This window comes from Nitrospirillum amazonense, from assembly GCF_029594735.1.
In the GTDB taxonomy this organism is placed as follows: Bacteria; Pseudomonadota; Alphaproteobacteria; order Azospirillales; family Azospirillaceae; genus Nitrospirillum; species Nitrospirillum amazonense.
This window is the reverse complement of sequence record NZ_JARPAF010000002.1, coordinates 826129-883799: the sequence shown is the minus strand read 5'-3', so window position 1 is coordinate 883799 and position 57671 is coordinate 826129. Positions and strand designations below refer to the sequence as shown.

General features: G+C 68.4%; 39 protein-coding genes (2 of these 39 only partly in view). 19 read left to right on the top strand and 20 right to left on the bottom strand.

All coding sequences use genetic code 11. The features are described from left to right. The 3 genes from P5F91_RS10175 to msrP all read right to left on the bottom strand — a co-directional run. Positions 1-230, bottom strand: partial view of a hypothetical protein gene (locus tag P5F91_RS10175; protein ID WP_145613545.1) — the 5' portion only. It extends 325 nt beyond the left edge of the window; 230 of the gene's 555 nt are visible here — the first part of the coding sequence; its start codon is at positions 228-230; its stop codon lies off the left edge, out of view. Further along, on the bottom strand, positions 227-754 hold the full coding sequence (locus tag P5F91_RS10170; RefSeq protein ID WP_277907136.1) for a hypothetical protein: 528 nt from the start codon (positions 752-754) through the stop codon (positions 227-229). Before P5F91_RS10170 ends, P5F91_RS10175 begins: the two co-directional genes overlap by 4 nt. A 178-nt stretch (positions 755-932) precedes the next feature. Beyond that, positions 933-1880, bottom strand: coding sequence for a protein-methionine-sulfoxide reductase catalytic subunit MsrP (msrP, locus tag P5F91_RS10165; protein WP_145613547.1), 948 nt, complete (start codon positions 1878-1880; stop codon positions 933-935). A 377-nt stretch (positions 1881-2257) separates the two neighbouring features. Between msrP and P5F91_RS10160 the strand changes: the two genes are divergently transcribed. Together P5F91_RS10160 and P5F91_RS10155 are read left to right on the top strand one after the other, a co-directional pair. Next, a complete protein-coding gene (locus tag P5F91_RS10160; protein ID WP_277907135.1) occupies positions 2258-4294 on the top strand; it encodes an elongation factor G in 2037 nt (678 codons plus the stop codon). Between the two features lie 55 nt (positions 4295-4349). After that, positions 4350-4868, top strand: a complete 519-nt coding sequence (locus tag P5F91_RS10155) for an Mpo1 family 2-hydroxy fatty acid dioxygenase (RefSeq protein WP_145613549.1) — start codon at positions 4350-4352, stop codon at positions 4866-4868. A gap of 63 nt (positions 4869-4931) precedes the next feature. Here the strand turns inward: P5F91_RS10155 and P5F91_RS10150 are convergent, their stop codons facing one another. Further along, complete coding sequence (locus P5F91_RS10150; RefSeq protein ID WP_145613550.1) at positions 4932-5402, bottom strand: Dps family protein; 471 nt, start codon at positions 5400-5402, stop codon at positions 4932-4934. A gap of 263 nt (positions 5403-5665) precedes the next feature. On the opposite strand from P5F91_RS10150, the gene P5F91_RS10145 reads away from it, so the two are divergent. Genes P5F91_RS10145 through P5F91_RS10135 form a run of 3 tightly spaced genes read left to right on the top strand, consistent with a single transcriptional unit; the run spans position 5666 to position 10077 of the window. Then, the gene (locus tag P5F91_RS10145; RefSeq protein WP_145613551.1) at positions 5666-6373 is read left to right on the top strand and encodes a cupredoxin domain-containing protein; all 708 of its coding nucleotides are present in this window, start codon (positions 5666-5668) and stop codon (positions 6371-6373) included. A 48-nt stretch (positions 6374-6421) separates the two neighbouring features. Continuing rightward, positions 6422-8821 carry a putative bifunctional diguanylate cyclase/phosphodiesterase gene (locus P5F91_RS10140; protein WP_277907134.1) on the top strand — a complete coding sequence of 800 codons (2400 nt, stop codon included), beginning with the start codon at positions 6422-6424 and terminating at the stop codon, positions 8819-8821. Further along, the gene (locus P5F91_RS10135) at positions 8818-10077 is read left to right on the top strand and encodes a hypothetical protein (protein ID WP_145613553.1); all 1260 of its coding nucleotides are present in this window, start codon (positions 8818-8820) and stop codon (positions 10075-10077) included. The genes P5F91_RS10140 and P5F91_RS10135 overlap by 4 nt, the downstream gene beginning before the upstream one ends. 13 nt (positions 10078-10090) lie before the next feature. Here P5F91_RS10135 and P5F91_RS10130 read toward each other — a convergent pair whose 3' ends face one another. The 3 genes from P5F91_RS10130 to P5F91_RS10120 form a co-directional block, all read right to left on the bottom strand. Then, positions 10091-10675 carry a DUF2239 family protein gene (locus P5F91_RS10130; protein WP_145613554.1) on the bottom strand — a complete coding sequence of 195 codons (585 nt, stop codon included), beginning with the start codon at positions 10673-10675 and terminating at the stop codon, positions 10091-10093. Positions 10676-10753: 78 nt separating this feature from the next. Further along, a complete protein-coding gene (gene uvrB, locus P5F91_RS10125; protein ID WP_422394475.1) occupies positions 10754-12934 on the bottom strand; it encodes an excinuclease ABC subunit UvrB in 2181 nt (726 codons plus the stop codon). A 49-nt stretch (positions 12935-12983) separates the two neighbouring features. Next, entirely contained in the window at positions 12984-13727 is a 744-nt protein-coding gene (locus P5F91_RS10120) for an NERD domain-containing protein (RefSeq protein ID WP_145613556.1), read from the bottom strand. Positions 13728-13907: 180 nt separating this feature from the next. Here P5F91_RS10120 and P5F91_RS10115 point away from each other — a divergent pair, with 180 nt between their 5' ends. Continuing rightward, positions 13908-15110, top strand: a complete 1203-nt coding sequence (locus tag P5F91_RS10115) for a pyridoxal phosphate-dependent aminotransferase (protein ID WP_145613557.1) — start codon at positions 13908-13910, stop codon at positions 15108-15110. Positions 15111-15205: 95 nt separating this feature from the next. Here P5F91_RS10115 and P5F91_RS10110 read toward each other — a convergent pair whose 3' ends face one another. Then, complete coding sequence (locus tag P5F91_RS10110; protein ID WP_145613558.1) at positions 15206-15760, bottom strand: hypothetical protein; 555 nt, start codon at positions 15758-15760, stop codon at positions 15206-15208. 624 nt (positions 15761-16384) lie between these two features. On the opposite strand from P5F91_RS10110, the gene uvrC reads away from it, so the two are divergent. From uvrC to P5F91_RS10085, 5 genes are all read left to right on the top strand, one after another. Further along, the gene (uvrC, locus tag P5F91_RS10105) at positions 16385-18379 is read left to right on the top strand and encodes an excinuclease ABC subunit UvrC (protein WP_145613618.1); all 1995 of its coding nucleotides are present in this window, start codon (positions 16385-16387) and stop codon (positions 18377-18379) included. A 58-nt stretch (positions 18380-18437) separates the two neighbouring features. Beyond that, positions 18438-19067 (top strand): CDP-diacylglycerol--glycerol-3-phosphate 3-phosphatidyltransferase, encoded by a 630-nt coding sequence (gene pgsA, locus P5F91_RS10100; protein ID WP_145613559.1) that lies wholly within the window; start codon positions 18438-18440, stop codon positions 19065-19067. Positions 19068-19072: 5 nt separating this feature from the next. Next, positions 19073-19324, top strand: a complete 252-nt coding sequence (gene moaD / locus P5F91_RS10095) for a molybdopterin converting factor subunit 1 (protein WP_277907133.1) — start codon at positions 19073-19075, stop codon at positions 19322-19324. A 1-nt stretch (position 19325) separates the two neighbouring features. Beyond that, positions 19326-19799, top strand: coding sequence for a molybdenum cofactor biosynthesis protein MoaE (locus tag P5F91_RS10090; protein WP_145613561.1), 474 nt, complete (start codon positions 19326-19328; stop codon positions 19797-19799). A 240-nt stretch (positions 19800-20039) separates the two neighbouring features. Further along, a complete protein-coding gene (locus P5F91_RS10085) occupies positions 20040-21344 on the top strand; it encodes an ATP-binding protein (protein ID WP_145613562.1) in 1305 nt (434 codons plus the stop codon). A gap of 237 nt (positions 21345-21581) precedes the next feature. On the opposite strand, the gene P5F91_RS10080 is transcribed toward P5F91_RS10085, so the two are convergent. The 8 genes from P5F91_RS10080 to P5F91_RS10045 all read right to left on the bottom strand — a co-directional run bounded on the left by P5F91_RS10080 (position 21582) and on the right by P5F91_RS10045 (position 34114). Continuing rightward, positions 21582-22925, bottom strand: a complete 1344-nt coding sequence (locus P5F91_RS10080) for a DUF1329 domain-containing protein (RefSeq protein ID WP_040847020.1) — start codon at positions 22923-22925, stop codon at positions 21582-21584. A 233-nt stretch (positions 22926-23158) separates the two neighbouring features. Continuing rightward, positions 23159-24952, bottom strand: coding sequence for an acyl-CoA dehydrogenase C-terminal domain-containing protein (locus P5F91_RS10075; protein ID WP_145613564.1), 1794 nt, complete (start codon positions 24950-24952; stop codon positions 23159-23161). 67 nt (positions 24953-25019) lie between these two features. After that, positions 25020-27362 carry a 3-hydroxyacyl-CoA dehydrogenase/enoyl-CoA hydratase family protein gene (locus P5F91_RS10070; protein ID WP_277907132.1) on the bottom strand — a complete coding sequence of 781 codons (2343 nt, stop codon included), beginning with the start codon at positions 27360-27362 and terminating at the stop codon, positions 25020-25022. Positions 27363-27388: 26 nt separating this feature from the next. Beyond that, positions 27389-28525: a thiolase family protein gene (locus P5F91_RS10065; protein WP_145613566.1), complete on the bottom strand. Its 1137-nt coding sequence runs from the start codon at positions 28523-28525 to the stop codon at positions 27389-27391. A gap of 131 nt (positions 28526-28656) precedes the next feature. Then, positions 28657-29073 (bottom strand): MerR family transcriptional regulator, encoded by a 417-nt coding sequence (locus tag P5F91_RS10060; protein ID WP_244909343.1) that lies wholly within the window; start codon positions 29071-29073, stop codon positions 28657-28659. A 400-nt stretch (positions 29074-29473) separates the two neighbouring features. Continuing rightward, a complete protein-coding gene (locus tag P5F91_RS10055; RefSeq protein WP_145613567.1) occupies positions 29474-31096 on the bottom strand; it encodes a tetratricopeptide repeat protein in 1623 nt (540 codons plus the stop codon). Positions 31097-31260: 164 nt separating this feature from the next. Next, a complete protein-coding gene (locus P5F91_RS10050) occupies positions 31261-32175 on the bottom strand; it encodes a ribokinase (RefSeq protein WP_145613568.1) in 915 nt (304 codons plus the stop codon). Positions 32176-32401: 226 nt separating this feature from the next. Continuing rightward, entirely contained in the window at positions 32402-34114 is a 1713-nt protein-coding gene (locus tag P5F91_RS10045) for a long-chain-fatty-acid--CoA ligase (RefSeq protein WP_145613569.1), read from the bottom strand. 545 nt (positions 34115-34659) lie between these two features. On the opposite strand from P5F91_RS10045, the gene P5F91_RS10040 reads away from it, so the two are divergent. Continuing rightward, positions 34660-35193, top strand: coding sequence for a cold-shock protein (locus P5F91_RS10040; RefSeq protein ID WP_050898646.1), 534 nt, complete (start codon positions 34660-34662; stop codon positions 35191-35193). 94 nt (positions 35194-35287) lie between these two features. Here the strand turns inward: P5F91_RS10040 and P5F91_RS10035 are convergent, their stop codons facing one another. Next, on the bottom strand, positions 35288-40279 hold the full coding sequence (locus P5F91_RS10035) for an alpha-2-macroglobulin family protein (protein WP_186454998.1): 4992 nt from the start codon (positions 40277-40279) through the stop codon (positions 35288-35290). Positions 40280-40634: 355 nt separating this feature from the next. Here P5F91_RS10035 and P5F91_RS10030 point away from each other — a divergent pair, with 355 nt between their 5' ends. Then, positions 40635-41279, top strand: coding sequence for a DUF1345 domain-containing protein (locus P5F91_RS10030; protein ID WP_145613572.1), 645 nt, complete (start codon positions 40635-40637; stop codon positions 41277-41279). A gap of 62 nt (positions 41280-41341) precedes the next feature. On the opposite strand, the gene P5F91_RS10025 is transcribed toward P5F91_RS10030, so the two are convergent. After that, positions 41342-44467 carry an efflux RND transporter permease subunit gene (locus P5F91_RS10025; protein WP_246134616.1) on the bottom strand — a complete coding sequence of 1042 codons (3126 nt, stop codon included), beginning with the start codon at positions 44465-44467 and terminating at the stop codon, positions 41342-41344. A 22-nt stretch (positions 44468-44489) separates the two neighbouring features. Then, entirely contained in the window at positions 44490-45737 is a 1248-nt protein-coding gene (locus tag P5F91_RS10020) for an efflux RND transporter periplasmic adaptor subunit (RefSeq protein WP_145613573.1), read from the bottom strand. 625 nt (positions 45738-46362) lie between these two features. Between P5F91_RS10020 and P5F91_RS10015 the strand changes: the two genes are divergently transcribed. Beyond that, entirely contained in the window at positions 46363-50295 is a 3933-nt protein-coding gene (locus tag P5F91_RS10015) for a Pls/PosA family non-ribosomal peptide synthetase (protein WP_145613574.1), read from the top strand. A gap of 102 nt (positions 50296-50397) precedes the next feature. On the opposite strand, the gene P5F91_RS10010 is transcribed toward P5F91_RS10015, so the two are convergent. Then, complete coding sequence (locus tag P5F91_RS10010; protein WP_145613575.1) at positions 50398-51012, bottom strand: carbonic anhydrase; 615 nt, start codon at positions 51010-51012, stop codon at positions 50398-50400. Positions 51013-51277: 265 nt separating this feature from the next. On the opposite strand from P5F91_RS10010, the gene P5F91_RS10005 reads away from it, so the two are divergent. From P5F91_RS10005 to P5F91_RS09985, 5 genes are all read left to right on the top strand, one after another. Beyond that, positions 51278-51736, top strand: a complete 459-nt coding sequence (locus P5F91_RS10005; protein ID WP_145613576.1) for a hypothetical protein — start codon at positions 51278-51280, stop codon at positions 51734-51736. A 163-nt stretch (positions 51737-51899) separates the two neighbouring features. Beyond that, positions 51900-53195, top strand: a complete 1296-nt coding sequence (locus P5F91_RS10000; protein WP_277907130.1) for a DUF445 domain-containing protein — start codon at positions 51900-51902, stop codon at positions 53193-53195. A gap of 250 nt (positions 53196-53445) precedes the next feature. After that, positions 53446-54693 carry a tetratricopeptide repeat protein gene (locus P5F91_RS09995; protein WP_277907129.1) on the top strand — a complete coding sequence of 416 codons (1248 nt, stop codon included), beginning with the start codon at positions 53446-53448 and terminating at the stop codon, positions 54691-54693. A gap of 383 nt (positions 54694-55076) precedes the next feature. Next, positions 55077-57104 carry an OPT family oligopeptide transporter gene (locus P5F91_RS09990; RefSeq protein ID WP_277907128.1) on the top strand — a complete coding sequence of 676 codons (2028 nt, stop codon included), beginning with the start codon at positions 55077-55079 and terminating at the stop codon, positions 57102-57104. A gap of 174 nt (positions 57105-57278) precedes the next feature. Beyond that, positions 57279-57671, top strand: partial view of a DUF1800 domain-containing protein gene (locus P5F91_RS09985; protein ID WP_145613580.1) — the start only. Its footprint extends 1209 nt past the window's final position; the window shows 393 of its 1602 coding nt (coding positions 1-393); the start codon lies at positions 57279-57281; its stop codon lies off the right edge, out of view.

Below are 57671 nucleotides of genomic sequence, written 5' to 3'. Positions count from 1 at the left end.
ACATGGCTGGTCAGTTCGGCCGACTCCACGTCATCGGCAGCGCTGGTCAGGCGCTGGGACAGGCTCTCCCGTGCCAGGGTCCGCACCTGCTGGCTCAGCACGAAGCGCCGGCGCTGCAGATCCTTAATGTTGCGGCGAGTGCGCTTGATCTGGCGCTGCGCCTTCTGGAAGGCGGGCTTCACGCCGATCAGGACGATCATCACGCCCAGGACGATGCCGAACCAGTTCACGGCGCCGCCTCCAGCGCCATGGTGGCCGGGTCGGTCAGCGCCACATCGGTGGGCAGGGACTGCGCATGGGTGATCTTGAAACCCAAGGTCCGGGGAAAGGCGCGCTCAAACTCCGCGCGCGCCTCTTCCATATTGGTGGCCCAGACATGGACCGGCACCGGCCGCGCCCAGCTGCTGTCGAAAAAGGCGTGCCGCTCCCCCCGTTTGACCTGGTGGGAGACGGAGCTGTTCATGACCAGGAATTCGAAGGGGCGGTTGGGCAGCAACTCATGCCCCAGGATGCGCACGAAACGGTGGGGCGACGCCTCCAGCTCCCGCACCTTCTTCTTGAGCTGGGCCTCCTGGCGCTGGGTGGAAAACAGGACGGTGGCGGCCCCGGCCGCCGTGGACTTGCGCGCCTCCACCCGGTCCGACAGCCCGCTGGCGATCCGCGCGTAGCGGGCAAGGCGTTGGCGCAGGCCGCTGACGTCGGCGGTATGCTCCAGCACCATGCTATAGACATGGGCGGCCAGGGACACGACCACGCTTATTCCGGCGGTGGCCAGAAAAACGAAAAGCCCGAACTCCAATATGGCGATAACGCCCTCGCCCACCCCAACGCCCCCTGGCGATGTTCTCAACCCCCAATACTGTAAATTATCCGGCGGCGGCAGCAAGCGATTATTTGAACCGGCCACTATAGTTAATGGCCGGTTCACGCGACTACATGAACAACGCTTCCTTTTCCAATCCCTTGTATAGTCCGGCCACCTGGGCACCATAGCCGTTGAATATCTGCGTAGGCACCGACTCATTGCTGCCCAGCAAACGCTCATGCGCCTGGGACCAGCGGGGATGGGGCACGGCCGGATTGACGTTGGCCCAGAAGCCGTATTCATCGGCATTCAACAGGGCCCAGAAGGTCTTGGGCTTCTTGTCGGTGAAGGTGATCCGCACGATGGACTTCACCGACTTGAAGCCATACTTCCACGGCAGGGTGAGGCGCAGCGGCGCGCCGTTCTGACCCTGCAAGGGCTTGCCGTAGAGGCCGGTGGAAATGAAGGCCAGGTCGTTCGTCGCCTCCGCCATCGTCAGGCCCTCGACATAGGGCCACGGATAGAAGGGTTGGCGCAGGCCGGGTGCGGCGTAGGTGTCGCGGCCAAAGGTCTGCAGCTCCACATAGGTCGCCGAGGACAGCGGCTTGGCGAAAGCCACCAGCTTGGCCAGCGGGAAGCCCATCCACGGCACCGCCATGGCCCAGGCCTCGACGCAACGGTGCCGGTAAAGGCGCTCCTCCACCGGCATGGCCTTCAGCAGATCATCGACGCCCAGGGTCAGGGGCTTTTCCACCATGCCGTCGATGCGCAGGGTCCAGGGACGTAGCGGCATCTTCTGCGCCGCCGTCACCACGTCCTTCGACGTGCCGAACTCATAGAAGTTGTTGTAGCTGGTGGCGGCGGCCTCCGGCGTCACCGGCCGATCCAGCGTATAGGCGGGGTTGCGCACCGGGGCGGCCACCGGGACATCCGCCGCCCGGGCGGTGCCCCCTAGGGCCAAGCCGCCGGCGATAGCGCCGGCGCCGGCCATGAGCGCGCGGCGGTTGATGTAGACCGATTCCGGCGTCGCCGCCGACTCCGGCAATTCCCAGTCACGCTTGGTCCTGATCAGCATGATGCCGTTCCCTTGTTTCCGTCGCACTGGCCGATGTCAGCCCATTCCCGGCGCCCCTTATAAAGAGGGAACGGCCGCGTCCATATCAAGGACCCAGCCGGCTATGGAATCGATAGACGGGTCCGCCGTGCCGCCGAATAGGCCCCGGACGCGCTTTTCACTCGACAGCCGGGCGGGGCGGGTGTGTCATCATGCCTCAGGAGGAAGCGGGTGCCCGGACTGGTTCCGGCCGCCGTTCCCCGGGCGCCAACAACGTTCCTGTCAGCCGCGTTTCCACCGCCAGCATCTCGTCAGTGCCCCTTTGCGTACCACGGCGCCCCCGGCCCGGCATGACCGCCCAGCACCAGGCCCCGGACAACGAGATCCGGAGGCTAAGGATGAGCAACGGCACAAGAACGGCGCCGCGGTGCGCGGCCCTGGTGGGGCCCTACCTCAGCGGCAAGACCACCCTGTTGGAAAGCCTGTTGATGGCCACGGGCCAGATCGCCCGCAAGGGCAGCGTGCAGGACGGCACCAGCGCCGGCGACGCCAGCGCCGAGGCCCGGGCGCGCCACATGAGCACGGAAGTGAGCGTCCACACCTGCGCGTACCTGGGCGACCCCTGGCACATCCTGGACTGTCCGGGTTCCATTGAGCTGGCGGGCGACGCCGCCCGCGCCCTGATGGTGGCCGACGTGGCCGTGGTGGTGTGCGAGCCGGTGCCGGACAAGGCCGCCATGCTGGCCCCCCTGCTGCGCTTCCTCGATGAGAACGCCATCCCCCACCTGCTGTTCGTGAACAAGGTGGACCAGATGGGCGGCGGCGACGTGCGCGTGGCCGATCTGATGACGGCGCTGGAAGGCGTGTCGCAGCGGCCCCTGGTGCTGCGCCAGGTGCCCATTCGCCAGGGACGGGCCGTCACCGGCTATGTCGACCTGGTGAGCGAGCGCGCCTACCGCTATTGCGCCGGCGCCAAGTCCGAGACGGTGCCCATGCCCGACGCCGTACTGTCGCGGGAGCGGGCCGCCCGCCAGGATTTGCTGGAGGCCCTGGCCGATTTCGACGACGCCCTGCTGGAGCAGTTGCTGGACGACGTGTCGCCGCCGCCAGCCGACGTGTACCGCCAGTTGAGCCGCGACTTGGCCGACGATCTGATCGTCCCTGTTTTCCTGGGCTCCGCCCAGAACGACCATGGCGTGCGCCGCCTGCTGAAGGCTCTGCGGCATGAGGCGCCGCCGGTGGGCATGACCGCCCGGCGGCTGGGGCTGGAGGGAAACGGGGTCCTGGTGCAACCGTTCCGCATCCACCACGCCCCGCACAGCGGCCGCCTGGCCTATTGCCGCGTCTGGCAGGGAGAGGTGACGGACGGCCAAACCCTGGGCCCCGACCGGGTGGGCGGCATCTTCGCCCTGGGCAGCGCCACCCCCGCCAGGATCACCGGCGCCGGACCGGGGGCGGTGGTGGCGCTGGCCAAGCTGGAGCATGCCCAGCCCGGCGCCCTGCTGTCCGCCAGGGGTGAGGCGGGCACGCCCCCGTCCTGGCCGGCGACGACGGAACCGGTGCACGCCCTGGCCGTGCGGGCGGAACAGCGGGCCGATGAGGTCAAGCTGACCGGTGCCCTGGCCAAGCTGCTGGACGAGGATCCGGGTTTGCGCCTGGAGATGGAGGGCGGGGAGATGGTGCTGTCCGGCCAGGGCACGGTGCATCTGGGCATCGCGCTGGACCGGCTGCGCGGCCGTTTTGGCCTGGGCGTCACCGGCCGGCCGCCGGCCGTGCCCTATCGCGAGAGCATCCGGCGCATGGTGGCGGAGCATGCCCGCTTCAAACGCCAGTCCGGCGGCCATGGCCAGTTCGCCGACGTGCAGCTGACGGTGACGCCGCTGGACCGCGGCGAAGGCTTCCGCTTCGAGGACAAGGTGGTGGGCGGCGCCATCCCCCGGTCCTTCATCCCAGCGGTGGAGGATGGCGCGCGCGAGGCCCTGGCCTGCGGCCCCCTGGGCTTCCCCGTGGTGGATGTGTCGGTCACCCTGACCGGCGGCCAGTTCCATGCCGTGGACAGCAGCGAGCAGGCCTTCCGCACCGCCGGCCGCATGGCCGTGCAGGAGGCTCTGACCAAGGCCGAACCGGTGTTGCTGGAACCCGTTCTGCTGGTCACGGTGGTCACACCCACCGAATTCACGGCCAAGGCGCAACGGCTGCTGAGCGGCCGGCGCGGGCAGATCCTGGGCTTCGACGTGCGCCCGGGCTGGTCCGGCTGGGACCAGGTGACGGCCTACGTTCCCCAGGCGGACATGGGTGACTTTATCGTCGACCTGCGGTCCCTGACCCTGGGCCTGGGCGGCTATACTGCCCGCTTCGACCACCTGACGGAACTGATGGGCCGCCTGGCCGACCGCGTGGTGGAAGGGCACCAGGCCGGATATGCCGCGCAATGAGGAAAGATTGGCGTTATAGTTAGCGATCGATAACTTGAACGACAGGGAGGGGCCGGTGGCGGACACAGTGTTCGAGCGCCAGATGGCCATGTACACGACCTACCATCGCGACAGCCGCAACAAGGCCACCCACGCCGTGGGCATTCCGGTGATCGTCTTTTCCGTGGTGCTGGCCTGTAGCCTGGTGCGCCTGGGCGCGGTGGCAGGCCTGGGAACGGTGACCTTGGGCCTTGCCCTGTCGGCCGTGGTCTGGGCGCTGTGGATCGCCCTGAACCGCCCCGTGGGCCTGGCGCTGGGCCTGCTGGTGGTGCCGTCGGTGCTGCTATCGGCCTGGCTGGTGGAACGGCTGTCCGTCGGCGCCGTGCAAGGTCTGGCCGGCGTCCTGTTCGTCGGCGGCTGGGCGCTGCAGCTGCTGGGCCATGTCTATGAGGGCCGAAAGCCGGCCCTGGTGGACAACCTGTTCCAGGCCCTGATCGGCCCTATGTTCGTGGCGACTGAGGCCCTGGTCGCCCTGGGCCTGGCCCCCGCCGGCCTGCACGAACGCATCGAACGGCAGGCGGCGCTGAGGTCCTGACCTTGAAACGAAAGGCGGCCCGGGCGGGGGCCGCCTTTCGCATAAGTACCGTTGATCGGCCGGTCAGCCTTCCAGCATGGCGCGCAGCATCCACGCGGTCTTCTCATGCACCTGCAGGCGCTGGGTCAGCAGGTCGCAGGTCGGCTCGTCGCTGGCGCTCTCGGCCACCGGGAAGATGGAGCGGGCGGTGCGGGCCACCGCCTCCTGGCCCTCGACCAGCTGCTGGATCATCTCTTCCGCCTTGGGCACGCCCCGCTCTTCCCGGATGACGGTCAGCTCGGCGAACTGAGCATAGGAACCCGGGGCCGGAAAGCCCAGGGCGCGGATGCGTTCCGCGATGTCATCCACCGCCACCGACAGCTCGGTGTACTGGGTCATGAACATGGTGTGCAGGGTGTTGAACATCGGCCCGGTAACGTTCCAATGGAAGTTATGGGTCTTCAGGTACAGCGTGTAGGTATCGGCCAGCAGGCGGCTGAGCCCCTCGGCGATGGCCTTGCGGTCCTGTTCGGAGATGCCGATGTCGATAGCCATTCTTGTTTCCTTCCGTTCTGGTCTGCCGGTCAAGGTAACCCCTTGGACAGTGGCGGGCAAGATAATTTAGAATTATTCTAAAATCCGCCGCCGCATCATTCCGCCCCCCGCTTCGTCTCCCGGGGTACCGGAATGCCGAGGCGGTTTGTCACCCCCGATGGACTTTTCCGGCACCTATGCTTAGGGAAAATGTCCACGGATCGGCGCGCGGATTGTGGCACACTTGCGCGTTGAAAAAACAACCTGCCTTCGAGGGGCGCTTTATGGGTTTCGCCGGCGGCACCGATCACGGTCGCGCGATAATGAAGACCGGCCGGCGGGCCGGCACCGCCCTGGGTTTCTGCTTAGTGGCTTGCCTGGCGCTGGCCCCCATGGTGCGCGCTGCCGCCGCCGACCTGACGGTCATGGTGGTCGACGGCGCCGGCCATCCCGTCGCCGACGCCGTGGTCACCGCCACACCGGACGGCCCCGCCCTGCCGCCCGCCACCCCGCCGTCGCCGCTGATCGTGGACCAGATCGACGAGACCTTCGTGCCCTATGTCATGGTGGTGCCCAGGGGCGGCACGGTCACCTTCCGCAACAGCGACCTGACCCGCCACCACGTCTATTCCTATTCCGAAGCCGCGAAGTTCGAGTTCGTGCTGTCGCCAGGACAGATCGGTCAGCGCAAGTTCGACCAGACCGGCATCGTGGCGCTGGGCTGCAACATCCATGACCATATGATCGCCCATCTGTATGTGACGGCCGCCCCCTTCGCCGCCGTCACGGGCAAGGATGGCAAGGCCGTGCTGGCCGGGCTGCCCGCGGCAGGCGTCGCCGTGGCCGCCTGGCAGCCGCGCCTGAAGCCCGGCGGCACGCCGCCGCAGCAGACCGTTGCCGCTTCGGCGCTGGGCACGCCGGTCACCTTGACCCTGCCCGCCCTGCTGCCCGACACCCGGCAGGGCGTCGACCCTGAACGCGGCGGTTACTAAGAAACGACAGGACGCGCCCCCGTGGCTCTCGGCTTTAGAAATCGACTGGTGTTGTTCCTGGTCGCCAGCCTGGCCGTCGTGCAGCTGGGCACCATGGTCATCCTGTACAGCGTGGCGCGCTCGGCCCTGATCGACACCGGCAAGCAGCAGCTGGTGACCAGCGCCCAGTCCTTCTCGCGCCATCTGGACACCTTGGCCGGCCATCTGGCGGAAGATGCCAAGATCATGTCGCTGGACTACGCCCTGCGCCAATCCATCGCCGTGCACGACAGCGGGACGGCCATCAGCGCGTTGCGCAACTTCGGCCGGCGCGTGGGCGCCAGCCGGATGCTGCTGATCGATCTGGACGGCACCATCGCCGCCGACACCGCCCGCCCGCGGGAACTGACCGGCCTGGGCCGTTTTGCCTTCCCCGACCTGCTGCCGCTGGCGGGCGAGTCCGGCCGGGCGGCGGCGTCCGGCGTCGTGGACGGCGTGCCCTACCGCCTGGTGGTGGTGCCTGTGCTGCTGCCTGACCCCATCGCCTGGATCTGCATCATGGTGCGGGTGGACGACCGCTTCGCGGAGGAGCTGCGCGCCCTTTCCCCCCTGCGCAAGGACATTGCCCTGGCCGGCCAAACGGCGCCCGAGGCGCCCTGGTCCGTGGTGGCCGCCGCCGGCGAGCCCATGGATCCGCTGGCGGGAATCGCCGCGCCCGGCCAGATGGCCGCCACCGAACCGCAGCTGCTGACCAAGCACGGCGCCGAATACCTGGTGCTGACCACGCCCATTCCCACCGCCCCGGGCAGCCTGCCCATGATGGCCGTGCTGCAATACCCGCTGGACGAGGCGCTGGCCCCCTATCGCAAGATCATGCTGTACATGGGCGCGCTGATGGCCGGCGGCCTGGTGGCGGCGCTGATCGGCATCGGTCTGATCGCGCGCGGCGTCACCCGCCCGGTGACGGCCCTGGCCGCCGTGGCCCGGCGCATCGCCGATGGCGACTACACCCCCCTGCCGCCCGTGCGCACCAGCGATGAGATCGGGCAGCTGACCACGGCCCTGGACGACATGGCCCAGGCCATCGCCGACCGTGAGGAGCATATTCGCCACCAGTCGCTGCATGACGCCATCACCGGCCTGCCCAACCGCCTGAATTTGGAGGAACAGGTGGACCAGGCCATCGACCAGGGCCACGGCGTGGCCCTGCTGCTGGTGGGCTTGGACCGCTTGCGCGAGGTGACCAACACCCTGGGCCACGACCTGGCGGACCGCGTCGCCCGTGACGCCGGCGACCGCCTGGCCCGCACCCTGGCCGTCAACGGCGCCGGCGACGCGGTGATCGCCCGGGTGTCGGAACACGGCTTCGCCATCCTGCTGGTGGATCGCGACGCCGCGGCCGCCCAGGCGCTGGCCCCCACCCTGGTGGCCGCCTTCGATGCGCCCTACAGCGAGGCGCCCTATGGCGAGGCGGAGGTGACCGTGGACCTGGCGGCCGGCGTGGGCATCGCCGTCTACCCCGACCCCACCCCCGGCGCACCGCCATCCGACACCGCCAGCATTCTGCTGCGCCACGCCGACGTGGCGATGCTGAATGCCCGCGCGGCCGAGCCTTATGTCCGCCTCTATGACCATGCCGCTGATCCGCATCGGCCGGAGCGGCTGTCGCTGATGGGCGATCTGAAGGTCGCTATTGAGCAGGACGCCCTGGAACTGGCCTATCAGCCCAAGCTGGAGCCGCAGACCGGCCGCGTGGTGGGGGCGGAGGCGCTGGTGCGCTGGACGCATCCCCGCCGCGGCTTCGTCCCGCCTGACAGCTTCATCCCCCTGGCGGAAGAGACGGGCGCCATCCGCCACCTGACCCGCTGGGGCTTGCGCCGCGCCCTGCGCCAGTCCGCCGCCTGGGCGGCGGCGGGCCAGGATCTGCGCATGTCCGTCAACCTGTCGGTCCGCGACCTGGGTGACGCCAGCCTGCCGGATCGCATCGACGCGCTGCTGGCGGAGACCGGCCTGAACGCGGACCGCCTGATGCTGGAGATCACCGAAAGCGCCATCATGGGTGAGCCGGAGGCCGCCATCGCGATGCTGCGCCGCCTGGCCGACCGGGGGGTGGAGCTGTCCATCGACGATTTCGGTGTGGGCCAGTCATCCTTCGCCTATCTGCGCCGCCTGCCGGTGCGGGAGATCAAGATCGACCGCTCCTTCGTCAAGGCGCTGGATGAGACGGCGGAGGACCAGGCCATCGTCCGCTCCATCATCGAACTTGGTCACAACCTGGGCTACAAGGTCACGGCGGAGGGCGTGGAGAACGGCGCCAGCCTGAACCTGCTGGCGGAGATGGGGTGCGACCTGGCCCAGGGCTATTACATCGCCCGCCCCCTCATGCCCGGCGCCTTTGCCGACTTCCTGGCCAGCCACGCGGCCGGCGAGATCCCCTGGCAGGCCACCCTGCGGGAGGCGCACGCATGAGCCAGCGCATCGGCGTACGGCCTTTCCTTCTGGCCGCCGGTGCGATGCTGCTGGCCGCGCCTCCCACCCAAGCGGCGGACGGCTTTCCGGATATCGAGTTCCACGGCCTGCTGGATGCGCGGGTGGCGCGGACCCCCGATGACCGCAGCACCTTCGACGGCGGCCTGGGCAAGCTGCGTACCGGTGGCGACCCGGGAGCGCGCACCACAACGCTGGAAGAGGCGTCGCTGATGGCGACCGCCCACCTGATCCCTGGCCTTGACGTCTACACCCATGTTCGGGCGGAGGGGGAGCAGCGCACGGCGGTGGACATCATCGAGGCCTTCGTCCGCTGGCGCCCCGCGCCCACCGGGCCCTTGTCCTGGCAGCTGAAGGCCGGCGCCTTCTTCCCGCCCATCTCCCTGGAAAACGACGGCATCGCCTGGACCAGCCGCTACACCCTGACGCCTAGCGCCATCAACAGCTGGGTAGGGGAGGAACTGCGCACCGAAGGGTCGGAGGTCACGCTCACCTGGCGGCCGGACGGACCGGGCGGCAGCCGTTTCGACCTCATCGGCGCCGTCTTCGCCGGCAATGACGGCACGGGCGAGATGCTGGACTATCGCGGCTGGGCCTTGATCGAGCGGCCGGCCGGCCTGCTGGACAAGTTGCGCCTGCCGGACGAGGTGCCCAAGCACCAGCACCGCAGCCCGCCCGCCAGCTTCCAGCCCTTCGCGGAGATCGACCACCAGCCGGGCTTTTATGTCGGCGGGCGTTGGACTGACCCGCTGGGGGGCGAGCTGTCCTACCTGCACTGGGACAACCGGGGCGACCCCAGCGTCACCAACGGCAAGGGCTACGCCTGGGACACCGACTTCGACAGTGTCGGCTACAGGATCACGCCGGCACAGGGCCTGACCCTGCTGGCCCAGGCCATGCGCGGTGGCACCAGCATCTACCCCACCGCCGCCAGTGAGAGCGATGGCCACTTCCAGGCGCTTTACCTGCTGGCCAGCCAGGAATGGGGCCGATTCCGCCTCAGCGGGCGCTTCGACGCCTTCGGCACGCACGAGGATACGCCCGTCACCACCCGCCCCCATTTCGATGAGCACGGCAAAGCCTACACCGCCGCCATGTCGTACCGCCCCCTGGCCTGGATGCGCTGGACCTTGGAATGGGTGCATGTCGATAGCCGCCGGCAGCAGCGCCTGAACGTCGACCTGCCCATCGAGGCGCACGAAAACCAGGCGCAGCTAGGCGTCCGGCTGTTCTTCTGAGGACACCCCTGCATCAGACAGCGAAAGCCGGCTCCGCCAAGCGCAGGGCGTGGACACGCACGTCGGCCGGCCAGCCCCGGCTGTGGGCCTCCAGCCCCAGGCGATCGCCGGCGAACAGGGCGCGCGCCGCCTCCTCAAAGCCGGTGCGGTCGCCGGCCATGGTGGACATGAAGCGGTAGGCGGCCTCTTGCGCCTGGCGCACACGGTCGGCGCCTTCGTTGGCGTGGCGGGCGGCGTCCACCAGCTTGCGCAGGGCGACGGAGGCCCCGCCCGGCTGGCTGTTCAGCCATTCCCAATGGCGGGGCAGCAGCGTGACCTCGCGCGCCACCACGCCCAGCTTGGGACGGCCCGGCCGGGCGGGTGCCGGTGCCAGGTCAGCCGGGAACACCGGCGCCAGGCGGCCGCGCACCGCCTCCACAGGCCCGCGCAAATCCACATCCACGGCCCGGCCCGTCGCCTCGTTGAAGATGAAGATCAGGCCGTCGTCGCCCGCGTCCTGCGCCGCCTTGGCCGCCAGCGCCGCCTCCACCAGCGTGCCGGTGGCAAGAAAGCGGGTACCCGCGAAAGCGGTGCAGCGCATGTGCGGATCCAGGCCCATCACGTCCTCCATTCCCATGAACGACGCGATACCTAGGCCCGAAGGATATGAAAGTCAATAATACCCGGGTAAAATAAGTTACGGACCTTTACGCCGCCGTCCACCAGGCTTGCTGCCGGCCGGGCGGCCGGCAGGGATGGGCGCCTTGATGTTGGACCTCTCGCCCACCGTGCTGGCGCGACCCTTTTCACCCATGGCGCTGGCCCGCAGGGGAGTGGCGCCGGGATCCAGACCCAGGTCGATCGCCTCCAGCCGGCGGATCTCGTCGCGGATGCGGGCGGCCTCCTCGAACTCCAGGTCGGCGGCGGCGGTGCGCATCTTCTTTTCCAGGTCGGCGATGGCGGCCTTGAGGTTGTGGCCCACCAGGCTGCCCTCTTCGGCGAAGCCGGTGTTCACGTTCACCCGGTCGCCGCGCTCGTAGACCGAATTCAGCACGTCGGCGATCTGCTTCTTCACCGATTCCGGGGTGATGCCGTGGGCCTCGTTATAGGCGCGCTGCTTCTCCCGGCGGCGGCTGGTTTCCTCCAGCGCCGCCGCCATGCTGGCCGTGGTCTTGTCGGCGTACAGGATGGCACGGCCATCGACGTTGCGCGCCGCGCGGCCGATGGTCTGGATCAGCGAGGTGCGGGAGCGCAGATAGCCTTCCTTGTCCGCGTCCAGGACGGCGACCAGGCCGCACTCGGGAATGTCCAGGCCTTCGCGCAGCAGGTTGATGCCGATCAGCACGTCGAAGGCGCCAAGGCGCAGGTCGCGGATGATCTCGATACGCTCTAACGTTTCGACGTCGGAATGAATGTAGCGGACCTTGATGCCCGCCTCGTGCATATAGTCGGTCAGTGCCTCCGCCATCTTCTTTGTCAGGGTGGTGACCAGGACGCGCTGGCCCTTGGCGATGCACTCGCGACACTCCGCCATCACATCGTCCACCTGGGTCTCGGTGGGCCGGATGATGACCTCGGGGTCGATCAGGCCGGTGGGCCGCACCACCTGTTCCACGAAGACGCCGCCCGTCCGCTCCATCTCCCAGGGGCCGGGGGTGGCGGAGACGAAGACGGACTGGGGCCGCATGGCGTCCCATTCCTCGAACTTCAGGGGGCGGTTGTCGATGCAGGCCGGCAGGCGGAAGCCATAGTCCGACAGCGTCGACTTGCGCATGTAGTCGCCCTTATACATGCCGCCCACCTGGGGCACCATGACGTGGCTCTCATCCACGATCAGCAGAGCATCCGGCGGCAGGTATTCGAACAGGGTGGGCGGCGGCTCCCCCGGCGCACGGCCCGACAGGTAGCGGGAATAGTTCTCGATGCCGGCGCACGAGCCGGTGGCCACCATCATCTCGATATCGAAGGTCGTGCGCTGCTCCAGCCGCTGGGCCTCCAGCAGCTTGCCTTGCGCCGAGAACTCCTCCAGCCGCAGCTTCAGGTCGCGCTTCATCTGCTCCACCGCCTGCAGCAGGGTGGGCTTGGGCGTGACGTAGTGGCTGTTGGCGTAGATGCGCACCTCCTTCAGGCTGGCGATCTTCTCGCCCGTCAGGGGGTCGATCTCCTGGATGGCCTCCAGCTCATCCCCGAACAGGGAGAAGCGCCAGGCGCGATCCTCCATGTGGGCGGGGAACAGCTCTATGGTATCGCCGCGCACGCGGAAGGAGCCGCGGCCGAAACCGACGTCGTTGCGCCGGTATTGCAGTTCCACCAGCCGCTGCAGGAAATGGGTGCGGTTCAGCACGTGCCCCACCTTCACCGGCAGGGTCATCTCCGAATAAGTCTCGACCGAGCCGATACCGTAGATGCACGACACCGAGGCCACGATGATGCAATCGCGCCGTTCCAGCAGCGACCGCGTGGCGGCATGGCGCATGCGGTCGATCTGCTCATTGATCGAGCTTTCCTTCTCGATATAGGTGTCGGTGCGGGGGACGTAGGCCTCGGGCTGGTAATAGTCGTAATAGCTGACGAAGTACTCCACCGCGTTGTCGGGGAAGAAGCTCTTCATCTCGCCATACAGCTGGGCCGCCAGCGTCTTGTTGGGCGCCAGGATCAGGGTGGGACGCTGCAGCCGTTCGATGACGTGCGCCATCGTGAAGGTCTTGCCGGAGCCGGTCACGCCCAGCAGCACCTGATCGCGTTCCCCCGTGTGGATGCCCTCCAGCAATTCCTTGATGGCCTGCGGCTGGTCGCCGGCCGGCTGGAATTCAGACTGGATGCGCAAGGGGACGCCGTCCATGGCCGGCGGCAGGGCGCTGCCCCGCGGCATGGTCATGGGCAACGGCAGGTTGGGTTCGATCGTGTGGGCATCGTGCGGCATGGCCTCAAGGTAGGCTGCGTCGTGCCACTTTTCCAGGCCGCTTGGCGGCTTTTGCGGGGGGCAGCCCTTTCGCGCCCCCCTCCTCGTCGCGCCCGGCGTTGCTGGCGTTGGCACCGCTGCGCGCCAGCGCCTTGGACAGGGGCTCCCACGCCGCGGCCATGGCCTCGCTTTCCGTCCCGTCCTCGCGCGCCATGGACTTCAGCGTGGCCAGGAAGTCACTGGCCAGACAGGCGGTGTTGGGCACGCCGCTGGTGAACTCGGTTCCGTCAGGGAACACCACCAGCACGCGCAGGCGCACCATGGGGAAGCGCGCCTTCATGATGTGAATCAGCGGCTGGACCTGAACCACCGGGTTCACGAAGAAGCCGACCCGGCCGCTGGCCGCCAGATAGCGCCACTGCCCCGCCTTGGTCTGGGCGCTGATGCGGCCGCCCATGTCGGCCGGCGCGCTCATCACCATCAGCACGCTGGCCGGCAGGCGGATCAGGTGGTCGACACGCAGCGCCTTGCCCTGCTTGTCCCGGATGTAGATGCCATGCACCACGGAATAGCCGGCGTCGTCCAGCGCCAGCTTGCGCCGGTAGGCCTCGGCGTTGTAGCGCCGGCGCGACAGGGTGCGGGTCTTGGGCCGCAGGGCCCACATCACCACCAGCATGAGCACGATGATGACGAGCGCCACCGTGCCGATGGTGACCATCTGGCTGACGCCCATGAGCTGGGGGGCCTGATCGCTGATATCTTGCGCCATGCCGGTTGATTACCCCATCCGCGCCCAACCTGTCATCCCGGGCGCTCGGCCAGCCGCGCATCTTAATGTCGCGGGTCCCCCGGCGGGGCAGGCGCGGCATGCGCGGGCTGCGGTTGTGCCCATTTTTTGCCGGGCGTAAGGTCCGCCGCGGATTTTCCTTTCCCAACAAGGGTAGCCGTCATGTCGATCGTTGCCGAGCGTCTCGCCCGGATTAAACCGTCCCAGACCATCGCCGTCACCGCCAAGGCCCGCGCGCTGAAGGCCGCCGGCCGCGATATCATCGGCCTGGGCGCCGGCGAACCGGATTTCGACACGCCCGACAACATCAAGCAGGCCGCCATCCGCGCCATTCAGCAGGGGCAGACCAAGTACACCGACGTCGACGGCACGCCGGAGCTGAAGCGCGCCGTCTGCCTGAAGTTCAAGCGCGAGAACGGCCTGGACTACAAGCCGGAGCAGGTGAGCGTCGGCACCGGCGGCAAGCAGGTGATCTTCAACGCCATGATGGCCACCCTGTCGCCCGGCGATGAGGTCATCATCCCCGCCCCCTACTGGGTCAGCTACCCGGACATCGTGCTGATGGCCGAGGGCACCCCGGTGTTCGTGGAGTGCGGAGCCGAGAGCGGCTTCAAGATGCGTGCCGATCAGCTGGAGCGCGCCATCACCCCGCGCACCAAGTGGGTCATGCTGAACAGCCCGTCCAATCCGTCGGGTGCCGCCTACACCTATGACGAGATGAAGGCCCTGACCGACGTGCTGGTGCGCCACCCGCACGTCTGGGTGTTCACCGACGACATGTACGAGCACTTGGTCTACGACGGCTTCACCTTCGTGACCCCGGCCCAGGTGGAACCGGCCCTGTACGACCGCACCCTGACGGTCAACGGCGTGTCCAAGGCCTATGCCATGACCGGCTGGCGCATCGGCTACGGCGCCGGCCCCGTCCAGCTGATCAAGGCCATGGCGAACGTGCAGAGCCAGTCCACCAGCAACCCGTCGTCCATCAGCCAGGCGGCGGCGGTGGAGGCCCTGGTGGGCCCGCAGGACTTCATCAAGGAACGCGCCGAGGTCTTCCGCCAGCGCCGCGACCTGGTGGTGTCGATGCTGAACCAGGCCGCCGGCATCCACTGCCCCCGGCCCGAGGGCGCCTTCTATGTCTATCCGTCCTGCGCCGGCACCCTGGGCAAGACCACGCCCGCCGGCGCCGTGCTGAACACGGACGAGGACTTCGTGACCTATCTGCTGGAATCGGAAGGTGTGGCGGTGGTCCAGGGCAGCGCCTTCGGCCTGGCCCCGCACTTCCGCATCAGCTATGCGACCTCGACCGAGGCGCTGGAGGAAGCCTGCCGCCGCATCCAACGGGCGACCGCCGCCCTGCGCTGAGCATCGGCTTCATAGCGAACGGCAACGGCCGCTCCAGCGATGGGGCGGCCGTTTCTATTTCCACCGGGCCCGGCTGGCAGGCCCGGCCCGCCGACCTATTTGGGACTCCAACGCGGGCTATCCGGCGATTCCGCCGGGGTGCGCAGGGGCTGGGCCAGGACGACCACCCAGATGTAGGCGTCGTTGGGGCCGTTGGGCGCGGGGTTGGCCACACGGGCCACGCCCACGTCGGTCATGCCCGGGGTGGCCAGGGCGCCAACGGTGGAGCCGGTGTCCTGCCAGATGGCCAGTGGCTGGCCGGGGTCCCCCGACGCCCGCGCCTCCAGCGCGATATCCTGCATGGGGACGTACAGCGAGTGGATCAGGCCCTGGCGCAGGTCCGGCGTCTGCGTCCCGCTGGCCAGCGCCATGGCCCGGGCGGCGGCGGCGTCATCCAGCACCGGCTGGCGGCTGAGCGCCGGCAGCCCGGCCTGGATGCGCGTCTTCTGCAGGAAGTCGACCAGCGTCTCCGCCGCCTGTCGGTCAGCGGCGTTCATCGTGACGGGCGTGCCGGCGGGGACGGCCGCCACCGCCTGGTTGAACAGAACATCCACCGCACCACCCGACGCCAGCAGGGCGGTCGTGAGCATCAGGGTCTTCAGGACGCGCATGGGGTACTCCATTCTTATTTGTCGTGTTGGGCGGCCCCACCGTCGGCGGGAATACCAGCCATCGCCGATCGCGATCTAAACCCAGCTTAGGATGTGAGTGTGGCGGAAAATCGACCATGGGTGGCAAGGCATACTTGCGTATGAGCTTGGTCCGCCTTGGTGATTCTTTCCCGGCGTTCAAGTCCGCCCCAGGGAATCCGTCGAAAACGGCGTGCGCGCCAAGTTTTACACAACGGCCGGACGCGGTCGGGGCCCAACCCTGTCAATCCCTTTTTTGCCTATAATGAACTATTTGTTAGATATTGACAGACCATGTTTCCATAAAAATCAATATGTTAGTGTTTTGTGCCTATTTTATAGGCAAAATCCTGAAAGCCTTGCGGCGCCTGCGTCGGCACACGCTATCAAAGGCTTTTCCGCAAACTTATCCACAGCTTCCGTGGACTACGGCAGCGTTTTCCCCACCCCCTCGGACGGGGGATGATTCGTTCCCCTTTACCCCGGAAGCGATAGGGGAGACCGGACGTTTTCCAGCCGGGCCGCCGCACAACCGGGGGAGCGCGAACGCGACGCGATGGCCATTGACCCGAGGCCGGCAATGGGCAGAGTGTCCGCCCCATGGCCATGACCGACACCACCCCCGACACACCTGTTGAAACGCCCGAGCCCGTCCCCGCCGAAGCGGTGCCGGCCGAGGCGGTGCCCTCAGGGGCCACACCACCTGAGGCCGCACCACCAGAGGCCACCCCAAAGGTGCGCCGCCGCACGGTGGCCGACCTGAACCGGGGCGTGGAGACCATCAAGGCCTACCTGCGCACCCTGCCGGTGACGCCCGGCGTCTACCGCATGATGAACGAGGGCGGCGACGTCCTGTATGTGGGCAAGGCGCGCAACCTGAAACGCCGAGTGGCCAACTACACCGTGCCGGCCAAGCTGCCGGTGCGGCTGCAGCGCATGGTGGCCGAGACGGTAACCATGGAGTTCGTCACGACCCATACCGAGGTCGAGGCGCTGCTGCTGGAATCCAACCTGATCAAGCGTCTCATGCCGCGGTACAACGTGCTGCTGCGCGATGACAAAACCTTCCCCCACATCATGATCACCCGGGATCATGACTACCCGGCCCTGATCAAGCACCGGGGCGCGCGGGACCGGGCCGGCGACTATTTCGGGCCCTTCGCCTCGGCCGGCGCGGTCAACCGCACCATCACCGCCCTGCAGCGCGCCTTCCTGCTGCGCAACTGCACCGACAGCGTCTTTTCCACCCGCACCCGCCCCTGCCTGCAGTTCCAGATCAAGCGCTGCACCGCCCCTTGCGTCGGCCGCGTCAACCGCGCGCAGTATGGCGAGCAGGTGGACGAGGCAGCGGCCTTCCTGGCGGGCAAGAGCCGCGACATCCAGACCCGCATGGCCACCGCCATGATGGAGGCGTCCGAGGCGCTGGACTTCGAGACCGCCGCCAAGATGCGCGACCGCATCCGGGCGCTGACCGCCATCCAGGCCCATCAGGACATCAATGTCGAGGGCATGGAGGACGCCGACATCATCGCCGCCTACCAGGACGGGGGCAGCACCTGCATCCAGGTGTTCTTCTTCCGCGGCGGGCGCAACAACGGCAACCGCGCCTACTTCCCCAGCCATGACAAGAACCAGGGCACAGCGGAGGTGCTGTCCGCCTTCATCGCCCAGTTCTACGACAACCGCGCCGCCCCCGGCCTGGTGCTGATCAGCGAAGACGCGGAGGAGCAGGAGCTGCTGGCCGAGGCCCTGACCTTGCGGGCCGGCCGCAAGGTGGAGCTGGCCGTGCCCAAGCGCGGCGACAAGAAGCGCCTGATGGACCACGCCCTGACCAACGCGCGCGAGGCCCACGGCCGCCGCCTGTCGGAAACGGGCAGCCAGGCCAAGCTGTTGGCCGGCGTGGCCGAGCTGTTCGGGCTAGAGGCGCCGCCCACCCGCATCGAGATCTACGACAACAGCCACATCCAGGGCGCCCACCCCATCGGTGGCATGGTGGTGGCGGGGCCCGACGGCTTCATCAAGAACGCCTACCGCAAGTTCAACATCCGCGACCCCAAGGCCGCGGGCGACGACTTCGCCATGATGCGCGAGGTGCTGACCCGCCGCTTCGAGCGCGCGCTGAAGGAAGATCCGGAGCGCACGGGCGACACTTGGCCGGACTTGCTGCTGATCGATGGCGGCGAGGGCCAGCTGGGCGTGGTGGTGGAGGTGCTGGCCGAGCTGGGCCTGTCCGACATCGCCCTGGTGGGCATCGCCAAGGGCCCCGACCGCGACGCGGGGCGCGAGCGTTTCTTCATGCCGGGCCGGGCGCCCTTCGGCATGGATCCGCGCGACCCCGTGCTCTATTTCCTGCAGCGCCTGCGCGACGAGGCCCACCGCTGGGCCATCGGCAGCCATCGCCAGCGTCGGGAAAAGGCCATCAGCGCCAGCCCGCTGGACGAGGTGGCGGGCATTGGACCCAAGCGCAAGAAGGCCCTGTTGCTGCATTTCGGCTCCGCCCAGGCCGTTTCGCGCGCAGGACTGGCCGACTTGCGCGCGGTGGACGGGATATCGGACGCCGTGGCCAAAATCATCTATGACCACTTCCATCCGGACGGCTAAACTCCACCTTCAAGAGACCGCCGCCCCGCCGTGCCGCCTGAAATCGCCGGACCGCTTCATGCTGACCAGCCTGCCCAACCTGTTGACCCTGTCGCGGATCGCGCTGATTCCCGTCATCCTGGCCCTGCTGTGGTTCCCGGCGACGTGGACGGCGTGGACTGCCGCCGGGCTGTTCGCCCTGGCCGGCATCACCGACTATTTTGACGGCTACCTGGCGCGGGCGTGGCACGAAGAATCCATCATCGGCCGCTTCCTGGACCCCATTGCCGACAAGCTGCTGGTGGCGGCGGTGCTGTTCCTGCTGGTGGCCGACCACAAAATCGCCGGCCATGCGGTGCTGCCAGCCGTCATCATCCTGCTGCGCGAGGTGATGGTGTCGGGCCTGCGGGAGTTCCTGGCCGGCCTGCGCGTGGGCGTTCCGGTCTCGCGCCTGGCCAAGTGGAAGACCGCTATCCAGCTGATGGCCATCGGCTGGCTGATCGTGGGCGACCATGGCCCCGACTGGCTGTATGTCCGCCCCATCGGGGAGGTCGGCCTGTGGGCCGCCGCAGTGCTGACCCTGATCACCGGCTGGGATTATCTGCGCGCCGGCCTGCGCCACATGCTAGCCCCGGTGGGCGCCCCCACCCAGGTGGAGCCGGCGGCGCCTAAGGCGCCGGCCGCCACCCCTGTGCGCACGGGGGCCTGACCGCCATGCGCATCCTCTATTTCGCCTGGCTGCGCGCCAAGATCGGCACCGCGGAGGAAGAGGTGGCGCCGCCCGCCGATGTGGCCACCACCGGTGACCTGATCACCTGGCTGCAGTCGCGCGGGCCCCACTATGCCGACGCGCTGGCCAACCGCGCGGTGGTCAAGGTGGCGGTGAACCAGGATTATGTTGGCATGGACCACCCCCTGGCGCCGGGGGATGAGGTCGCCCTGTTCCCGCCCGTGACCGGGGGCTGACATGGCCATACGCGTCCAGGCGGAGGATTTCGACGTGGGCGCCGAACTGGCGGCCCTGAGCGACGGTAACCCGTCCATCGGCGGCGTGGCCAGCTTCGTCGGCCTGGTCCGCGACATGTCCAAAGGGGATGGGGGCGGCGACAGCGTCAGCGCCATGACCCTGGAGCACTATCCCGGCATGACGGAGCGGCAGCTGGCCGCCATCGAGGCGGAGGCGCGGGCCCGCTGGCCGCTGGACGGCGTGCTGATCATCCACCGCCATGGCCGCCTGCTGCCCGGCGACCGCATCGTGCTGGCCGCCTGCGCCAGCGCCCACCGCGCCGCCGCCTTCGAGGCCTGCTGGTTCCTGATGGATTGGCTGAAGACCAAGGCCCCCTTCTGGAAACAGGAGGAGACACCGGCCGGCGCCCGCTGGGTGGCGGCCAAGGAGGACGACGACCAGGCAGCGGAGCGTTGGTACAAACGCACGCCGTGATAGCAGTCACATCGTCCTAAGCACTTACAAAGCCCCGGAAAATATGGGGAAATTTTTAGGTAACGAGTCAACCGAGTCGTTTACGCCCGGTTCACATGCTGAATCTAATACCTCTTGCCTAGTCTCTGACTCGTTAACTAAACCTTTGGCCAAGACTTTGCTTTTAGTGCCGGCCACGCTCACGGCCTGGGACAAAGGTGCGGGAATCCTGTAAAGTGGGGGATCAGCTTTAGAGACCCCATGCCCGAACTATTCAAGACGCCGGCCAACCTTCTGGCCCAAGATCAACGTAATGCCACCGTCCTGCTGGTCGATGGCAACCAGGGATTGCTGATCTCCCTGGTGGATTTGTTGCGCCAAGGTGGATTCCGTTTCGTGCACTGCCGGCAAGACCTCATGGAACTGCCGCAGTACTGCCGTGACCTGTCGCCCGACGTGCTGGTGCTGAACCAGCCGGGCGACAGCCCCGCCGCCGTCAACACCCTGATGACCGCCCTGGGCACGCTGGCCCGGATGCCGGCGGGGGAGCGTCCCACCCTGCTGCTGCGCACCGGCGTGTTGGACGCCGCCGCGCGCGAGGAAGCGCGCCGGCGGGGCGTCAGCGATTTCATCGCCCACAATTGCGACCCGATGGAGGTGGTGACCCGCGTGGCCGGCGCCGCTCACCTGCAGTTCCTGAGCTGGCAGGTGGCGCAGCAGCAGCGGCAGGTGGACATCCAAGTCAAGGACCGAACCGCCCGCCTGCTGGAGTCGCTGGAAACGATGCAGGAGCGGGAGCGGACCCTGCTGGCGGCGCTTGAGCAGACCCGTACGGAGATCCGTCAGAAGTCGGAGTTCCTAGCCCATGCCACACATGAACTGCGCACGCCCCTGAACGCCATCCTGGGCTTCGCCGACCTGCTGCGGCGGGAGTTCCATGGACCGCTGGGCGACGCCCGTTACCTGGAATATGCCGAGGATGTGCACGCCGCGGCCAGCCACATGGCCGCCGTCGTCGATGACACGCTGGACCTCAGCCGCGCCGAGTCGGGCCAGGTGACCCTGGACATCCGCGACATCGACATCGGCCGCGCCGTGCAGGACAGCACCCGCATGCTGCGCACCCTGGCGGCCGATTGCGGCGTGGACCTGACGGTGAAGGTGCCGGAGCAGCCGCTGCGCCTGCGCACCGACCCGGAAAAGGTGCGCCAGATCATCCTGAACCTAGGCTCCAACGCCCTGAAGTTCACGCCGCGTGGCGGCCGGGTGACGGTGGAGGTGCAGGCCGACGACAAGGGCGGCGCGCTGATCCTGATCGTGCGCGACACCGGCGTGGGCATGGCCCCGCACGAGTTGCCCATCGCGCTCAAGCCCTTCGGCCAGGTGCGGGGCGCGCAGCAGCCAGGTGTGCGCGGCACCGGCCTGGGCCTGCCCCTGACCAAACGCTTTGTGGAAATGCTGGGCGGCAGCCTGGACATCGCCAGCGTTCCTGGCCGGGGCACCATCGTCACCGTGCGGCTGCCTGCGCCGGAGAACGACACCGGCAGCGCCCGCGCCACCGCCTGAGGCCGGGACCGGCCCTTCAGCGACCACCCCTTTACGTTTAGGGAAACTTGACCGGCACCATTTCCACCGGTGAAAAAGGAAAAGCCCGCGGGAGGTGCGTCCTTCCTCCCGCGGGCTTTACGCCTCCGGTGGACCTGAACCCGACCGGATGCGATCCCAGTGGTAGCCTGCCCGTGAGGGCCGGGTATCGGCGGCGGGGGTGTCTCCCCCCGCCGCCAACCCTTTCAACCTTATGCCTTAACGAACACCGGACCGGCGCAGGCTGTCCGGCGAGAAGTCGGCCGCCGTCAGGTTGACGTTGAAGTTGTAGGGCTTCTCCTGATTGGTGAAGCCGCTGGCGGTGTAACGGCCCGACTGCAGGTCGTACACGGCGAACAGGCCCGCCCAGAAGGTCTGGACATCGTAGAAGTTGATGCCGTGGGCCTCGGTCACGCGCCACAGCTGATCGCGGCTGTCGTACTGGTCGGCGACCAGGATGCCCCAGCTGTCCTCATCCACGTAGAAGGTGCGGCGGGGATAGATGTGGCTGGTGCCGGATTTCAGCTTGCCCTCGACCACCCACACCCGGTGCAGCTCATAACGGGCGTAGTCCTGGTTGATGTGCTTGGCCTTGATCAGCTGGTCGTAGGTCAGCTTGTCGCTCTGCAGCTGATAGGCGTTGTAGGGGACGTACATCTCCTTCTTGCCCACCAGCTTCCACTCGTACCGGTCGGGGGAGCCGTTGAAGACGTCCAACTGGTCGGAGGTGCGCAGGCCGTCCGAGGCGGTGCCGGGATTATCGTAGGCGACGTTGGGCGCGCGGCGCACGCGGCGCTGGCCGGGGTTGTAGGTCCAGGCGTTACGCGGCTCCTTCACCTGGTCCATGGTTTCATGCACCAGCAGGATCTCGCCCGCCAGGCGGGCCGGCGCCGTCACTTCCTGCTGGAAGTACAGCGAGGTCTGGCCTTCCGGACCGGTGTCGGAGTACAGGAACTTCGACTTCTCGTTGATGTTGATCATCGTGTACGAACCGTCGGCCTGCGGGTTGGCAGCGCCGTAGCTACGCTCCAGCTGCTTGCCCTTCCAGCGCAGGATGTGGTTCCACACCACCTCCACACCCGTCTTGGGAACCGGGAAGGGCACGCCCACCTTGGCGCCCTCGACCCCGTTGCCGTCATCCACCAGCTTGGCGCGGGTGGCGTTGGCCAGCGTCTCGTCATAGACGCTCTTGGGCAGCGAGGCGCTGCGGTGCGTCGGATAGACGTTCATCTTGTAGTCGGGATACTGCTTCAGCAGGGCCTTCAGGCCTTCCGGCAGCTTGTCCGCGTACTGGGCCATGTTCTGGCCGGTGATGGTGAACAACGGCTTGTCGCTGGCGTAGGGATCGACGTAGACGCCGCCAGCCTTGTACCCCGCCGGCGGGGCGGTGATGCCGCCCGTCCATTCCGGGATGGTGCCGTCCTTGTTGCCCGCCTTCTCAGCGCCGTTCGGCGTCAGGGTCTTGCCCAGATCAGCCGCGGACTGCGCCATGGCGACGCCCGCCATGCCCCCCAGAAAGACGGCGAAGGCGCCGCCGACCAACGCGGTGTTGCTCCACTTCATCCTTTTTCCTCCCTTATGCGGCCGGCTGTCCGCCGACACGCGCGTCTCATTAGCCGAGTGGGTCTTGGTTTAAACGCACATTCCCAAACGCCCAATTCAAGGATCCCCCCACCTCTTGGACAACCGTCCCGGGATTGGCGTTTGATCCTCTCATTTCAATAGTTTGGTCGATGCCGGGACGGCGCGCAATGGCTGTCGAACCGGCATCGACGGAGAAAAAGCGGGTGTGGGGCTCAGAACAGGTCGGCCTCCAGGTCCATGACGGTCTTGGCCCCCGACATCAGGGCCTTGAAGCGGAAATCCACCTCCGGCAGCAGGCGCTGGACGAAGAAGCGGGCGGTCTTGATCTTGGCCTCATAGAAGCCGGACTTGCCGTTACCGCCTTCGGCCAGCTTGGCATTCGCCACCTTCACCATGCGCAGCCACATCCAGCCCAGGGCGACCAGGCCGAAGATGCGCAGGTAGTCGGTGGAGGCCGCACCAGCCTCGTCCGGGTTCTTCATCCCCTTCTGGGCGACGATGGCCGTGGCCTGCTGCAGCTTGCCGAAGGCCTTGGCCAGCGGGCCGGCGAATTCCAGCAGGTCGGTGTCTTCCATCGCCGACTCCAGCTCACCCGCCAGGGGGTGGAAGAAGCGGCGCAGCAGGCGGCCCATGTCCTGGCCCAGCTTGCGGCCCACCAGGTCCAGCGCCTGGATGCCGTTGGCACCCTCATAGATCATGGCGATGCGGGCATCGCGCACGAACTGCTCCATGCCCCATTCGCGGATGTAGCCGTGGCCGCCGTACATCTGCTGGGCCATGGTGGCGCACTCGTAGCCCATGTCGGTGAAGTAAGCCTTCACCACCGGCGTCAGCAGGGCCACGAACTCGTCCGCCTCGGCCCGGGCCTTGGGGTCCGGGTTGTGGTCGGCCTGGTCCAGCTGGATGCCCACCCAGTAGCCCAGGGCGCGGGCGCCCTCGGTGAAGGCCTTGATGGTCATCAGGTTCTTGCGCACGTCCGGATGGACGATCAGCGGGTCGGCCGCCTTCTCCGGCTCCTTGGCGCCGGTCAGCGACCGGCCCTGCAGGCGTTCCTTGGTATAGGTGAGCGCGTTCTGGTAGGCGACCGTGGCGATGCCCAAGCCCTGCATGCCCACGCCCAGGCGGGCGGCGTTCATCATGGTGAACATGGCGCGCATGCCCTTGTGAGGCTCACCCACCAGCCAGCCCTTGGCATCGTCGAAGTTCATGACGCAGGTGGCGTTGGCCATGATGCCCATCTTGTGCTCGATGGAGCCGCACATGACGCCGTTGCGCGGACCGGGCTGGTTGTCCTCAGTCGGCAGGAACTTGGGCACCAGGAACAGGCTGATGCCCTTCACGCCCGGGGGCGCGTCCGGCAGCTTGGCCAGCACCAGGTGGATGATGTTGCTGGTCAGGTCATGCTCACCGGCGGAGATGAAGATCTTGGTGCCGGTGATGCTGTAGCTGCCGTCGTCGTTGGGGACGGCCTTGGTCTTGATCAGGCCCAGGTCGGTGCCGCAGTGCGGCTCCGTCAGGCACATGGTGCCGGACCACTCGCCCGTGGTCATCTTGGGCAGGTAGGTGTCCTTCAGCTGATCGTTGGCGTGGGTGTGGATGGCATTCCACGCCCCCTGGGTCAGGCCGGGATACATGGCGAAGGCCATGTTGGCGGATATCAGCAACTCTTCCAGCACGAAGGTGATGGCATGGGGCAGGCCCTGGCCACCGTACTTCGGATCCATGGACAGGCCCTGCCAGCCGCCGTCGACGTAGGCCTGGTAGGCTTCCTTGAAGCCCTTGGGCGTACGCACCACGCCGTTCTCGTAGTGGCAGCCTTCCTCATGGCCGGGGCGGTTCAGGGGCTGCAGCTCGTTCTCGCAGAGCTTGGCCGCCTCTTCCAGGATGCTGGAGACGAGGTCGCGGGTGGCGTCCTCGAAGCCCGGCAGCTTGGTCAGGTTCTCGGCCTGCAGCAGGTCGTTCAGGACGAAATCGATGTCTTCGAGCGGCGCCTTGTAGGTCGGCATCGGAGAATTCCTTGAGCGTTGGAAGACGCCGGGGCAGTTCCCCGCCCCGGCTTCCAAGAGGACAACGTCAGTTGCGCAGCGGCTTGCCGGTGGACAGCATGTGGTCGATGCGGTCGATGGTGCCGGGCGTGCGCACCAGGCGCATGAAGGCCTCGCGTTCCAGGTCCAGCAGGTCGTCCTCGGTCAGCACCGTGGTGATGTCGGTGTCGCCACCGCTCAGCACCCAGGCCAGTTCGCCGGACACCACCACGTCGTGGTCGGTGGCCTTGCCCTGGCTGTGGAAACCGTCCACCGCCATTTCCAGCGCCGTGCGGGCGCCGGGACCGGGCAGGCGGATCTCCAGGGGCTCCGGCGCCTTGTAGTCCTTGGCCAATTCCAGGGCCTTGGCCTTGGCATCGGCCAGCAGCCGGTCGCGGTTCATGGTGATGCCATCAGTCGGGCGCAGGATCAGCATCTCCTTCGCCTCGAACGCCGACTTCGCCACCTTGGCCGTGCTGATCATCTCGAAGGCCTTGGCGATGGGGGGCATGGGGCCGCCCGGGCGCTTCTTGTTGTAGGTGTGGCGGAACAGCATTTCCTTGCAGCCGCCCCAGCCGGGCACCAGGCCCACGCCCACCTCGACCAGGCCGATGTAGCTTTCGGCGTGCGCCTGCACCGCGTCGCAATGCAGCAGGATCTCGCAGCCGCCGCCCAGCGCCATGCCCGAGGGCGCGCCCACCACCGGGAAGGGCGCGTACTTCAGCGCCTTGTAGGTCTGCTGGCCCTCGGCGGTCGCCTGCTCGATCTGGGGCCACAGGGCGATGTTCAGCGCGAACAGGGCCAGGCCCAGGTTGGCGCCGACGGAGAAGTTGTCGCCCTCGTTATGGATGACCAGCGCCTTGTAGGGGCCGGACGTGCCGTCGCCGATGATGTCGATGGCCTTGCGGTAGAGCGCCATCACCTGGTCGTCCAGGGCGTTCATCTTGCCGGTGAATTCCAGGCACAGCACGCCGTCGCCGATATCCCACAGGGCCGCCGACGCCGTCTTGGCCACCGGCTTGGACGCCCGCTTGATGTCGGACAGCAGCAGCACGCCCTCGCCCCGCTCGACCACGGCGTATTCGCCCTTGGTGGTCAGGTAGTGCAGGCGGCCGTCCTCGACCTTGTAGAAGGGGCGGCCGGCGGCCAGGGTCACCAGCGCGGGAACCGGCAGGCCGGCCTCGGTCAGCTTCTCGGCGAACCAGGCCGTGCCCAGGGCGTCGATCATCTCGAACGGGCCCTGCTTCCAGTTGTAGCCGAGGCGCATGGCGGCATCGACGTCCAGGATGGTGTCGGCGATCTCCGGCACCAGGCTGGCCGCGTAGGCCAACGCCTGGCTCAGCACCTTCCAGGCGTACTGGCCGCCCTTGTCGCTGTGGGTCACCAGGCCCTTCAGGCTGCGTTCCTTGGCCGACGCCAGCTCGGCCTTCACGGTCGGGCGGTAGGCGCCGGTCTTGAGATCAATGGTCTCGCGGATGCGCTTGCCGTCCGGCGTCTTGGTCTGGCGGTAGAAGCCGCCCTTGCCCTTACGGCCGGTGTAGCCCTCGGCGATCATCTTCGCCTGCAGCGGATTCTCGCGATAGACGCGGCGGTAGTCGTCCTGCGCCGGCAGGGTGGACAGGAGGCTCTTGGCGATGTGCGGCCCCAGGTCGATGCCGACCAGGTCCAGCAGGCCGAAGGTGCCGGTCTTGGGCAGGCCCATGGGCTTGCCGGTGATCAGGTCGGTCTCCTCCACCGTCAGGCCCAGATCCTCGGCGGCGTTCACCGCCGCCTGGAACCAGTAGGTGCCGATGCGGTTGGCGATGAAGCCGGGGGTGTCCTTGCAGTGCACGACGCCCTTGCCCAGGCGCACGTCGCACACCTGGCGGATGGTGTCGACCGCATCCTTGCGCGTCTTCGGCCCGGCCACGATCTCCAGCAGGCGCATGTAGCGCGGCGGGTTGAAGAAGTGGGTGATCATGAAGTCGGCGGCGAACTGGTCGCTGGCGCCTTCCAGCAGGATCTCCAGCGGGATGGTGGAGGTGTTGGAGCTGACGACCGAGCCCGGCTTGCGCACCGCGTCCAAGCGGCGGTACAGGGCGTGCTTGATGTCCTTGTTCTCGATCACCGCCTCGATGATCCAGTCGACGTCCTTCAGCTTCTCCAGGTCGTCTTCCGTATTGCCGGGGGTCACCAGGCGGGCGGCGTCCTTGTGCATGAAGGCGGCGGGCTCGCCCTTCAGCAGCTTTTCGACCGCCCCCTTGGCGACGACGCTGCGGTCACCGCCGCTGTCCTTCACGGCCTGGGGAACAATGTCCAGCAGGAAGACGGGAATGCCCGCGTTGGCGATGTGGGCGGCGATGCCGCTGCCCATCACCCCGGCGCCGATGACGGCGGCGCTTTTGATTTCCATGGGGTCTCTCCTCAACCGGGGGCCGATCAGACCGCTTCCAGGACGGTGGCGATGCCCTGGCCGCCGCCGATGCACTGCGTGGCCAGCGCGAACTGCTTGCCTTCGCGCTTCAGCAGGCTGGCGGCCTTGCCGGTGATGCGGGCGCCGGTGGCACCCAGGGGGTGGCCCAGGGCGATGGCGCCGCCGTCCAGGTTCACCTTGGCGGGGTCGAAGCCCAGTTCGCGCGCCACGGTCATGGACTGCACGGCGAAGGCCTCGTTGCTCTCGACAATGTCGATGTCCTTCACCGTCAGGCCGGCGCGCTCCAGCGCCTTGCGCGAGGCCGGCACCGGGCCGTAGCCCATGATGGTGGCGTCGCAGCCGGACACGGCGATGGAGCGGATGCGGGCCAGGATGGGCAGGCCGTGGGCCTTGGCGTATTCCTCGCTGGTCACCAGGGTGGCGGAGGCGCCGTCGGTCAGCGGGCTGGAGGTGCCGGCGGTGACGGTGCCTTCCTGGTCGAAGGCCAGCTTCAGGCCGGCCAGGCCCTCGGCGGTGGTTTCCGGACGGATGCAGCCGTCCTTGTCCACCAGCTTGCCCTTCACATCGATGCCGACGATCTCATCGGCCAGACGGCCAGCGGCTTGTGCTGCAGCGGCCTTCTGGTGCGAAGTGACGGCGTAGGCCTCCTGGTCGGCGCGGCTGAAGCCGAACTTCTTGGCCAGGTTCTCGGCCGTGATGCCCATGGCCATGTAGGCGCCCGGGTTGGCGGCGTGCAGGGCCGCGTTGGGCATGGGGTTGAAGCCGCCCATGGGGATGCGGGTCATGCTCTCGACACCGGCGGCAATGAAGGCCTTGCCGGCGCCCAGGGCGATGGCGCCCGCCGCCATGTGGATGGACTGCATGGAGGAACCGCAGAAGCGGTTGACCGTGGTGCCCGCCACACCCTGGGGCAGGCCGGCGATCATGCCGATCAGCTTGGCGACGTTGAAGCCCTGCTCCCCTTCCGGGAAGGCGCAGCCGACGATCAGATCTTCCAGATCGGCGGTGTTCACGCCCGTGCGCTCGACCAGCGCCTTGATCACCGTCGCGGCCAGATCGTCGGGACGGACCTTCACCAGGTCGCCCTTGTTGGCCAGCGTGAACGGGGACCGGGCGTAACCGGCGATAACGGCTTTAGTCATTGGTGTATTCCTCGCCTTGGCAAACGGGGCGGCGCCTCATTTGGCGGGCGCCGGATGGGGGATGACGCGGGAAAGGCCGGACCGGGATGCGTCCCCGGCACAGCGAAAAAGCGGGTGCGGGCGGGGCGCCGTCAGGCGTCCAGCGCGCCCTTGCGGGCCAGGTGATCGACCACCAAGCCCTCGATCTCCTTCAGGTCGACCAGGGTCTGCTGCACGTCGCGCAGCTGCTGTTCCAGGGTGGCGATACGGTCGCGGGCGCTGTTCAGCAAAAAGCGCATCTGCGGCACCTGGGCGTCACCCACCTCATAGAGGTCAAGGAAGTCCTTGATGCCGGCGATGGTGAAGCCCAGGCGCTTGCCGCGCATGATCAGCTTCAGGCGCGCCCAGTCGCGGTGGGTATAGACCCGCTGCTGCCCTTCGCGGCGCGGGGTCAGCAGGCCTTCGTCCTCATAATAGCGGATGGTGCGGGGCGTCAGCTCGAACGCCTCGGCCAGTTGACTGATGGTGTAGGTCTCTTCCACCGCCGTCACGGGCGCTCCGTCGGGCATGGGTCCTCTCCCTGGGCTGGCCGAACCCCTCTCTTTCAGCGGAGGGTCGGCGCCTTACGTTTACGTAAACGTAAAGTGAGAGGCGGCCGATGTCAATCGCCTGAATCAACTTTCAACTTCACCCGTTCGGGGTAATGGTTGGGTTGGTAAATCGTGCCCCTCAGGCGCCAAGCCACATCGGTGGCCTTGGCTTATCCTCAGTTTCCAGTCCGCTCCGCTCCCCGGAAACTTCCGGCGGATGCCCTCGCGTCCTAGGAACAAAAAGGCGCAAAAGACCCTGTTCCGCTCGGAACTTGGTTAGGACGCGACCGCGTCCGCCGCAGCACCGCCCAGTTAGTGTAAAGGGGGCGCAGCGAGGAAGGCAAGCGGCCGGATGGCCGCGCCCGCCGCCTGAGGGAACTTAGATGAAAAAGTGTATCTGCGTGCGGTCGTAGCCGGTGCCCAGCAGCATGGGCTGGCCCTGGGTCACGGGGAAGTCGTGGCCGAAGAAGTAGACTGCCTGCTTCCAGTGGTTGGTGCGGGCAGCGGAGCGGGAGCTGTAGACCACCTCTTCATCCATGTGCAGGTCGAACCAGAAGGCCACACCCTGGACCAGGCCGGGCCGGGTCGCCTGGATGGTCAGGCTTTTCAGGTCGCTGTCCGGCATGCTGACGCGGAAGTCGAAAAACCAGGCCGGGAACGGATCGGACAGCATCTGGTGGGTGTCGGCCGCCAGGTCGATCTGCTGGTAGCCCGGAGCGCGGAACTGGTCGAACCGGCTCATGTCGAAACCGCTGACGCTGCGAATCGGGCTGACGTTGCGCAGGTCGTCGGCCTGGATCAGCTGGGCCCAGACGGTGGCGGCGGCGGGGATGACGCGGGCGCCGGGGCGGGCCAGGTTGCGGCGGGCGTGGTCCAGGATGGCCAGCATGTCGGGCGCCAGCATGCCGACGTTGACGATGTCGGACACCAGCACATCGGCCGGACGCGGCAGGTCCACGCCCAGCTTCAGATCCTGGGGCTTCTTGGCCACGATGGTGATGCGGTCGGCGTAGCCGTTCAGGGCCACGGTCTCGCGCGCCACAGTGGCCAGTGCCGCCAGGGGTTCGGAGGCGATCACGCGGGCGGCACCGGCGCGGGCGGCCATCATGCTGACCAGGGCTGAACCAGCGCCCAGCTCCAGCACCAGATCGCCCGGCCGGATGGCGCGCAGCAGCGCCGCCTCATAGGCGTCGTTGCGCTCGTGATCGTTCAGCCGGGGAATATGCCAGGCCGGCACCTGGGTGCTGCGCAGCAGCTGCAGGGCGTACTGCACCGCCTGGTTTTCCGGCAGGCGGGTCTGCACGCCCGTCAGCAGGGCGACGGCGTCCTCCGTGCGGTCCTGGCCCTGGAACACCTGCGCCAGGCAGATCGCGGCCTCGTACCGGCTGCTGTCGGCGGCCAGGACCTGGGCGAACAAGCCGCCGGCTTCGTCCAGCCGGCCGGTGTAGAGCAGCAGGGTGCCGAGGTTGTACAGGGCGTCGAGGTTGTCGGGCAACAGGCCCAGGGAGTGGCGCAGGCAGAACTCCGCCTCCTCCAGGTTGCCCAGCTCCCGCAGGGTGTTGCCCAGGTTGTTATGCGCCTCGGCATATCGGGGGTTGATCTCCACCGCCTCGCGGAAGCGGGCCTCCGCCTCGGCCAGGCGGCCAAGGGCGCGCAAGGCGTTGCCCAGGTTGTTCTGGCTGATGGCGTCATCGGGGTTGAGGGTGACGGCCGTGCGGAAGCAGGCCTCCGCCATCTCGAACTGGCGGCAGCCGTAGAGCAGGACGCCACGGCTGTTGTGGTATTGGAAGTTCTCGCCATCCAGCGCGATGGCCCGTTCGAACAGGTCGTTGGCCTCGATCGGCCGGTTGGCCTTCAGCGCGATGACGCCCAGGAGGTGGGTGGCCTCGGCATGGACGGGCTCCGTCGCCAGCGCGGTGCGGCAGCTCATCTCCGCTTCCGCCAGAAAGCCGGCCATCAGGTGCTGGCGGGACAGGTCCACACAATCCTGGACGAAGGACATCCACTCCTCCTCGGGGGCTAGGTCGCGTCTTTGCGCGAGGAGGAGAGCAAGGGGTATGCCACTTGGGGCTGCCCCTGAAAGGCTTGGATTCCCTACACGATTGCAAGAAACTGGCGGCCCGGCGGTGGCACGGAACCGCCGCCGGGCAAAGCTTGCCGGGCAGTTTAGATCAGGATCGCCAGCACTTCGTCAGCGGTGGGCATGGCGTCGCCGGCGCCCACCCGGGTCACGGCGATGCTGGCCGCGCCGTTGGCGTGGCGCATGGCCTGGGGCAGCGTATCTCCCAGGGCCAGCCGGGCGGCCAGGGAGCCCACGAAGCAATCCCCGGCGCCGGTGGTGTCCACCGCCTTGACCTTGCGGCCAGGCACGCTGACCTGGTCATCCGCCGTGACCGCCAGGGCGCCGCGCACACCCAGGGTGGCCACCACGGTCTGGCCCGGGCGCCGCATCAGGCGGCGGGCGGCCGCGGCGACGGCGTCCTCCGCCGCGTCGCCCGGCACCTCGACACCGGCGAAGTGGCCAAGCTCCGTCTCGTTCACCACCAGGATGTCGACGTCGGCCCACAGGCTGTCGGGCGCGTCATCCAGGGCCGGGGCGGCGTTCAGCACGGTGAGGCCGCCGGCGGCGCGGCCCCGGCGGAAGAAGGCGGCGATGGTGGCGCGGGGGATTTCGAACTGGCTGACCAGGATGTCGCCCGCCGCGATGGTGACGGCCTCCAGGTCGGCCGGCGACACCTCGCCATTGGCGGCGGGGATGACGACGATGCTGTTCTCGGCGCTGGCGTCCACCATGACGATGGCGGTGCCGGTGGCGGTGTCGGTCCGGGCGATGCCCTTGGTGCCCACGCCGTTGGCCTGGAAGAACGCCAGCGCCTGGTCGCCGAAGGCGTCGCGCCCCACACGGCCGACGAACTCCACCGCCACGCCCTGGCGGGCAGCGGCGATGGCCTGGTTCAGGCCCTTGCCGCCCCGGCCGAAGGCCACGGTCTCACCGCTGACCGTCTCCCCCGGGCGCGGCGCCCGCCGCATGGTGGTGAGGACATCGGTGTTGATGCTGCCGGCGACGACGACTTTGGGCATGGGAACCTTCGGAACAGGGCGGATGGATCAAAAGAGAACGGCGGCGTTGCCTGGGCACCGCCGCCGCGCTTCAGTCTAATATCAGCTGCATGAGATTTGAATCTCATGCAGCTACAGGATGCGACCGCATCCGCCGGACCTTTGCGGGGAGCGGAGCGGACTGCAAAGGGAGGAAGCCAAGCCGCCGGATGGCCGCGCCCGGCGCCTGAGGGCGGCTTAGCTAAACTCAGGAGGCCTTCTTCTGCGCCTCCAGCTCATCCAGCAGGGCCTTGCGCGACAGCTTGCCGATCATGGTTTTCGGCAGCTCGGTACGGAATTCCACCTGCTTGGGCAGCTCGATGGCCGACAGCTTGTCGCGCAGGAAGTCGCACAGCTCCGCCTGCGTCAGGGTGTGGCCCTCGGTCAGCTTGATGTAGGCCTTCACCGTCTGGCCGCGATAGGGATCGGGCACGCCCAGCACGATGCATTCGTTCACCGCCGGATGCAGGTAGATCGCCTCCTCCACGTTGCGGGGATAGACGTTGTAGCCGCCGGCCAGGATCATGTCCTTGATGCGGTCGACGATGTAGATGTAGCCGTCCTCATCCATGTAGCCGACGTCGCCGGTGTGCAGGCGGCCGTTGCGCAGGGTCTGCGCCGTCTCATCCGGGCGCTTCCAGTAGCCCTTCATGACCTGCGGGCCGCTGATGCAGACCTCACCCCGCTGGCCCTGGGCCACCGGGGTCTTGCCGTCCTCCACATCAATGATCTCGATGACGGTGCCGGGCACGGGCAGGCCGATGGAGCCCACCTTGACCTTGCCACCCACCGGGCCGTCGATGGGGTTGACGGTGGCGACGGGCGACGACTCGGACAGGCCGTAGCCCTCCACCAGCTTGCAGCCGGTGTGGCCCTCGAAGGTCTGGCAGACATCCAGCGGCAGCGGCGCGCCGCCGGAGATGCTGAAGGCCAGCGAGGACAGGTCGTACTTGGCCCGGTCCTTGTAGTTGTTGATGGCGGTGTAGATGGTGGGCACCGCCGGGAACTGGGTCGGCTTCTTCTTGTCGATGGTGTCCAGCACCTGCTCGATCTCGAACCGGGGCAGCAGGATCATCTCCGCGCCCAGGTAGATCGACAGGTTCATGACGCCCGTCATGGCGAAGACATGGAACAGGGGCAGCACGCCCAGCATGCGCTCCTGCCCCGGCCGGCCCTGGTAGAACCACAGCGCCGACTGCACCGTGTTGGCGGTCAGGTTGGCGTGGGTCAGCATGGCACCCTTGGGCACGCCGGTGGTGCCGCCGGTGTACTGCAGCACGGCCACGTCCTCGACCGCGTTGATGGTCACGGGGGCATAGCGCCCGTCGTTGGCCGTCAGGGCGCGGAAGCTGAGGTTATGGCCATCAGACGGCGGGTGGGCGATGTCCTTCCGCTTCACCAGCGGGTACAGCAGGCTTTTCGGGAAGGGCAGGATGTCGGCCATGCGGCCGGTGACGATGGTCTTGAGGCAAGTCTGGCCCAGCATCAGGACCAGCTTGTCGTAGCACTGCGGCACGTCGACCGTGATCATGATCTCCACCTCGGAGTCATTGATCTGCTTGACGAGTTCGCGCTCCGCGTACAGCGGATTGAAGTTCACCACCGTGGCGCCGGTCTTCAGGATGCCGTAGTAGCAGAAGACGGAATAGGGGGTGTTGGGCAGGAACAGGCCCACGTTGCTGCCCCGGCCGACACCCAGCGCCTGCAGCCCCTTCGCCACCCGGTCCACCATGTCGGCGCCCTGGCGATAGGTGTAGCGTTTTCCCAGGAAATCGATGAAGGGCCGGTCTGCGAAGCGCGCCGCGGAGCTGTCGAACAGGTCCGTCAGGGGCTTCACCGGTATGGGCGCGTTCCAGTCCACGCCCGTCGGATAGCTATGTTCCCAAATGTGCGCCGCACTCACGGCCGGGTCGGCCATCATACGTTTTCTCCCCAGGGGCGGCCCTCCTCTCAGGTATGGGGTGCCACCGCTCCAATTCGTGATTTGAAGCTCAGGGTGCCGACCTGGCGACGAGGGACGCATACCCGGCGGTCGTATCGGCAACCGATATGCCGGGGCATCCATCCCCGGTCTAGGGCGGTAACGTGCCTGCATCGGGGACGCTACTCAAGCGTTTCATGCAGCGGACGGGTGCGGGGGCCCGGCCGCAGGCCCGGCAGCCGGCAACCCCAAGTTGCCGCCGGTGTTTGGGCGCCGCCATGAAACCGGCCCCGGCCGGGTGCCCAAGCCCTGTGGATGAAAGGAACGAAGCCCCTGCCGCAGCGCAACATTTCCCCACACATTACAGTAGCGGTCCCCAGGAGTTTATGTTTACCATTAAGACGGGTTAAGCTGCCGCATTGGAAGAAAACCAGGGACAGTTCCGGACGCACCGGACGCACCCGGAACGGCGGTTGTTGGGAGGTGAGATCATCGGGCCGGCGCCCGTTCGGGCGAACCCGGCGCAATCGGGAAGGTACTGCCTCGTGCCACGCTTCGGATCGTATGACGCCTTCAGCCAGGAGGAGGGTCTCCCGGCCAAGGCCCAGGTTAAATGGTTCAATACCTCAAAGGGATTCGGCTTCGTCGCCCTGGAGGATGGAACGCCTGACGCCTTCCTGCACATCTCGGTGATCAGCCGCGCCGGCCTGGCCGACATCACCGAGGGAACGGAACTGCTGTGCACCATCGGCGCGGGTCCCAAGGGCCCCCAGGTGCTGCGCATCGTGGAAGTGACGGGCACCGCGGCACCGCCGGAGCGCAGCGGCGGCCCCGCCCCCCGCACCCGCGACCGGGTTCCCACCGGGTCGGAGATCGAGATCGACGGCACCGTCAAATGGTTCAAGGCCGACAAGGGCTTCGGCTTCGTCCTGGCCGACGACGGCGGCAAGGACGTCTTCGTGCACAAGAGCGTCCTGCGCCGCTGCGGCATGGACCACCTGGACGAAGGCCAGCGGGTGCAGATGCGCATCGCTGACGCGCCCAAGGGCCGTGAAGCGGTCTGGGTGGCCCTGGCCTGAGGCCGCGCCTCTCTCCCCTGCCCCGGAAAGATCACAGCCCCGGAAGCCATCGCCTCCGGGGCTGTTTCTTTACCGCAATCGCCTATGGGCCCGGCTACGGCAAGATACTAATGCTGCCGGCGGTGCCGATGGCCTGGTGGTTGGGGGAGGTCCATTCCTCCACCTGCGACGGCGCCAGGGAGTAGGTGCCGGGCAGGACGGCCCGCACCAGGTAGACCAGGCGGAATTCGCGGCGGTCGCCGGCCAGATCCACGGCGGCGACGTAGCGGTCCTCCCGCGCTTCCACATGGGTGGCGTCGCTGAGGTCGCCCACGGCGCCTGCCAGCTCGGGCGGCAGGCCGCCCCGGGCGATGCGCACCGTCTCGATGGCGAGGCCAGCGGCCACCGGGTCGCTGACCAGCACCTGGGTGGGCGCCGTGCCCTCCACCTTGCCGGACAGCACCACGGCCAGCAGATCGTTCTGGTGGATGCGCGCCAGGTCCACCGGATGCCCCTTCAGGTCCAGCAGGCGTCGTTCAATGGTATAGCCCTGGCCGTTCCCGGCGGGGGTCGCCGTGGCCGGGCCTTCCGCCAGGGGAATGCCGGCAACAGCAACCGTGCGTTGTATCGGCGCTTGGCCGCCATTGTGGACGGCCAGGGGGCGGCCGCCGATCTCCAGCCGGCGGACCAGCGGCCGGGTCTCGGCCGCCGCCTGGCCGGCCAAGCCCAGCGTCATGGAACCGGAGCGCTGCATCAGGCCACGGCTAGCCACCAGCAGCCAGGCGCGTTCCTGGCTGCTGATCAGCGCCGGCTCACGCAGCAGACCCTGCACTTCCCTGGCCTGGGCGGTCACGCGGTCCAGCGGGGCGTTCCCCTCGGCCAGCAGCGCCAGGCTGGCAGCCCGGTCCCGCAGGTCGGAACCGAAGTCGCGCATGCCCGGGAGGGTGATGCGCAGGCCATCCACGCGATTGTAAGCGTCCTGGGCCTGGGGCAGGCCCACGGCGGCCAGGGCGGCCGCGACATGGGCGCGGGCCAGGCGGGTGGGCAGCTTATCCCAGAACGTTTCATAGAAATAACGGACCGGCGTGGCGTCCACCGCCTTGGCCTTGGCAACCACGGCCAGACCATAGGCGCGGGCCGGCAGGTCCGCCGGCTCCACCCAGCTGTTGCCGATGCTGCGCACAAGCCAGTCCAGGCCCTTGCGGTAGGGCGCGTCCGGCACGGCATGCCCGGCGTCGCGCGCCCGGGTCAGAAAGTCCATGACATAGGCGGACAGCCAGGGCTCCGCCGCGCCGTCGGCCGACCATAGGGCGAAGCCGCCATCCGCCCGTTCCAGGGTCAGCAGCTTGTCGATGGCGCGGTCGATGCGTTCCCGCAAGGTGGCGTCGGTGTAGAGCCCCAACGCCTTGCCGGCGTCGCCCAGATAGAGCAATGGCAGGGCACGGCTGGCGATCTGTTCCGACGAGCCGTAAGGGTTGCGGTCCAGGGTCATCAGCAGGCCGGGCACGTCCAGCTCCGGCAGGGGGCTGAGCGCCAGGCCCGATACCGCGGTTTCCGGGCGCAGGCCTTGGGCCGACTCGGCCGAAACCTGGACGGTCGTGGCGGGGCGGATATCCACCGTCTGGTGCCGGGTGACCACGGGCAGGTTGCCCCGCACCGGCACGGCGAACTCGCGGGTCAGGACCACGCCCTCCGGCCCCTTTACCGTCATCAGCAGGCGCCCGGAGCCCACGGCCACCCCCTTCACCACGCGATTCAGGGTGACCTTGCCGCCCTTGGCCAGGCCGTGGAAGACGACGACGATCTCGCGCGGTTCCGGCCGCACCACGTCCTTGCCCTTGCGCTTCTTGGCGCCCACGCCACGGTTGGCGGTGTCGACGGGGAAGGACAGCGGGCCCTCGGCCTGCAGGGTGACGGTGTAGCTGCCGCGCGTGCCGCTGACATTGTTCAAGGTCAGGGCCAGGCGGGCCGTGTCGTCCGGCGCCAGGAAGCGGGGCAGCGCCATGTCGGCCTGCACCGGGTCACGCACCGACAGCACCCGGTCGGCGTGGCCCACCGCGCCGGCGGACCAGACGGTGGCCATCAGGCGCAGACGGCCCTGGAAGTCCGGCAGGGCCAGCGGCACCTGCACCTTGCCGTCATTGCCCACGGGCAGGATGCCGGAATAGAGCGCCACCACCGGGGCGCCGCGCGGCGGCACGGCGTCAGAGGTCGGGACCGGCGCCGGCGGCGCGGCCCCGGCGGCACCATGGGGCGCCGTCAGGCGGCCGTAGACGTCATGGATGTCCACGCCCAGCTGGCGCTGGCCGAAGAACCAGGCCTCGGGGTCGGGCGTTTTGTAGCCCGTAAGGTCCAGCACGCCCTGGTCGACGGCGGCCAGCACCAGGTGCACGCCCTGGCCCGCTGCCACGCCCGGCACCTGGATGGGAATGTGGACGGTCTGGCGTGGCTTGGCCTCCGCCGGGCCGTCCACCTTGGGCGTCAGCGTGTGGCCGGCCATGGCCACCGGCAGATAGTCCACACCCACGGCGCGGCGCGGCAGCGAGCGGCGGCCGGCCTCCACCGGGGCGAAGGCGTTGGCAATGACGTAGGCGCCGCCACCGATGTCCGCATCGACCGGGATTTCCACCAGGGCGCCCTCAGCCCCGATCTCACGAGTCAGGGTCTGGCGCACGGCGCGGTCGGCCAGGGTGATCAGCACGGTGCTGCGGTAGGGCGGGCGCACGAAGACGGCGGCCTTGCCCCCGGGCGCCAGCGGGCCCCCGCCCACGGCCCCCTTCACCGTCACCTCCACCGCGTCCGGCGTCTCACCCAACCGCGCACTGACCCAGGAACCGGCGGCGAAGCGCACGCTGCCCGCCACACCGGTGGCCGGGTCGTATACCTCCAGCCGGTAGCGGCCGGAGGACACGGGCACCTCGACACCCGCCGGCGCCTTGGCGCTGGCCGCCAGCGTGCCGCCCGTCACCTTCTGGTCGTGCACCTGGGGCTTGTAGTCCCAGCTACCGTTGGCCTCGAACCAGACGTAATCCAGGCGTTCCTCATAGAGGTCGTAGGACAATTGGCCCTTGTCCAAGGGCTTGCCGTCCGGCGACACGGCGATGACGTCGAAGGCGGCGGTCGCCCCCTCCGGCACGGCGTCGTCGTTGAAACGGGGACGGATGCCGATGGTGTAGGGGTGGCGTTCCACCGGCACCACCAGGTCGTGGCCCGTCGTGCCGCCGCCCACGTCGAACAGCGCGGCGTGGACCACAGCCTCCAGCGGGCGGGAGCCGTCCAGCTTGCCCTTCAGCGACACGGCCACGCTGGCCACGCCATTGGCGTCGGTGGCGAAGCCGGGCAGCGTCTCCTGCCGCGGGACCGCATCCTCCTGCGCCAGGCCGTAGCGATAGCCCTGGAACTGCGGGCCCTTGAGCTCGGGGAAAGGATCCGCCGCCGGACGCAGGGTCACCGACAGGGTGCCGGCCAGGTTGGCCGCCGGGGCGCCGCTGGGCGTACGGCCGGTGATGTCCAGCGTCAGCGCGCCGTCCGGTCCCACACGGGACTGGTCGGCGGTCAGGTCCAGGTTCACGCGCGGCGGCACGAAGTCGGCCACCTGGAAGCGCAAGGTGCCCACGGCCGGGCCGTCGGGGTCGGCGTGGGCGGTCACGGTCCAGGTGCCGGTGGCGGCGTTGCCCGGCAGGTCTACGGTGGCGGCGTACCCCCCCATGCCCCGGTCGGCCAAGCTGAAGCGCTCAATCTCCAGCCCGTCGGGCCGCTGCACCTTCAGGGTCAGCGGACGGCCCGCCACCGCCAGGCCGGCGGCATCACGCAGCAGGGTGGTGACGTGCACCACCTCGCCCGGGCGGTAGATGCCCCGCTCGGCGAAGACGTAGGCGTCCAGCGCCCCGGGGGAGGGCCGGCCGGCGGCACCGCGCGCGGCAAGGTCTAGGCCGGACGCAGACAGGTCCAGGAAGCTGAAGTCGCCGTCCTTGGTGCTCGCGAACAGGGCCTGCCCCTTGGCCGCACCGGAAGCCGGGTCGAAGCGGGCGGCGCCGTCGGCACCGGTCAGCACCTTGCCCAGTTCCTTGTTGTCGCGGGCGGCCACGCGCACCTCCACCCCCGCCAGCGGTGTCGCCGTGCGCAGGGAATGGACGTAGACCAGCAGGCCGTTGCTGCCCGACAGGGTGGTCAGGCCCAGGTCGGAGACGATGAACCACTGGGTGGCGCGGCCTTCCCAGCCGGCGGTCTTGGCGCCGGCATCCTCCGCCACCGCCACGTAGACGCCCGGCTTCAGCTGGCCCAGGACGGCATCGATGGGGAAAGGCGTCACCTGCGCCTGATTGCGCTTGGCGCCAACGGCCATCTCACCGCGCCACACCAGCTCCCCGTTCTTTTCCACCAGGGAGCCGACGTCCAGGTCATTCAGCGTCTGGTTCAGGCGGCCGTAATAAATCTGCTCCACCAAGGAACGGTCCTTGATGTGCAGCACCTGCAGGCGGGCGCGGTCCACGTTGATGGTGCGCAGGGGCAGGCCGTCGCGGCCGATGCGCGGCAGGATGTAGCCGCCGCTGCGGAAGGACAGCACCGGCCGGCGGTTCAGTACCTCGATCTCGCGCGACTGCGGGGCGGACAGGGTCTCCGCCCCGCCGGCCGCGGGCAGGCCGGCCTTCAGGGTCACGGTGTAGTGGTGGCCGTGCTCCAGCTTCTGGACGCACAGGGTGCGGTCGCGCACCACCACCGGCTTCTGTATGGGCGTGCCAGGGTCGGTCCCGGCGGCGGGGCCGGCGTTCTTGGCCAGCACCTCGACCTTGCCGGCGTAGGGGTCCTGCAGGCCGGCGCGCGCCTTGGCCAGGGGCCGGTTGAAGGTGAAGCAGGCCTCGGGATCGTCCCGCTCGGCGTTCACCTCCAGCCCCGTCAGGCCGAAGGGGCCCGTATCGGCCGGCGCCTGAGTCGCCCCCGCAGGGGGCGTGCCCGCGGGCACACCAGGAGGCGTGCCAAGGCCGGGCTTCGCCGGCTGGGCCGGGGCGGTCGGCGGCGGCGCCGGCGCGCGCTCTTGGGGGGAAGCTGTGGCGGCGGCGGGCAGGAAGACAGCCAAAGCGAGGGCCGCGGCGAAGCTACGCACCATGGGCAGCGGGGCCTCCACCCCGATAGATAATAACGGCAAGAAACCAGGAGGACCGGCGCCCGTATAGATGGACATCCGGCCAGTCAGGGCGCCAGAGGACGATGTTTTGGACGGTATTGCAACAGGCGCGTTGTCGGTACGGCCCGCCATTCGACCTTGCCCCGGTAGGCCAAAGGCCATAGCGGGTGGTGAAACGGGGTGAAATGGCGATAAGGCGCCCCCGCACCGCCTTTCACCCGCGGCTTATTCCCTCGGTCGAAACGCCGGGCCGGCCTTTCCTCTTGTCCTCTTGCCCCGCGTGGGCCAGCGGCTTAACGCTGGACTTCCCTTCCCCAGATCGCCGGGGCCGTCGTCCATGGCCGTTTTCAATCCGCTGCAGCCCTTCCGCCACCACCCCAGCCTGTACATCGGCCTGGCGTTCAGCGTCGCCGTGGGCCTGGCCGCGTCGCGCGCGACGGCGCCCGTCAGCGCCGTGCTGATCGGCTGGTGCGCCGGCATCATCCTCTATATCGCCCTGGTGCTGATCCATTTCGGCCGCGCCAACCTGGACAGCATCCGCGCCCGCGCCCGCGAGCTGGAATCAGGCAAGTGGGTGATCCTGCTGGTCACCAGCACGGCGGCGCTGGCGTCCCTGGCCGCCATCGTCATGGAGGTGGCGGACGCCAAGGGCACGGCCCATGCGGCGGCCAGCGCCGCCCTGGGTGGCGCCACCGTCTTCTGCTCGTGGAGCTTCGTCCATGTCATCTTCGCCCAGCACTACGCCCATTCCTATTGGCTGGAGGGCAAGGGCATCGACTTCCCCGGCTGCAAGCAGCCCGATTATTGGGAATTCCTGTACTTCGCCTTCACCATCGGCATGACGGCCCAGGTGTCGGACGTGACGACGCAAGGGCCCGCCATCCGCCGCGCCGTGCTGGCCCACAGCCTGCTGTCCTTCATCTTCAACACCGCCATCCTCGCCCTGGGCGTCAACCTGGGGGCGGGTCTGCTGGGCAACTGACCAAAAACAGACGGGCGGGCCCCCGAAGGGACCCGCCCGCATATCGCTTGAACGGCCGGCGCTTACTCGGCGCTCTTCACCACCGGATGCAGGGGGACGGCCTGGGCGGGCCCTTCCTTCGGGGTGATGAAGCGGCCGAACTTGGGCGTCAGCCACTTGTTGATGTCGTCCACGATGGTGAACACCGCCGGCACGAACACCAGGGACAGCAGGGTCGAGGTGATCAGGCCGCCGATCACGGCCGTCGCCATCGGCTGCTGGAAGGAGCTGTCGTTGCCCACGCCGATGGCGATGGGAACCATGCCCGCCACCATGGCGATGGTGGTCATGATGATGGGGCGGGCGCGCTTGGCGCCGGCGTCCAGCAGGGCCTCGCGCCGGCTCATGCCCCGGTCGCGCATCGAGACGATGGCGTATTCCACCAGCAGGATGGAGTTCTTCGTCACGATGCCCATCAGCATCAGGATGCCGATGAGGGCCGGCAGGGAGAGCGACATGTGGCCGATCAGCAGGGCCGCGAAGGCGCCGCCGAAGCTGAGCGGAAGGGCGGTCATGATGGTCAGCGGCTGGAAGAAGTTGCGGAACAGCAGGACCAGCACCGCCAGGATCAGCAGGAAGGCGGTGGCCAGCGCGATGGCGAAGCCGATCATCATGTTCTGCATCTCCTGCGTCTGCCCATAGGCGGGCTTGGAGATGCCGGGCGGCATGTGGGCCATGGAGGGAAGCTCATTGATCTTCTTCATGGCCTCGCCCACCTCGATGCCGCGCAGGTCGGCCTCGACCGCGATCTTGCGGGCCCGGTCGAAGCGTTCGATCTCCACGGCACCGGCGCCCATGCCGATGCTGGCGACGGCGCGCAGCGGCAGCAGGTCACCGGCGGAGGTGCGGACGCGCAGGTTCTCCACCACGTCCATGTCGGCGCGGTACTTGGGATCGATCTGCACCCGGATGGGCACCTGGCGGTCACCCAGGTTGAACTTGGCCACGCTGGTGTCCAGGTCGCCCAGGGTGGCGATCTTGGCCACCTGGCCGATGGCGGCCACGGACACCCCCTGCTCCGCCGCGCGGTCGAAGAAGGGACGGATCTGGATTTCAGGACGCAACAGGGCCGCGGTGGAGGTGACGTTGGCCAGGAAGGGCTGCTGCCGCATCTCGTCCAGCACCTGGTTGGAGAAGCGTTCCAACGCCGGGCCGTCGTTGCTGGTCAGCAGGACGCTGATGTCCTTGGCGCCCCAGCCGATGGACGAGTTGAAGCCGATGTGGGCACCCGGCACGCGGTTCAGTTCCGGCGTCACGGCTGCCTCGAAGTCCTGCTTGCTCATGCGCTCGGACTTGGGCTTCAGGATGGCGGTGACGGCACCGTTGCGCAGCTGGTTGTTGCGGCCGGCACGGGTCCAGACGTGCAGCACCTCGGGCCGCTTGGCCAGGATGTTGCCCACCATCTGGGTGGTGGCGTCGGTCTCGGCCAGGGTGGCGCCCGGGGGCAGGATGACCTGCACCGTGGACAGGCCGTTGTCGCTGGGCGGCACGAAGCCGGAGGGCAGCATGGCGGCCATGAACAGCGACACCGCGAAGATGCCGATGCCGGCCAGCACGGTCAGCCAGCGGTGGTTCATGCTCCACCCCAGAAGCCGGCTGTACTGCCGCATCCACCGGCCGCCCTCGTTATGGTGGTCGGGCTGCGCCGGCTTCAGCATGTAGGCGGCCATCAAGGGCGTGATCAGACGGGCCACCAGCAGCGAGAACAGCACGGCCACGGCCACGGTCACGCCGAAGGACTTGAAGTACTGGCCGACGATGCCGGACATGAAGGACACGGGCAGGAACACGACGACGATGGTCATGGTGGTGGCGACCACCGCCAGGCCGATCTCGTCCGCCGCCTCCAGGGCCGCCTGGAAGGGGCGTTTGCCCATGCGGATGTGTCGGACGATGTTCTCGATCTCCACGATCGCATCGTCGACCAGGATGCCAACCACCAGCGACAGGGCCAGCAGGGTGATGCCGTTGAGCGAGAACCCGAACCACTTCATGGCCAGGAAGGTCGGGATGGTCGACAGCGGCATGGCCACGGCCGAGATGAAGGTCGCGCGGCCGTCACGCAGGAACCACCACACCACCAGCACCGCCAGGAAGGAGCCCAGGACCAGGGCCTCCACCGAACCGGCGAAGCTCTGCTTGGTGTACTTGACGTTGTCGAAGATCAGGTTGAAGTGGACGTCGGGATACTGCTTGCTGAGCCGGTCGATTTCCTCGTCCACGCCCTTGGCGATGGTCACTTCCGAGGAGTGGGGGGCGCGGCGGATGCTGAAGCCCACCGTGGGATGGCCGTCATAGCGGGAGATGTAGCGCATCTCCGACGTGCCGTCGGTCACGGTGCCCAGGTCGCTCAGGCGGACCTTGGCGGCGGAGCCGGCGAAGGTCCCGAAGTAGACCGGGATGGTGATCTCGGTGTTGGCCAGATCCTCCACCGTCCGGGCGGAGCCCAGGGTGCGGATGGACTGTTCCTTGGTCCCGACGGCACCACGCCCGCCCGGCAGGTCGACGTTCAGCGCCCGCAGCTGGGAATTGACCTCGTCCGCCGTGATGCCCCGCGCCATCAGGCGGTTGGGATCCAGGTTGATGCGGATTTCGCGGTCCAGGCCGCCGAAGCGATCCGTCGCGCCCACGCCGGAGACATGGGTGATGGCGCGGCTGATGTCGTTATCGATCAGCCATGACAGCTCTTCCACCGACCGGGTGTCGGAGGAGACGGCGTAGGTCAGGATTTCGTCGCCCGTAACGTCCTGGCGTTCCACCTGCGGCTCATAGATGTCGGACGGCAGGTTGGCGCGGATGCGGGCCACGGCGTTGCGCACGTCGTTCACGGCGCGATCGGTGTCATAGCCGATCTTGAATTCCAGCACCGTGTTGGACAGGCCGTCGGTGATGTCGGACGACACGTGGTCCAGGCCCACAATGTTGGACACCGCATCCTCGACCAGCTTGGTCACCTGGACTTCCATCTCCGATGGCGCGGCACCCGGACGGCTGACCGTCACGGTGACCACGGGGAAATCGAGATCCGGGCTGCCGGTCACGTCCAGACTGAAATAGGCGACGATGCCGGCGATGATCAGGACGATGAACAGGACGATGGGCGGGATGGGATGGCGGATGGCGACCGCGGAGATATTGCCGCTGCTCATGATGGGGCCCCCTTTTCCCGGTTTACTGCTGCACCGGCAGCGGCTTGACCGCGCCTTCCACGGCCTTGTCGACCACGGTGACCACGTCGCCGTCCTTCAGATAGCCGGCCCCGGACAGCACCACCTTCTCGCCCGCCTTCACGCCGGACACGATGGCGATGTTGCCATCCTGCCGGGCGCCGGTGGTCACGCTGCGGGCGGTGACCTTGTTTTCCTGGTCCACCACGAACACGACCGGCCGCACCTCGCGATAGACGATGGCGGCTTCCGGCACCACCAGGCCGTCGGCCTGGCCCACGGCCACGCGGCCGGTGACGAACATGCCGGGGCGCAGGTCGGGGTTCCGTTCCAGGTCGATGCGCAGGCGGCCCAGGCGGGTCTTGTTGTCCACCGTCGGCTCCACCACGCGGATGGTGCCGACGTAGTGGTGGGACATGTTGTCGCCATCGATGGTGACGTTCACCGTCTGACCGGCCTTGGCCACCATCATGTCGTTCTCGGGCACCTCGGCCACCAGCTCCACGCGGTTCTCGCGGATCATGCGGAACAGCTCGGTCCCGCCGGCGGACAGCACCGCGCCGATGCGGGCGGTGCGGGCGGTGATGGTGCCGTCGGCAGGTGCGCGCACCTCGGACTGCTTCAGCCGGGCGATCGACAGGTCGCGGTTGGCTTCGGCCACGCCGACGCGGGCGCGCATGCTGACGGCCAGGGCCCGGCGGTTGTCCAGGTCACGCGCACTCATGGCGCCGGTGCGCACCAGGTCCTGGGCGCGGGCGTAGTTAGCGTCGGCCTCGACCACGTTGCCCTTGGCCTCGGTCAGCAACGCCTCCTTCTCGGCCAGGTCGGCGCGCAGCACGCTGTCGTTGAAGCGGGCCAGCAGCTGGCCCTTCTTCACCGTGTCGCCGATGTCGACCAGCACCTCGGCCAGGGCCAGGCCCGACGTTTCCGTGCCGATGGGCAGGTCATCGAAGGCGGCCAGCGAACCGGTGACCAGCAGGGTGCGGGTAACGGGAGCCACGACGACCGGCGCCACCGTCACCGGCAGGGCGGACACCTTGGCGGGCGCGGCGGCCGGGGCCGCCGGCTTGGCGCCCGAGCGCATGAGGACGGCGGCCGCGATGGCGCCCAGGACGACGACACCCCCGGCCAGCAACCACCAGCGGTAGCGCTTGAGCCCCGACCGGCCCCGCAGGCGGCCAGGGGCCCCCGCCGGTGCATAAGCGCCCAGGTCGGTCCGGTCGGCCGGAAGTTCAGCGGAATGGATGGTCATCGTCTTTAGCCTTTTGTCCAGCCGGCACCCAAACCGCTGCCGCGTTGGGATGTCGGGATTGGCGGTGGCACGGACGATGGAAGCAAGGGCTCGTGCGGGCACGGACCAGCGCTTTTGGGGAAACCCAAAAGGGGCGTGCCTGCCAGCGAACCCACGGCCCCCGCGACCGTGGTGGCGGACAACGCCTGATTTACAGCGGAAGATCTGACCAAAAGCCTAATCTCCGCAGGTCCGCCTGTTTCGAGGCTGAACCTACAGAGGGTTGTGTTACGGGAAAAGCCGCTCTTTGTATCGTTTTGTAACGGAGCTTTACGTGGCGTTCCGGAAGGCCTGGACCGGTACCTCCAGGGAAGTAGGCTTTCCCCCTCGCCCCCCTTTATTTTGTATGCGACCCTGGGTCCAGAGGCCAACCGCTTGACATGGGGGGTCGATCAGCCATCTACAACAGGTGTGTATCGGATAGGTTCGGACCGGTACCGAGGTCCCCTGCGCTCACACGAATTCGGGGTGCCCATCCCTACGTAGGGGATGAAAACGGTCATGGGAATGTGGACCTTTACCGGCGTATACCGGGTTCCCCCGGGCGGGCGGCTCCTCGCCCCCGGGGCTCAAGGGTGGGACGTTGATGCTCAGCGGTTCGTTGATCGCCGAACGGATGGAGGCGGAGGGGCCCGGCCAGCAGCCGGGCGGCCCGCATCACGGCCTGGCCGGCGCCCAGACGCTGGCGGCGCTGTTCCTGGCGCGCGTCGCCGCCACGCCGGCCTTGCCAGCGGTGGAAACCGGCGACGGTTTCATGCTGACCTGGGGCGACATGGGCGAATGGGCTCGCCGTGTCGCCGCCACCCTGGCCGCCCGGGGCGTGGGCCCCGGCGCCCGAATCATGCTGCGCGGCCGTGGCACTGCGGAATTATACGCCTGCCTGTTCGGCATCCTGTTGCGCCGCGCCGCCTATATTCCCATCGACGCCAGCTGGCCCGCCGCTCGGGTGGCCAGCATCGCGGAACAATCCGATAGCGTGCTGATGGTCGATGCCGCCGGCGACTTCGCCGTGCCCGGCGTCGCCTCGGTGGCGCCGGAAGACCTGATCGGCACAGCCCTGCTGGACGACCCCATCGTCTCGGCCCATGGCTTGCCGGACGCGGTGTTGCCGGCCACGCCGGCCGACACCTGCTATCTCATCTTCACCTCCGGCACGACCGGCCTGCCCAAGGGTGTCGTGCTGTCGCACGGCGCCGTCATGACCTATGTGCGCGGCGCCTCGCAGGTCTATCAGCTGGCCGAGACGGACCGGGTATGGCAGGGCTTCTCGCTGGCCTTCGACGCCTCCGTGGAAGAGGTGTGGCTGGCCGTGGCCGCGGGCGCCTGCCTGCTGCCGGCCTCGGGCCTGGTGATGCGCGACCCGCAGCTGCTGGCCAGCGAGTTGCGCTGCCGCCGCGCCACCTTCTTCTCCACCGTCCCCACCCTGCTGGGCCTGATCGATGAGGATCTGCCCGATGTCCGCCTGCTGGTGGTGGGGGGTGAGACCTGTTCCGCCGCCCTGGTCGACCGTTGGGCGCCGGGCCGGCGCATGCTGAACACCTACGGGCCCACCGAGGCCTCGGTGGTGGCGACGGCCGATGAGGCCCGCGCCGGCCAGCCGGTGACCATCGGCCGGGGACTGCCCGGCTACCGGGTGCTGGTGCTGGGCCCGGACGGCCTGCCGGTGCCGGTGGGCGAGACGGGGGAGATCCATATCGGCGGCCCGGCCCTGGCCGACGGTTACCTGAACCGGCCGGAGGAAACGGCCAAGCGCTTCAAGGTGGACGCCGCCGGACAGCGGCTCTACGCCACCGGCGACCTGGGCCGGCCCCTGATCGATGGCCGCGTCGATTTCCTGGGCCGGGTGGACAACCAGGTGAAGCTGCGCGGCTTCCGCATCGAGCTGGGCGAGATCGAGGCCATCGCCGCCGGCTGCCCCGGCGTGCAGCTGGCCGCCGCCGCCGTGCGCCCCGTGGCCGGTGTCGACAGCATCGTCATCTGGTACGTCGGCACGGCGGACCGCAACACCATCGCCGCCCACGTCGCCGCGTCCGTCCCCGCCTACATGCGCCCCAGCTTCCTGGTGAAGGTGCCGGCCATGACCCGCACCGTGGGCGGCAAGATCGACCGGCGCGAACTGCCGGAACCCACGCCCCGCGACGTGCCGGAGGACATCGGCGACCCGCCCCAGGGCGAGGCGGAGGAAGAGGTGGCCGACGCCTTCGCCCAGGCGCTGGGCCGGCCCATCCGTGCCCGCGACGCCGACTTCTTCATGGACCTGGGCGGCCATTCGCTGGCCGCGGCCTCGGCCATCTCCCGCCTGCGTCAGCGTCACCCCGGCGCCACCGTTCGCGCCCTGTACCTGAACCCCACCGTGCGGAGCCTGGCCCAGGTCCTGGCGGCGCCGCCGACGCCCAAGATCACCAGCGAGACACGGCGCGCCAGCACCCGCCGCCACCTGGCCTTCGGCCTGGCCCAGGCGCTGACCCTGCCGCTGGTGACGGCGCTGGGCGGCCTGCCCATGCTGGTCATGCTGGGCGTGCTGGTCCACCACGGCATGACCGGGCGGCTGAGTCCGCTGTCCTTCGTCATCATGGCCGGGCTGTCCATCGCCGCCCTGCCGGTATCCTTCGCCCTGTCCATCGCCGCCAAATGGCTGTTGCTGGGCCGCGTGCGCCCCGGACGTCACCGCCTGTGGGGCCTGTGGCATTGGCGTTGGTGGACGGTCAGCCATATCGAGGCCGCCCTGCCCATGTCCTGGATCGCCGGCACGCCGCTCATGCGGCTGTACGCCCGCGCCATGGGCGGGCGTATTGGCCATGGCAGCTTCCTGGGATGCCACGGCGGCATGCTGTGGGACCTGATCACCATCGGCGACCACGCCACGGTGGGCGAGGACACGCTGCTGCTGACCCACCATGTGCGCGCCGGCCATATCGAGATCGGCACCGTGGCCATCGGCTCGAACGCCACGGTGGGCGCCGCGTCCATCGTCGGCCTGGGCAGCGCGCTGGAGGCCGGGGCCGGCCTGGACGCGCGCAGCTGCCTGATCGACGGGGCCGTGGTGCCGGCGGACGCGGTGTGGGCGGGCTCTCCCGCCGCGCCGTCGTCGCGGCCGGACTGGATGGTGGGCCGGGCGGATGGGCCCTTGCGTCCCCGCGCCGGCCGCTACCTGCTGGGCCTGGCCGGGCTCAGCCTGGTGCGCTTCCTGACCCTGCTGCCCCTGGCCGTCGCCTTCGCCCTGGTGCTGGGCACCGAGCTGCCCATCGCCCGCATGGGCCCGCTGTTGGTGCTGGCCGGCGTGGTCGGCGGGGCGGTGTGCATGCCCTGGACCGCCCTGGTGCTGCTGGGCGCCCGCCGCCTGGTGCCGCCGGTGGTGGGGCGCGCCAGCGTACGCCTGGACAGCATGGTGGAATGCCACCGCTGGTTCGCCGACCGCGTGCACCGCATGGCGGTGGAGCAGCTGTACACCGTCTATGGCAGCCTGTTTTCCGCCACCTGGCTGCGCCTGCTGGGCGCCAAGATCGGTCATGCCTGCGAGGTATCGACCGTGGCCCACGTGGTGCCGGAACAGCTGGAGGTGGGCGACCGCGCCTTCCTGGCCGACGCCTCGCTGGTGGGCAGCCCCGCCATCCACGGCGGGCTGGTGCGCTTCGCGCCCACCCGGGTGGGCCATGACACCTTCGTCGGCAATTCCGCCTTCCTGCCGGCCGGCGCCGATCTGCCGGACAATTGCCTGGTGGGCGTGCTGTCCACCGCCCCCTCGGACGCCGGCCGCCAGACGGACTGGCTGGGCCTGCCGCCGGTGCGCCTGCCCCGGCGCCAGAAGGTGGAAGGCATTTCCGAGGCCTACACCGTCGCCCCCACGTCGCGCCTGATCGCCACCCGCGCCGTCATCGAGGCGCTGCGCATCCTGGTGCAGGGCGCCATCACCGGCACCGCCACCGTGGGCGCCCTGTGGCTGGCGGCCCATGCCCTGGCCGTCTCCAGCCTGTGGCTGGCCCTGCTGTGGCTGGGCCTGGGCCCGCTGGTCATCTGCATCAGCGCCGCCCTGCTGCTGGCCTGCGTGAAGTGGGGGGTGATTGGCCGCTTCCGCCCCGGCATCCATCCGCTGTGGAGCACAGCCGTCTGGCGCATCGAGTTCGTGACCTCGCTGTATGACGCCCTCGCGGGCTGGGTCCTGGGCCCCTTCCTGGGCACGCCTTTCCTGCCGCTGTACATGCGCCTGCTGGGTGCGACGGTGGGCCGCCGCGTCTATCTGGAAACGGCCTATCTGTGCGAGTTGGACATGATCCACATCGGCGACGATGCCGCCATGGGCCCGGGCGTCACCCTGCAGACCCACCTGTTCGAGGACCGGGTCATGAAGCTGGGCCCCGTCACCATCGAGGCCGGCGCCCATGTCGGCGCCGGGTCCGTGGTGTTGTACGATTCCGTGCTGGGCCGGGGTTCCGAGCTGGGCCCCCTGTCCCTGGCCATGAAGGGCGAACACCTGCCGGCCGGCAGCCGGTTCATCGGCTGCCCGGCGCAGCCTGTTTAGGTGCCCCAACCGCCGGGCGGCTTTGCCCCCGCCCGTTGGCTCCAGGAATAAAAAAGGGCGCCCTGGCGAGGGGCGCCCTTTGTCGTTTCGGTCGCGTACCGGTTAGAGGGGAATACCCTCGATGCCCTCCTGCACCGACTTGAACTGGCCCGTGGCCTGGTTCAGCAGCAGCAGGTCGGCGTCGGCCACGTCGAACAGGCAGCCGTGCAGGCGCAGGCCGCCGGCCTCCACCGCCGCCTTGATCCAGGGGAAGGTAAGCAGGTTGGCGATGGTCAGGCGGATGACCTCGCGCTCGGCATCGGCGACGTCGTTCGCCTTGCCGCGCACGCTCTTGGCGATGGACATCCAATGGCCGATGAAGTCGCCGTCGGCCTCCCCCTCCGCCATCAGGGCCTTAACACCGCCGCAGTGGGTGTGGCCCATGACGATGATGTCGCCCACGCGCAGCTGGCGCACGGCGAATTCCAGCGCGGCGCTGGTGCCGTGGAAATCGCTGTTGGGCTGGTAGGGTGGGATCAGGTTGGCGACGTTGCGGATGATGAACAGGTCGCCAGGCCCCGCCGAAAAGATCATCTGCGGGTCCACCCGGCTGTCACAGCAGGCGACCACGGCCGCGCGCGGGTTCTGCCCGACCTCGGCCAGCCATTGGAAGCGGCGGGCATATTCGGGAAGGGCGCTAGCGCGGAAATTCAGAAATCCCTCGATGAGCTTCCGCATAAAAGGTGTCTCCCGAAGTGCTGGCCCGATGTCGTTGCCGGAACATCGGAGCCGCCCCGATTGGTGGCCGTCGGCCATTGGTCTACTGGCTGATGGCGGCAAAATCCAGTCCCGTCGGCGGAACGGGCCCGCGCGCCGGCGGCTACCGGTCTTCTCCACGGCCTGGTTAACCCGGTCGGCGGGTGCCACATAAAGAGATGGCCCGGCGGACCGAAAGCCCGCAAGCTAGTCCGCCAGGAAAAGTTGCAGCCCTGAACCCGACCGCATGAACCATCGCCAAATCCTGGACGCGGCCTTGCGTAGCCAGCCCGCCCCCCGCAGCCGCTACCTGAACCTGGTCGCCGACCGGGTGGAGCGCGACGGCCGCTTCGCCGACCGCACCCACCTGCTGTACCCCGTGCTGGCGCGCGCCGCCGGGACGGTGGAACCCATGCTGGAGCCCGTGGAATTCGTCGACCTGCTGGCGGAGTTCCTGGCCCACCACGGGGCGGCCATCGGCGCCGCGCTGTACGATCGCGCCTATCTCAAAGATCCGGACCGGGCGCTGGCCGGCCCCGCCAGCCTGCTGTCGGGCTGGATATCCGCCCGCATCCTGGACGGCCTGCAATCCGGCCGCTATAGCCCGCCGGCCGACCGCACCTATCGCTTCCATTCCGACAGCGGCGATATGGACGGCGCGCTGCGCGGCTTCCCCTTCCATGAAGAGGACGCCGCCGCCGACTGAGGCTGGCGGCCAATCGCCGCGACCCGCGGCTTTCAGGGAACCGACTGGCCGGCGCCGCGGTTTCGACGTCACGGGTGGTTCCGTCCCGTCGGGGCCATATGGTCCGGGACAGGGCCGCCGGGCGCCGTCATCATGAGGCCCGTCACACCCTCTCGGGATGCCCATGCCTGACCATTCCCTGCCCCTGCCCTTCGACCCCGCCACCGCCGGCGATCGCGCCGCCGCCCTGCGCCGCTGGCGGCGCATCGCCGGCCTCTACCTCGGCACCGTCGCCTGCCTGTGGCTGGCGGCCCGGCTGGTGCCGCGTCTGCTGCCCGACTATATCGGCTGGCCTTGGCCCGGGTTCTGGAGTCTGCTGCGGGCCGTGGGGGAAGCGGGACTGGTGGGCGGGCTGGCCGACTGGTTCGCCGTCACGGCCCTGTTCCGCCATCCGCTGGGCGTCCCGGTGCCGCACACCGCCCTGGTGCCGCAGAACCGCGACCGCATTGCTGACGGCATCGCAACCTATATCGACAGCGAATTCCTCGCCCCCGACCGGCTGCGCGGCCAGGTGCAGCGCCTGAACGCCGCCGACCAGCTTGCCCGCGCCCTGGCCGATCCGGCCAACCGCGCCCAACTGGCGGACCTGGCGCTGGCCTCCCTTCCACGGCTGCTGTCGCGCGGACGGGAGGCGGCCCTGCGCGAGGCGCTGGCGCGGGCGGCGATGGAGGGTCTGCGCGCCATGGACCTGCGGCCCATGGTCGCCCGCCTGCTGCGCGACGCCATCAACAGTCCCCTGTTCGAAGCCCTGATCCAGGAGGTGTCGGATTACGGCGTGGTGCTGATCCACGGCAGCCGGCCACACATCCGCGACGCGGTCGCCACCCGGTCAAAATGGTGGATGCCGCGTACCCTGGACCGCAGCCTGGCCGACCAGGTGACGGATGCGCTGGCCGGTCACCTGTTCGACCTGCGCAGCCCCTACAGCGAGGCCGGTCACGCCCTGCGACAATGGCTGGCGGAAATCCCCGACCGCATCCTGGACGGCGACCCGCTGGGGGACCGGCTGGCGTCGGTGCTGCGCAACGCCGTGGACATCAAAACCTTGCGGCTGCTGCTGCACCACCTCATCGGCCGGTTGAAGTCGGCGGCGCTGGAGGACGCGGCCAAGCCGAACGGCGTGCTGCGCGACGCGCTGGACGCCATGTTGTTGTCGCTGGCGCAGGAGTTGGAGCAACCGGCCACCCGCGCCCGGCTGGACGCGGCGGTGGAAGGGGCCTTCCTGGCCGCCATCCCGGGCTGGCGCGTGTCGATCCGCAGCTTCATCACCGACACCTTGAAGGCGCAGGACGCCGCCGATTTCGCCCGCCGCCTGGAAGAGGGCGTGGGCAAGGATCTACAGTTCATCCGCATCAACGGCACGGTGCTGGGCGCCCTGATCGGCGCCGCCCTGTACCTGTTGGACCTTACTTTCGGCTAAGCCGCCCGTGTCGCACTTGGCCCTTTTGCGCCGCCTCGCTTTTGACAGAAGACGGGTGTAGGGGTTGACGAGCACCCGTTCCATCCCGCAGGGTCGCCCCGCCAGGGATTAACCCTATCCTTCCGTGGCAGCGGTGTCCCCATCGGGGATGGATCGCGGCGGCGGGGAGACGGTTGCCCGAAGTCGACCTTGGCCCCTTCGACGCGACGCCGGACCGGGCCATCACGTGATTGCCATCGACGAGGACCGAATGCGCGCCAAATTCTATCCCCTCATGCTGGGTGCCCTGCTGGCCGCCGGCATCGGGTCCGCCCAGGCCAAGGACAAGGACAAGGCCGACGCCACGCCGCCGGAGAAGCAGATCAGCAAGGAGCTGACGCCGCCGCTGCAGGCGGCCGGCAAGGCACTGGACGAGAAGAACTACCAAGCCGCGCTCGATGCTGCCAAACAGGCCGAGGACGCCAAGGCCGACCGTACCCCGTATGAAAACTTCTACATCAACGAGATGCGCCTGCAGGCCTATGTTGGCCTGAACGACACACCGCACATCATCGAATCGCTGGAAAAGGAACTGGCCTCGGGCCAGTTGCCGGAGGCGGACGCCGCCAAGCGCGAGAAGACCCTGGCCGGCATGTACTACCAGAACAAGGACTACGCCAAGTTCCTGGAGAAGTCGGAGGTCATGGTCCAAAAGGGCACGGTGCCGGCCGACTGGTACACCCTGCGCTGCCAGGCGTCCTGGTCGCTGAAGGACTGGGCCGCGACTGACACGAACTGCAAGCAGGCCATCGACGCTGATGAGAAGGCCGGCAAGCCGGCGCAGGAGCAGGTCTACCAGATGCTGGTGGACAGCGCCGCGCAGCGCAAGGATTACGGCAGCTACGTCGATTACATCGCCATTCTGCTGCAGCACTACCAGAAGCCGGACTACTGGGCCGACTACCTGGGCTTCCTGCCGCGCAAACTCGGCCCCGCCGCCTCCGATCGCCTGGCCCTGGACGTGTACCGCCTGAGCGCGCGCGTCGGCGCCATCAAGGGCAGCAACGAGTATCTGGAGTACGCCGACCTGGCCACCCGCGCCACCTTGCCGGGCGAAGCCAAGGCCATCCTGGAAAAGGGCCAGAGCCAGCTGGCCGGCAACCCGACCGCCAAGCAGATGCTGGCTGAGGCGACGAAGGCCGCGGCCGAAGACCAGAAGGGCATCGACAAGCAGGTTGCCGAAGTGTCCAAGGCCCCCACGGGCCTGCCGCTGGAGAAACTGGGCGAGGCCTATGCCAGCTACGGCAACTACACCAAGGCCATTGAGCTGATCCAGAAGGGCATCGACAAGGGCGGCCTGAAGAACCCCAACGACGCCAAGCTGCACCTGGCCGTCGCCTACCTGAACGCCGGCCAGAAGGACCAGGCCCAGAAGGCCTTCCAGGAATTGACCAGCGCGCCGGAAGGTGTCGGCGAACTGGCCAAGGCCTGGCTGCTGTACCTGAACCAGCCGGCTTGATGCCATCTCCCAGGCGCCCCTGACCACGCGTCTCATGCCGACAGCCAGCGACCGCTGGCTCCGCAGCGAGCACCGGAGGGCGGAGCGAGGATAGCCAAGCCGCCGGATGGCGGCGCCCGGCGCCTGAGGGAACCGCGCCAAAAGCGCAATAAAGTAAGGAACGGGGTCGGCCCAGTGCCGGCCCCGTTGCTTTTTGGCGGGAAAGCCCCGGATTCTGGCCTGGTCCGTCCGGCTGGCCTCGACGGGGCCGGGGGCGCCCGCTAAACTCCCGGCCCATCCAGCCCGGCGCCCGCTTGAAGGGGCTCACGAAAGCGGCCGGCGCCTACACGACGACGTCGATACGACGCAGATGGGGATTCCTCACATATGACGGATTTCATCCGATGACCCGGTTCGCGCGCAGCTCGATTAGGGAACTGACCCTGCGCGGCATCATCCTGGGTGCCCTGATCACCGTGGTGTTCACCGCCGCCAACGTCTACCTGGGCCTGAAGGTGGGCCTGACATTCGCCTCCTCCATCCCGGCGGCGGTCATCTCCATGGCGGTGCTGCGCCTGGCCAAGGACAGCACCATCCAGGAAAACAACTTCGTGCAGACGCTGGCCTCATCCGCCGGCACCCTGTCGTCCGTCATCTTCGTGCTGCCCGGCCTGGTCATCGTCGGCTACTGGACCGGATTCCCCTTCTGGCAGTCCGCCGGCATCTGCGCCGTGGGCGGCATCCTGGGCGTCATGTACACCGTGCCCCTGCGCCGGGCCATGGTGGTGCAGGGCAACCTGCCCTACCCCGAGGGCGTGGCCGCAGCGGAAGTGCTGAAGGTCGGGTCCCCCGACACGGCCGGCGAGGCCGGCGCGGACGAGGCCGCCAAGGGTGCGGGCCTGCGCGACGTGATCGCCGGCACCCTCGTTTCCATCGGGTTCTTCCTGATGACGGCGATGCGCTTCTTCACCGAGCAGTTCCAGGGCTTCCTGCGCATCGGCAACGCCGTCACGGGCCTGGGCACCGGTCTGTCGATGGCCCTGCTGGGCGCCGGCTACCTGGTGGGCGCCACCGTGGGCTTCGCCATGTTCGTGGGCGTGGCCATCGCCTGGTTCGGCGCCGTGCCCATCCTGACCTGGCTGCACCCGCCGGTCGACGGCATGGACCTGATCAAGTACGCCAACAGCGTCGTGTGGCGCCAGCAGGTCCGCCTGATCGGCGCCGGCGCCATTGCCGCCGCCGCCATCTGGACCCTGATCGTCCTGGCCAAGCCGATGACGGACGGCATCCGCGCCTCGCTGAACGCCATGAAGACCGTGCGCGCCGGCAACGCCCACTCCGTCCCCCGGGTGGAGCAGGACATCCCCTTCCACTACGTCATGGCCATCGCCGCCGTGCTGCTGGTGCCGCTGGCGGGCCTGTTCATCTCCTTCATCCTGGGCACGCCGCTGTCCACCCACCTGGTGGTGCTGGTCCTGGCCGGCGTCGTCTTCGCCGCCGTCATGGGCTTCATCGTCGCCGCCGCCTCGGGCTACATGGCGGGCCTGATCGGCAGTTCCAACAGCCCCATTTCCAGCATCGGCATCCTGGCGGCCATCGCCTCGTCCCTGCTGCTGGTCAGCCTGCTGGGCAAGGACGGGGTGGCCGATCCGGTCATCCGCGGCGCCGCCGTGGCGCTGGCGCTGTTCACCACCTCGGTGGTGCTGACCATCGCCACCATCGCCAACGACAACCTGCAGGACCTGAAGACCGGCCAGCTGGTGGGTGCCACGCCCTGGCGCCAGCAGGTGGCCTTGGTGCTGGGCTGCATCGTCGGCGCCGCCGTCATCCCGCCGGTGCTGAACCTGCTGCAGCACGCCTACGGCTTCGCCGGAGCGCCGCTGGACCCGGGCATGGACCCGGCCAAGACCCTGGGCGCCCCGCAGGCGACGCTGATGGCCACCCTGGCCACCGGCATCCTCAGCGGCAAGCTGGACTGGTCCATGCTGGGCATCGGCGCCGTGGTCGGCATCTGCCTGGTGGTGGTGGACGAGGTGCTGAAGGCCACCACCCGCCGCTTCCGCCTGCCGCCGCTGGCCGTGGCCCTGGGCATCTACCTGCCCATGACCGTCACCGTGCCCGTCAGCCTGGGCGCCCTGCTGGCCTATATCGTCGACCGCGTGCTGGCCCAGCGGGCCAAGGCGGCCGGTGTACCCTTCGCGAAGTTCGCCGACGTGCCTCAGCGCCGCGCCATGCTGCTGGCCTCGGGCATGATCGTGGGTGAAAGCTTGTTCGGCGTGGCCCAGGCGGCCATCATCTCGCTGACCGGCAACCAGGAACCGCTGGCGGTCATGGGCGACGGCTTCGCTGGGGCGGCCGAATGGCTGGGCGGCGCCGTCTTCCTGGTGGCCTGCCTGTGGAGCGTCCGCTGGGTGCTGGCCGAACGGAAGTAACCGGCACCCAATATCAAGTGGGGCGAAAAGCCTCATCCCGAAAGGGTTAGAAAGGGGGTCCCATTGGGGCCCCCTTTTTCTATCCATAGTTCCTACCGCTACTGGCGGACGCCGGGTTCGGACCGGAAATAGAGTAGCATGGGGGTCGGATCGATTGATCAAGGAGGGCCGGGAATGGTCGTCCCCACCCCAGTTGCGGCCGTTGGCGCCGCCCCGTCGCAGGAATGGATATTCCTGAACCGCTTCGCTTACGGCCCCCGGCCCGGCGACGCCCAGGCCCTGAAGCAGCAGGGCATTTCCCACTGGCTGGATGAGCAGTTGCGCCTGGCCGCCGCCGGCACCGGCCCGGGGCCGGAATGCCAGCAGAAGCTGGACAGCGCGGTCATGCGCATCAAGTACGACGCCGGCGAAGGATGGGCCGCGCTGGATGAGATGCGCCCGCTGCGCACCCTGGACCAGCCGGTGGACGCGCTGTGGTCGCTGAACCAGCCGGATCGCAAGCTGCCTTATCAGGAACGGGTGCGTCCGCGTCTGGATTTGGCGGCGGCCACCGTCATCCGCGCCGTC

Excerpts from the sequence above, each read along its gene's own strand:
- msrP (WP_145613547.1), bottom strand. The coding sequence starts at position 1,880 with ATGCTGATCAGGACCAAGCGTGACTGGGAATTGCCGGAGTCGGCGGCG.
- P5F91_RS10160 (WP_277907135.1), top strand. The coding sequence starts at position 2,258 with ATGAGCAACGGCACAAGAACGGCGCCGCGGTGCGCGGCCCTGGTGGGG.
- P5F91_RS10150 (WP_145613550.1), bottom strand. The coding sequence starts at position 5,402 with ATGGCTATCGACATCGGCATCTCCGAACAGGACCGCAAGGCCATCGCC.
- P5F91_RS10145 (WP_145613551.1), top strand. The coding sequence starts at position 5,666 with ATGGGTTTCGCCGGCGGCACCGATCACGGTCGCGCGATAATGAAGACC.
- P5F91_RS10135 (WP_145613553.1), top strand. The coding sequence starts at position 8,818 with ATGAGCCAGCGCATCGGCGTACGGCCTTTCCTTCTGGCCGCCGGTGCG.
- P5F91_RS10130 (WP_145613554.1), bottom strand. The coding sequence starts at position 10,675 with ATGGGCCTGGATCCGCACATGCGCTGCACCGCTTTCGCGGGTACCCGC.
- uvrB (WP_422394475.1), bottom strand. The coding sequence starts at position 12,934 with ATGACCATGCCGCGGGGCAGCGCCCTGCCGCCGGCCATGGACGGCGTC.
- P5F91_RS10120 (WP_145613556.1), bottom strand. The coding sequence starts at position 13,727 with ATGGCGCAAGATATCAGCGATCAGGCCCCCCAGCTCATGGGCGTCAGC.
- P5F91_RS10115 (WP_145613557.1), top strand. The coding sequence starts at position 13,908 with ATGTCGATCGTTGCCGAGCGTCTCGCCCGGATTAAACCGTCCCAGACC.
- P5F91_RS10110 (WP_145613558.1), bottom strand. The coding sequence starts at position 15,760 with ATGCGCGTCCTGAAGACCCTGATGCTCACGACCGCCCTGCTGGCGTCG.
- uvrC (WP_145613618.1), top strand. The coding sequence starts at position 16,385 with ATGACCGACACCACCCCCGACACACCTGTTGAAACGCCCGAGCCCGTC.
- pgsA (WP_145613559.1), top strand. The coding sequence starts at position 18,438 with ATGCTGACCAGCCTGCCCAACCTGTTGACCCTGTCGCGGATCGCGCTG.
- moaD (WP_277907133.1), top strand. The coding sequence starts at position 19,073 with ATGCGCATCCTCTATTTCGCCTGGCTGCGCGCCAAGATCGGCACCGCG.
- P5F91_RS10090 (WP_145613561.1), top strand. The coding sequence starts at position 19,326 with ATGGCCATACGCGTCCAGGCGGAGGATTTCGACGTGGGCGCCGAACTG.
- P5F91_RS10085 (WP_145613562.1), top strand. The coding sequence starts at position 20,040 with ATGCCCGAACTATTCAAGACGCCGGCCAACCTTCTGGCCCAAGATCAA.
- P5F91_RS10080 (WP_040847020.1), bottom strand. The coding sequence starts at position 22,925 with ATGAAGTGGAGCAACACCGCGTTGGTCGGCGGCGCCTTCGCCGTCTTT.
- P5F91_RS10075 (WP_145613564.1), bottom strand. The coding sequence starts at position 24,952 with ATGCCGACCTACAAGGCGCCGCTCGAAGACATCGATTTCGTCCTGAAC.
- P5F91_RS10070 (WP_277907132.1), bottom strand. The coding sequence starts at position 27,362 with ATGGAAATCAAAAGCGCCGCCGTCATCGGCGCCGGGGTGATGGGCAGC.
- P5F91_RS10065 (WP_145613566.1), bottom strand. The coding sequence starts at position 28,525 with ATGACTAAAGCCGTTATCGCCGGTTACGCCCGGTCCCCGTTCACGCTG.
- P5F91_RS10060 (WP_244909343.1), bottom strand. The coding sequence starts at position 29,073 with ATGCCCGACGGAGCGCCCGTGACGGCGGTGGAAGAGACCTACACCATC.
- P5F91_RS10055 (WP_145613567.1), bottom strand. The coding sequence starts at position 31,096 with ATGTCCTTCGTCCAGGATTGTGTGGACCTGTCCCGCCAGCACCTGATG.
- P5F91_RS10050 (WP_145613568.1), bottom strand. The coding sequence starts at position 32,175 with ATGCCCAAAGTCGTCGTCGCCGGCAGCATCAACACCGATGTCCTCACC.
- P5F91_RS10045 (WP_145613569.1), bottom strand. The coding sequence starts at position 34,114 with ATGATGGCCGACCCGGCCGTGAGTGCGGCGCACATTTGGGAACATAGC.
- P5F91_RS10035 (WP_186454998.1), bottom strand. The coding sequence starts at position 40,279 with ATGGTGCGTAGCTTCGCCGCGGCCCTCGCTTTGGCTGTCTTCCTGCCC.
- P5F91_RS10030 (WP_145613572.1), top strand. The coding sequence starts at position 40,635 with ATGGCCGTTTTCAATCCGCTGCAGCCCTTCCGCCACCACCCCAGCCTG.
- P5F91_RS10025 (WP_246134616.1), bottom strand. The coding sequence starts at position 44,467 with ATGAGCAGCGGCAATATCTCCGCGGTCGCCATCCGCCATCCCATCCCG.
- P5F91_RS10020 (WP_145613573.1), bottom strand. The coding sequence starts at position 45,737 with ATGACCATCCATTCCGCTGAACTTCCGGCCGACCGGACCGACCTGGGC.
- P5F91_RS10015 (WP_145613574.1), top strand. The coding sequence starts at position 46,363 with ATGCTCAGCGGTTCGTTGATCGCCGAACGGATGGAGGCGGAGGGGCCC.
- P5F91_RS10010 (WP_145613575.1), bottom strand. The coding sequence starts at position 51,012 with ATGCGGAAGCTCATCGAGGGATTTCTGAATTTCCGCGCTAGCGCCCTT.
- P5F91_RS10005 (WP_145613576.1), top strand. The coding sequence starts at position 51,278 with ATGAACCATCGCCAAATCCTGGACGCGGCCTTGCGTAGCCAGCCCGCC.
- P5F91_RS10000 (WP_277907130.1), top strand. The coding sequence starts at position 51,900 with ATGCCTGACCATTCCCTGCCCCTGCCCTTCGACCCCGCCACCGCCGGC.
- P5F91_RS09995 (WP_277907129.1), top strand. The coding sequence starts at position 53,446 with ATGCGCGCCAAATTCTATCCCCTCATGCTGGGTGCCCTGCTGGCCGCC.
- P5F91_RS09990 (WP_277907128.1), top strand. The coding sequence starts at position 55,077 with ATGACCCGGTTCGCGCGCAGCTCGATTAGGGAACTGACCCTGCGCGGC.